The organism is Streptomyces sp. CWNU-52B, from assembly GCF_047444975.1.
Taxonomy (GTDB): domain Bacteria; phylum Actinomycetota; class Actinomycetes; order Streptomycetales; family Streptomycetaceae; genus Streptomyces.
Window position 1 is genome coordinate 1 of the sequence record NZ_JBLFJV010000016.1, and the last position, 56,242, is coordinate 56,242.

The window sequence follows — 56,242 nt, forward strand, 5'->3', positions numbered from 1 at the left end:
GATGATCGCCGCACTGCGCAACCAGTTCGGCGGCCACGCCGTCGAGTCGGCGAAGTAGCCTCGAAGCGGCTGGAAACAGCCGGTGCACGTCCGGCGGGAACAGCGGAGGGAAACCTCCGAAGCAGTAACCGGGAAGCCGCATCCCGGGAAGGAACAGCAGTCCACAGGTCCGCACCGCGGATCCACAGCCCCGGGGGAGGTCGGCGAACGACCATGCACGTCACGCATCTGTCGCTGGCCGACTTCCGTTCGTACGCCCGGGTCGAGGTCCCTCTCGACCCGGGCGTCACCGCGTTCGTGGGCCCCAACGGACAGGGCAAGACCAACCTCGTCGAGGCGGTCGGCTACCTCGCCACCCTCGGCAGCCACCGGGTCTCGTCCGACGCGCCTCTCGTGCGGATGGGCGCCGACCGGGCGATCATCCGGGCCACCGTCCGCCAGGACGAGCGCCGGCAGCTCGTGGAACTCGAACTGAACCCCGGCAAGGCCAATCGCGCCCGCATCAACAGATCCTCGCAGGTCAGACCCCGTGACGTGCTCGGCATCGTACGGACCGTGCTGTTCGCGCCCGAGGACCTCGCCCTGGTCAAGGGCGACCCCGGAGAGCGCCGGCGCTTCCTCGACGAGCTGATCACCGCGCGCTCGCCGCGGATGGCGGGTGTGCGCTCGGACTACGACCGTGTCCTGAAGCAGCGCAACACCCTCCTGAAGTCGGCCGCGCTCGCCCGCCGCCACGGCGGACGCACCATGGACCTGTCCACCCTCGACGTGTGGGACGAGCACCTCGCGCGCGTCGGCGCCGAGCTGCTCGCCCAACGGCTCGATCTGATCGCCACGATCCAGCCACTGACCGACAAGGCGTACGAGCAGCTGGCGCCCGGCGGCGGCCCGGTGGCCCTGGAGTACAAGCCCTCGTCGGCCGGGATCACCGGACACACACGCGAGGAGCTGTACGAACAGCTGATGGCGGCGCTGGCGGAGAGCCGCAAACAGGAGATCGAGCGAGGCGTCACGCTCGTGGGCCCCCACCGGGACGAGCTACTGCTCAAACTCGGCCGGCTGCCCGCGAAGGGATACGCGTCCCACGGCGAGTCCTGGTCGTACGCGCTGTCGTTGCGGCTGGCCTCGTACGACCTGCTGCGGGCCGAGGGCAACGAGCCGGTGCTGGTCCTGGACGACGTGTTCGCCGAGCTGGACACCCGTCGCCGTGAACGCCTCGCCGAGCTGGTGGCCCCCGGCGAGCAGGTGCTGGTGACGGCCGCGGTCGACGACGACGTACCCGGCGTACTGGCGGGGACGCGGTACGCGGTGTCCGAGGGCGCGGTGGAGCGCGTATGAGCGAAAACACACCGGCCTCCGAGGGCGGGCCGAAGGGCAAGCCTCAGGGCGGTCCGGGAGGCCGGCCGAAGGACACCGTTCCCGAGCCCTCCGGGGTCGACCTCGCGCGCGTGGCGCTGCGCGCGGCGAAGGAACAGGCACGCGCGCGTGGGGACGCGGCGCGGGACAAGAAGCAGGCGCGCCGTGGAGGTCTCCGCTCCGGCGCGCACGCCGACGGACGCGACCCCATGGCCCTCGGTTCCGCGATCAACCGCCTCATCACCGAGCGCGGCTGGGAGACCCCGGCCGCCGTCGGCGGTGTCATGGGCCGCTGGCCGCAGATCGTCGGGGACGACCTGGCCAAGCACTGCGTACCGGAGAAGTACGACGAGGACGAGCGCGTACTGATCGTGCGGTGCGACTCGACGGCCTGGGCCACCAACCTGCGGCTGCTCGCTCCGCAGCTGGTCGCCCGCCTGAACGAGGACCTCGGGCACGGCACGGTGAGGGTGATCAAGGTGCTGGGCCCGGGGGGTCCCGTACAGCGCTACGGCCCCTTGAGGGCCCCCGGCAGCACTGGTCCCGGCGACACCTACGGGTGAGCCCGACCGGATGGTATGCCGTCCGTAGCGGGGGGTTGACACCCGGAAGCGCTGAGTGCCGCTCTGCGCCTCTTTGAGGCCTGGTCCACATATGGGGAGTCGGTGGAGACCGGTTCAGGGCGGCACATGCGGACTCAGGTACCGGCAAACCCCCATCACTGTCGGCGCTACCGGTAGACTGGAAGCTAATCCCGCCCCACTTGTGGGACACACCGAGCAACGCTGACAAAGGCTTACCACCGCAACACGCCGCAGCCGCTCCGGCCAACGCCCGGAGCTTGGCTTGTGCTGTGCCAGAAAGGGCGCTTCGTGGCCGATTCCGGCAACCCCAACGAGAACATCCCGTCCACCGACGCCGGCGCGAAAAGCGGGGCCCATTCCTCGAACGGCGAGGTCACAGCCTCGTACGACGCCAGCGCCATCACCGTCCTCGAGGGTCTGGACGCGGTCCGCAAGCGACCCGGCATGTACATCGGCTCGACGGGCGAGCGTGGACTGCACCACCTCGTGTACGAGGTGGTCGACAACTCCGTCGACGAGGCGCTGGCCGGCCACGCGGACACGATCGACGTCACGATCCTCCCCGACGGCGGCGTCCGCGTCGTGGACAACGGCCGAGGCATCCCGGTGGGCATCGTCCCGTCCGAGGGCAAGCCCGCCGTCGAGGTCGTGCTGACCGTGCTGCACGCGGGCGGCAAGTTCGGCGGCGGCGGCTACGCCGTCTCCGGCGGCCTGCACGGCGTGGGCGTATCCGTCGTGAACGCGCTGTCCACCAAGGTGGCCGTGGAGATCAGGACCGCCGGGTACCGCTGGACGCAGGACTACAAGCTGGGCGTCCCGACGGCTCCGCTGGCTCAGCACGAGGCCACGGACGAGACCGGCACCTCGGTCACCTTCTGGGCCGACGGGGACATCTTCGAGACCACCGACTACTCCTTCGAGACGCTCACGCGGCGCTTCCAGGAGATGGCGTTCCTCAACAAGGGTTTGACGATCAAACTCACCGATGAGCGCGATTCGGCGAAGGCCACGACGGGGGCCGACGAGGCCGGCGCGGACGTGGCCGAAGAGGTCAAGACCGTCACGTACCACTACGAGGGCGGCATCGTCGACTTCGTGACGTACCTCAACTCCCGCAAGGGCGAGGTCATCCACCCGACGGTGATCGACATCGAGGCCGAGGACAAGGAGCGCATGCTCTCCCTCGAGGTCGCGATGCAGTGGAACGGCGGGTACAGCGAGGGTGTGTACTCCTTCGCCAACACCATCCACACCCACGAGGGCGGTACGCACGAGGAGGGCTTCCGGGCGGCGCTCACCGGTCTCATCAACCGGTACGCGCGCGACAAGAAGCTGCTGCGCGAGAAGGACGACAACCTCACGGGCGACGACATCCGCGAGGGTCTGACGGCGATCATCTCGATCAAGCTGGGCGAGCCGCAGTTCGAGGGCCAGACCAAGACCAAGCTGGGCAACACCGAGGCGAAGACCTTCGTCCAGAAGGTCGTCCACGAGCACATCAGCGACTGGCTGGACCGCAACCCGATCGAGGCCGCGGACATCATCCGCAAGTCGATCCAGGCGGCCACCGCGCGCGTGGCGGCCCGCAAGGCCCGCGACCTCACCCGTCGCAAGGGCCTCCTGGAGACGGCGTCGCTGCCGGGCAAGCTGTCCGACTGCCAGTCGAACGACCCCACCAAGTGCGAGATCTTCATCGTCGAGGGTGACTCCGCCGGCGGTTCGGCCAAGTCCGGCCGCAACCCCCAGTACCAGGCGATCCTCCCCATCCGAGGCAAGATCCTCAACGTCGAGAAGTCCCGGATCGACAAGATCCTGCAGAACCAGGAGATCCAGGCGCTGATCTCGGCCTTCGGCACCGGGGTCCACGAGGACTTCGACATCGCGAAGCTCCGCTATCACAAGATCATCCTGATGGCGGACGCCGACGTCGACGGCCAGCACATCAACACCCTGCTGCTGACCTTCCTGTTCCGCTTCATGCGGCCGCTGGTCGAGGCAGGCCACGTGTTCCTGTCCCGCCCGCCGCTCTACAAGATCAAGTGGGGTCGTGACGACTTCGAGTACGCGTACTCGGACCGTGAGCGCGACGCCCTGACCGAGCTCGGCCGGCAGGCCGGCAAGCGCGTCAGGGAGGACTCGATCCAGCGCTTCAAGGGTCTCGGTGAGATGAACGCCGAGGAGCTGCGCATCACGACCATGGACCAGGAGCACCGCGTCCTCGGCCAGGTCACGCTCGACGACGCCGCCCAGGCCGACGACCTCTTCTCGGTCCTGATGGGCGAGGACGTCGAGGCACGCCGCGCGTTCATCCAGCGCAACGCCAAGGACGTCCGCTTCCTCGACATCTGAGTCGGTCTCAGCTGACCGCGTCAGAAAGGATCTTCACCAGCAATGACCGACGAGACCCCTGTTTCCCCCACCGGTCCGGGCATCCCCGCGGAAGAGGGCGAGATCGCCCTGCGTGTCGAGCCCGTCGGGCTCGAGACCGAGATGCAGCGCTCGTACCTCGACTACGCGATGTCCGTCATCGTGTCGCGTGCGCTGCCCGATGTACGGGACGGCCTCAAGCCCGTCCACCGCCGTGTCCTGTACGCCATGTACGACGGCGGCTACCGGCCCGAGAAGGGCTTCTACAAGTGCGCCCGCGTCGTCGGCGACGTCATGGGCAACTACCACCCGCACGGCGACTCCTCGATCTACGACGCGCTGGTCCGCCTCGCGCAGCCGTGGTCGATGCGGATGCCGCTGGTGGACTCGAACGGCAACTTCGGTTCCCCGGGCAACGACCCGGCCGCCGCCATGCGGTACACCGAGTGCAAGATGATGCCGCTGTCCATGGAGATGGTCCGCGACATCGACGAGGACACCGTCGACTTCACGGACAACTACGACGGCCGCTCCCAGGAGCCGACCGTCCTGCCGGCCCGCTTCCCGAACCTGCTGATCAACGGCTCCGCGGGCATCGCGGTCGGCATGGCCACCAACATCCCGCCGCACAACCTGCGCGAGGTCGCGGCCGGCGCCCAGTGGTACCTGGAGAACCCCGACGCCTCGCAGGAAGAGCTCCTGGACGCGCTGATCGAGCGCATCAAGGGCCCCGACTTCCCGAGCGGCGCCCTGGTCGTGGGCCGCAAGGGCATCGAGGAGGCGTACCGCACGGGCCGTGGCTCCATCACGATGCGCGCGGTCGTCGAGGTCGAGGAGATCCAGAACCGCCAGTGCCTGGTGGTCACCGAGCTCCCCTACCAGGTCAACCCCGACAACCTCGCGCAGAAGATCGCCGACCTGGTGAAGGACAGCAAGATCGGCGGCATCGCGGACGTCCGGGACGAGACCTCGTCGCGTACGGGCCAGCGCCTGGTCATCGTCCTGAAGCGGGACGCGGTCGCCAAGGTCGTCCTGAACAACCTGTACAAGCACACCGACCTGCAGACGAACTTCGGCGCCAACATGCTGGCGCTGGTGGACGGCGTGCCGCGCACGCTGTCGCTCGACGCGTTCATCCGCCACTGGGTGACGCACCAGATCGAGGTCATCGTCCGGCGTACGAAGTTCCGGCTGCGCAAGGCCGAGGAGCGCGCGCACATCCTGCGCGGCCTCCTGAAGGCCCTGGACGCCATCGACGAGGTCATCGCGCTGATCCGGCGCAGTGACACCGTGGAGATCGCGCGCGTGGGCCTCATGGGCCTCCTGGAGATCGACGAGATCCAGGCCAACGCCATCCTCGAGATGCAGCTGCGCCGGCTGGCCGCCCTGGAGCGCCAGAAGATCGTCGCCGAGCACGACGAGCTCCAGGCGAAGATCACCGAGTACAACGCGATCCTGGCCTCGCCCGTGCGGCAGCGCGGCATCATCAGCGAGGAACTGGCCGCGATCGTCGAGAAGTTCGGTGACGACCGCCGCTCCAAGCTGGTGCCCTTCGACGGCGACATGTCCATGGAGGACCTGATCGCCGAGGAGGACATCGTCGTCACCATCACGCGCGGTGGCTACATCAAGCGGACCAAGGCGGAGGACTACCGCTCGCAGAAGCGCGGCGGAAAGGGCGTCCGCGGCACGAAGCTCAAGGAAGACGACATCGTCGACCACTTCTTCGTGTCGACGACGCACCACTGGCTGCTGTTCTTCACGAACAAGGGCCGCGTCTACCGCGCGAAGGCGTACGAGCTGCCCGACGCCGGACGCGAAGCGCGTGGTCAGCACGTCGCGAACCTGCTGGCGTTCCAGCCGGACGAGGCGATCGCCGAGATCCTCGCGATCCGCGACTACGAAGCGGTGCCCTATCTGGTTCTCGCCACCAAGGGCGGACTGGTGAAGAAGACGTCCTTGAAGGATTACGATTCACCGCGTGCGGGCGGCGTCATCGCGATCAATCTCCGTGAGACGGAGGACGGTTCCGATGACGAACTGATCGGAGCCGAGCTGGTTTCGGCGGACGACGATCTGCTCCTGATCAGCAAGAAGGCCCAATCGATCAGGTTCACCGCGACGGACGACGCTCTGCGCCCCATGGGCCGTGCCACCTCGGGCGTCAAGGGGATGAGCTTCCGCGAGGGGGACCAACTCCTCTCGATGAATGTTGTTCGACCCGGTACGTTCGTGTTCACTGCCACAGACGGTGGGTACGCGAAGCGGACCGCTGTCGACGAGTACCGCGTCCAGGGCCGCGGTGGTCTGGGTATCAAGGCCGCCAAGATCGTCGAGGACCGCGGTTCGCTCGTCGGCGCGCTGGTGGTCGAGGAGACCGACGAGATCCTCGCCATCACACTGTCGGGCGGTGTGATTCGCACGCGAGTCAACGAGGTCAGGGAGACGGGCCGTGACACCATGGGCGTCCAACTGATCAACCTGGGCAAGCGCGATGCCGTCGTCGGTATCGCACGTAACGCCGAGGCCGGTCGCGAAGCCGAGGAAGTCGACGGGGTGGTCGACGACTCGGACGAGATCGAGACGGTCCCCGGCACGGACGAGGGCGAGCAGTCCTCGGACGAGTAGCGCGAGGAGTGAGGCATCGTGAGCGGAGCCACGGGCGCCGGTTCGACCGATACGGAAACGGACGGCGGCCGCGGCTCCGCCACGGAGGCGACTGACTCCCATGACTCTCATGGATCCCAGGGGGGAACTGTGACGGACACCCGAGGCCCACAGACGCCGCAGTACGCGGCCGGTGCGGCCCCAGGATCGCAGGTGCCCCAGGGCCCCGCCGCCCATCCGGGCACGGCGGTGCCACCGGTGGCGGGCTCACCGCTGCCGGGCGAGCGGCAGGGGCAGCAACAGCCCGCTCAGCCGTACCACCCGCCGCAGGCGTACCCGGCGCACACGGCACCCGCCAGCGCCGGTGCTGTGCGGAGGCCGCGGACCGGGGCGCGCACCACGCCCCGTACCCGCAAGGCGCGACTGCGGGTGGCCAAGGCCGACCCCTGGTCGGTGATGAAGGTCAGCTTCCTGCTGTCCATCGCGCTCGGCATCTGCACGATCGTGGCGGCCGCGGTGCTGTGGATGGTCATGGACGCCATGGGCGTCTTCTCCACCGTGGGCGGCACGATCTCCGAGGCCACGGGCTCGAACGAGTCCAACGGCTTCGATCTGCAGTCGTTCCTGTCGCTGCCGCGCGTGCTGATCTTCACGTCGATCATCGCGGTCATCGACGTCGTCCTCGCCACCGCGCTCGCCACGCTCGGGGCGTTCATCTACAACCTCTCCGCGGGTTTCGTCGGCGGTATCGAGCTGACGCTCGCCGAGGACGAGTAGCGGAGGACGAGTAGCCGAGGACGAGCAAACGTTGTCACCCGGCTTCACCACGAGAGCGCGCCCCCTGCCCACGGGGGTGCGCTCTCGTGCTGTGCGGTGTGCTCGCGCGGGCGTCCGGAGGTGCGCTTTCACCCCCTCGGGGCAGGCCGGATGAGGCCTCGGATACCGATTTTGGGACTGACCCCGTCGTGCGCTAATCTTCAGGGGTCGCCGCGCGGGACATACACCGCGGAGCGCGGCGGGGCTATAGCTCAGTTGGTTAGAGCGCATCCCTGATAAGGATGAGGCCACAGGTTCAAATCCTGTTAGCCCCACATATGAGAAGGCCCCCAACCATCAGGTCGGGGGCCTTTTCGCACCACCGGTCGGGACCGACGGCCATGGCCCGATCCAACCAGGCAGGGCTCGTCCGGAAACCGTTGTGTCTGTCGTATGTCTGCGCGACAGGATGTGCCCATGTTGCGAATCGCGCGGGCGCTGCTGCCTCTCCTCCTGCTGCCGGTGCTTCTCACAGGATGTGACGCGGCCGAGAAGGGCGGGACGGAAGGGGCGGCCGCGGATCTCGACGACGCCGCGCGCGCGTGGGGCGTCGCTCCGGAACTCGTCTATGTCACCGAGGTCTCGGGCTTCACCGTGTTTCAGGAGTCGGTCGGCGAGTACGGGGACGGCGAGTTCGTCGCCGCGTATCGGTCCGAGGAAAGTGCCGCCCGGTTCGGGCTCTTCGTGGACCGCAGGACGCTGACGGCGGAGAACTGCCCCGAGCAGCCGATGGTCGAGGGATCGGACGAGCGGGTCTCCTGTGACCGCGATGGCGACGCCTGGTATCGCAAGACAGGTGACCATCACGAATACGCGGTGCCTGGAGACGACGGCGTGGTGGTTCGGCTGAGTGCCGACGAGGACGGAGTCGACCGCGCCACTCTGCGCAAGGCGGCCGAGGCGCCTCACCGTCCGGACGGTGCCGAACTGGGCGCGCTCCTGCAGACCACGGGCGTGGACAGCTGAGCGGAAGGCTCGAAGGCGGCTGGCGGCCCTTGCGGCGTTGCCGACCGGTGATGGCGAACCGGCCGTGCCGACGGGCGGCCCGACCTGCGTGTTGGCATGATCAACTCACTCGTTCGGGCTAGTGGCTGCGGTGGCCGTGGAGCCCCGGGCGCCGGGCCCGAACCCGGTTCAGAAGGCGCTTTCATGGCTGGCTGAGTTGCGCGGCCCTCTGAGATCGCGCGCCATGGGTGTGAGACCCGTCCAGGGTCATGCAAGGAGGAACTATGCGTCGCACGACTATCGGTGTTCTCCTGACCGCCGCTCTCCTCGCGGGGCCCGCCGCGGTCACCGCGGAAGCACAGACGCCGGTGGTGGCCCAGGCTGCTTCGGTACAGGCCACCCAGAGCCAGGTGCAGGCCGCCGACAACAAGGATGACGACGACAACGGAAATTGGGGACTGTGGGGCCTCGCCGGTCTGCTGGGTCTGCTCGGTCTCATTCCCCGTCGCCAGAAGACTCACGACACGGGCAACATCCGTGGCACGACAACGGGATCCGGCGCCCACACGGACCGCCGTTGAGCAGCGTCTGACACCAACGAGGGCAAGCAGGGAACGGTCCAGGTCGTGTCCCTGTGAAGGATGATCGAGCTGATGAGGCCACAGGGTTCAGACTCTGTCAGTCCCACCAGTCGGAAGAGCCCTGATCGGGAACGGTCGGGGTTCTTCCGCGTGAGCCGTGACTCGTGCAGAAGTTTGAGGAGGATTTTTTACCAGCAGCACAAGTGGTGCGTTCCAAGTCGCCGCGTCATCCCCGAGTCGCTGTGCCGGCCGGCGCCAGGACCGGAGCGGTGGCGGGTGCCGGGAGGCGGGGTGCGGTCGGGGCCGTGGGACGAGAGGACTGGGACGGCTGAGAGGGGAGCGTGACGGCGGCGGGTGCGGCGGGTGCGGTGGATGCGCAGGTCACCGTCGGCGTTCGCGTGGGCAGCTCGGCGGCGAGCTCCGCGGTCGGGCCGCCCTCGGGTGTACCGACGTCGGTGACACCGGTCGTGGTGCGGGTGATGCCGGTGGGGGTGACGGGGGTGACGGGGGTGTTGGGCGAGGCGGGTGTCGACGGGGTGCTGTCGTGCGGGACGGCGGCGGTGACGTCCGGAGTCGACGCGTCCGTCGGCGGGCGGTGCCGGCAGGACGGTGAGGAGCCGTGCGCCTCCGCGTGGATGCGCTGCTTCATCGTGGGTGGCAGGGAGTGCGCGTAGGGCTGCGGCCGGATGGCCTCCTCCAGCGCCTTCACCTCCTGCGGGGCGGTGGTGTTGCGCGCCTTCCGCACCTCCGGTACTGCGGCCGCGGCCGCGGCGACGGCGGTCGTCGTGATCAGTCCGAGCGACGTGAACAGGGTGAGGACGGCGGTGACGATCGCGGTCCACAGGTTCATGACCGAGTTGCGGGTCATGGTGGCCTCTCTTTCGACTCGTTCAGCTGGGTTGATTTGCGTACTTTCCTCATGATGTGTATGTCGGCCGCGAAGTGACGGACCGACGTCCGTGGCGCGGCGTTCTTCTGATGAACACCACTCGAATGGGCGCAATGTTCATGAAATGACCGGAAGAGAGCGGAAAGCTGGATGAAATCGCATCCGGTGAGGATGTGATCACCCTCCGATCGGAGCGGACGGCTCCCGGCCTACTGCGCTCTCCCGGCGGGCAGTTGAGGCCCCGACGCAGGTCACCGATCGGTATCGGCCGGTGTGTATAGTCGGGCGCCAGAAGTCCCCAACGCCAAGGAAAGACGAGGTCGCGCGGTGAAGAAGCTTCTAGTGGTCGCACTGGCCGCCATCGGCGGGCTCCTCGTGTACCGCCAGATTCAGGCGGATCGCGCCGAGCAGGACCTGTGGACGGAGGCGACCGACTCCGTGCCCACGGGTTCGTGAGCATCGACGACAGTCCCAGTACAGACCCCGGCCGCCTCGCGGTCGGGGTTTTGTGTTGCCCGGGGCGCCGATCCTGGTAAGAGCGCCCCCAGCCCCCCGGAACATCACAGGAAGCGCTCGTGTCACCCAAGACAGGGGTGGCGCGGCGGCCCGAGGGGCAGGATGGTCGAGGCTTCACGGGCGGTTCGGGACCGCCTCGCGGCCGGTGACGGTCCGGGTGACGACGAGGGGGCGCGTGATGGGGCGGCGCACGGGACGGTGGCGCGGCCGTACGGTCCTGGCCGGGGCGGCTGTGCTGCTCTCGGCGGTGGTGCCGGCGGGGCAGGCGACGGCGGCGGGCACTCCCCCTCCGTACCGCTACGCCGCCGACGCGGAGCGGGTCGAGGGCTCCCCGACCGCCGCCGACGCCGTACCTCTGACGGCCGGCACCACCTACCGGAGCACCGTCCGCGACAAGGGGAAGCTCTACTTCGGACTGCGGCTCGACGAGACGTCCAGCGCGTATGTGTCGGCCACCGCCGTTCCCGAGCCCGGCACGAAGGTCGTGTACTCGGACGGCATCAAGGTGTCCCTGCTGGACCCCGCCGGGCACACGTGCTTCTCCGGGGACGCCGGCGCGGCCCGCTTCGGCCCCACCGAGAGCCCGCGCCCCCTCACCGCCTGGGCGTCACGAAGGGCCGGCCCCGGCACGTACACCTGCGAGGGCGCGGGCACGTACTCGGTGCTCGTCGAGCGTATGAGCGGGAGCGAGTCCTCGACGGACGACTGGGGGCTGGAGCTGCAGTACGTGTCGGAGCCCGCCCTGGAGAAGAGCGCGCCGACGACCGCTCCACAGGTGTGGGACTCCGCCTCCCCGGAGGCCCTCGACGGCTCGGCCAGGACCCGTCGGGGCGGTACGAGCTTCAACGAGGCGCGCTCCCTGGACCAGGGCGTCTGGAAGGACGGCATCCGGGCCGGACAGACGCTCTACTACCGCGTGCCCGTCGCCTGGGGACAGCAGCTCGACTCCTCCGTCGAACTGGGCCCCGCGAGCGGTGCCGGCTTCCTGGGGAACGCCCTGGTGATGTCGCTCTACAACCCCGTGCGCGCCTTGGTGGACGACGCCGACACCGGCTACGACGGTACGAGGAAGGGGACCGCTCTGGAACCGCGCCCTCCGGTCGCGTACGAGAACCGGTACTCGGTGGACGACCCGGTCGCCGGGATGCGGTTCGCCGGCTGGTACTTCCTCGCCGTGCACCTCGGGGCGGACATGGCAGGCAAGTTCGGCGACGGGCCGTTCGACCTGACCTTGCGGGTGCAGGTGAGGGGTACGGCGGAGGCGGCGCCGGCGTACGGCGGCGCCACGGTGCCGCGCGACGTGTTCGAGGTCGGCGCGGGGGACCGGGACGCCGCGGCGAGCGGCAGCGCGGCGACGGCCGGAGACGGGGACGGGGCCGGAAGCGGCGGTTCGGGCGGGAACACCGCGATGAAGGCGGTGGCCGTGGGCGGGATCGGTACGGGGTGCGTCCTCGTCCTGGGGCTCGCGGTGTGGACCCTGGTCGGCCGACGGCGGCAGGCGGCGGAAGCGGAAGCAGCGGGCGAGGGCGCCGTGCCCGCTCTCCATGGCGCGAGCACGGCCGCACGCACGTACGGGCGGTCGCGGGGCCGGTAGCTCAGCGGTTCCGGTCCCGGTATTCCGGTCTCCGGGCCGTTCAGATCTGTGTCAGTGCCCAGAAGCCGACCCCGAAGCAGACCAGCGCCAGCAGAAGCACCGGGACCGTCACCACCGTGGGCGGCCCGTGCTGTCGCCGTGCCCGTCTGCCGCGGTGCCGCGCGACCGGCTGCTGGGGCGGTTGCTGGGCCTGCTGTCCGGACGGCACCCGGACGTCCCGAGCGGTGTAGGAGGCAGTGGTGGGCACCTGCGTGGGTTCGTACGACAGCGACGGGGAGTAGGCGGGGGGAGCGGGGGACTGGGGCGGGGGCGGTGGTGGCAGATGGAAGCTGCCGGTGTCCGACGCGGTGGGGAGCGGCGGGAGCGGTATGTCTCCGCTCGGGCGCTCAGGAGTGGAGCGCCCGGGAGTGGAGCGGTCCGGGGGCGTACGGGCGGGGGACGAGGGGTCGGGTGCGAGGTGCGCCGCCGGTGGGGCCTCGCCGGTCCGTGGGGGCGGTGGCGAGGCGCTCGTACCGGGTGATCGCGGCACGAGGTCGTGCCCGTGGCTCCGGGACTCTTCCCGTGGTGGGGGCTGTCCCTCCCCCTGTCCCTCTCCCTGGCCCTGCTGCCCTTGCCTCTCCCGTTCCCGTTCCCGTTCCCGGCCTTGACGGCCTGGATGGCTCTGCGGCGGGCTGGGGGCTGTCGTGGCCGTGAGGGGGCCCTCGGGGCCGAACCCTGAGGGAAGCGGGCCGAGTTGGTCGAAGATCTCGATCAGCTCGTCGTCGGGGCCGGGTTCCGGGAGGAGTTCCCTGGCCGGGACGAGGGCCTTCCGCGCGCCGGTGGCGGTGCGGAACCTGGCCTGCGGGTTCGGTTCGAGCAGGGACGCCACGACCTGCCACAGCGGCTCGGGAATCCCCTTGGGGGCACCCGGAGTGCCATGGGCCGCGAAGTGCTCGATCAGCGCCTTGGCGTCCGGCTTGGCGCCTTCCAGGAGATAGAGGGCGACCAGGCCCACGGCGAAGAGATCGGCGGGGAAGTCCGGGTCGGCGCCGAGCATCTGCTCGGGCGCGAAGTAACCGGGTGTTCCCACCACGTAGTTGGTCTCGGTGAGCCGGGGTTCACCGAGACGCATGGAGATGCCGAAGTCGGACAGCCGCAGCCGGGGACGGCCCGTGCCGGTCGCCTCCAGCAGGATGTTGGCGGGCTTGATGTCACGGTGGACGATCCCCTCCGCGTGCACCGCGGCGAGCCCCGCCAACAGCTGGTCGAGCAGGGTGCAGACGAAGGCCGGCGGCAGGGGACCGTAGTCCCCGATCAGGTGGACCAGCGAGCCTCCACCGACGAGATCCATGGTGAACAGGACCTTGTCGTCGTCGGCGGCCCAGCTGGCGGGAGCGAGCACATGAGGGTGGTCGATCCGCACCGCCTGCTCACGCACGAACCGCAGCAGCGAGTGGGCGTCGCTCTGCTGGAGCACCTTGGCGGCCACGTACCGGCGCCGCCGGTGGTCCCAGGCGCGCCAGACGGCACCGACTCCCCCGCGTCCGATCGGGTCGACCAGTTCGTACCGGCCGGCGAAGACCTCACCCATGGTCGTGCGTCGCTCCCCCTTCGGCGGTCGGTACGGCGGCCTCTTCGAGGTGCCCGGCTGCCTGGCTTCCGGCTGCCGGAAGGCCGACGGGCTCTCCGGTGGCAGGTGTTCGGCGGCCGGGCGGTGTGCTCAGCTCTGGTGGGACTGGTAGTGGGCGACCGCGTCGGAAGTGCGGCCGGCTCCGTACACCCGGAGGAACTCTGCCAGTTCCGGGTGGGTCGGGGCGAGGGTGTCCGCCGCGTCGATGATGTCCCCGGCCGCGGACACCGAGCGCAGCAGTGACTGGATCTCGCGCACCACGCGCTTCACCGTGGGCGCCCCGCCCGAACTGGTCGTCGACTGCGTGGTGTTGCTGAGCACCGAGCCTCCTTGCGACTTCTTGATCTCGTCCATACGCTCGGTCGCTTCGGCGGCGCTCACACTGCCGTCGGCCACCTGACCTGCGAGATCCTGCAGCAACTGCACGCGCTGCACCACCGCGGGATTGCCGATCTTGGCGCGCTGGCCGCTCATCAGCTGAGACAGCATGGGCGCGGACAGGCCGAGCACCCCCGCCAGGCGGGCCTGGTTGAGTCCCAGGTCGTCTATGAGCCTACGGAAGAGCGCCCCCAGCGGCTCCCCGTACCAGTTCCGCTGCAGCTCCCGGGCTCTCGCGGTTGCTTCCTGCTGTGCGGCGTCCATGTGCGTCTCCCCATCGCTTCCCCAAGTACCGCGGTTCGCTGCCGCGAACCACGTCGTGCATCTTACGGAGAGTGGTCGTGCACGGGGACCCCCAATCCTTTTGCGGGATACCCCGGGTGACCCGGTACTCTGGTCTGCGGTGGTGGTCCAGAGGGAGATCCTTCTGGCGTATACCTCCTTTTCGGGGCCTTAGCTCAGTTGGTAGAGCGCTGTCTTTGCATGGCAGATGTCAGGGGTTCGACTCCCCTAGGCTCCACGAACAGAACCCCCTCGGACCGGCTTTACGCAGGTCGGAGGGGGTTTTTGTGGTTCGGGGGCGAGGGGCGGGGCGAGGGTCGGCCTCCTCGGGAGCTCCGGGGGACCCGCAAGGCTCCGTCCGCGGTGGCCCGGCTCGGCGGATACGAGAAATTTTTGCACCCACGCTTTTTTTCGTGCTCCTCCCGTCCGGCGGAGACCTGTTCAACAGGTCGAACACGGAAGGGAGTTGGGGGTCCGTCGTGTCATGACGTGACCTCATCAACCCTTAGGCGCGCCCTTCAGTGCTCCGAGACCCCGTCGAGTGCGGGTGCGGTGACCTGCGTCACAGGGATTTCGTTGCGGTATTTGCGATTGTTTGCGCAAAGATACGCCGAGTGACGAGGGTGTGTGGCCGTCGCCCGAGGGGTTCCGGTGGCGTGAGGGTGACATGCAGGAGTCGTGAAGGCATGCGTGAGCTGCCGTGAACGAAAGTGCGTAATCAGAGCACTGCACTCCGTTAAGCGGGTCGACGGGGGTGGTGCATGGGCTGTCGGTTGCAAACGTCATCACGGGTGGAACCCGGAGCGGTGTCGTGGACGAGGCTGCCAACCGGGTCGCGACCTGGGTCGGTTTCACGTGAAACATGACTGTGGGGCAGGAGGCTTCGAGCCTCCTGCCCCACAGCCCGTCAGCATGTCCGAAGCATGTCCGATATCTGTGCCGTCCGAGCTACCCGTGCCGCTGGTCTCGCTCGCACCAGTCGCACCAGTCGTTGCCGGTCGCGTCAGCCGCGCTCCTCGCGGTCCGCCGCCTCCGCCTCGGCCTGCTTGGCCTGGACCTCGGGGTCGAGGTCTTCCTGGCCGCTGCCGTCGACCGAGGCCAGCCGGCCGGTCTCCGGGACCTCGGTGGCGGCCGGCGGTTCGACCAGCCAGTCGGGGTTGGCCTGCTTGTCCCACCACTTCCAGGCGGCGAAGGCGCCACCGGCGAGGATGCCCAGTACAGCCAGCCCCTTGGCGAGACGGCCGGCCCTGGCCCGCCGCTCGTGCTTGCGGACCAGCTTCTCGACCTCCTTGGCCGAGACCTGGCCGCGCAGCGCCGCCAGCGCCGCCGCACTGCGGGACGCGGCCTCCTCGCGAGCGGGACCGGCCGCGGACCTGGCCTGTTCGAGCCTCGGGCGGGAGTACTCCGCTGCCTGCCGGGCGGCCTTGCGGGTTCGAACGGCGGCCTCGTGCGCGGCCTGGTCGACCTTCGGCGGTACATGGGTGCGCGCCTGCTCGAGACGTGGCGCGAGGTGGGCGTCGTACTGGGTGCGTGCCTGTTCGGCGGCTTGGAGGGCGGCGGACGACACCTTGGGTGCGAGCTTGACGCGTGCTTCATGCGCGTAGTGGGTGGCTCGGTCCTTCGTCGTGTCGGCGTAGGGCGCCACCACTTCCGCGGCGTGCCGCACGCTGTCCTTCGCCGACTCGGCCGCCGCGCGCACGCTGTCCTTGCGGGTCACGGGATCCTCCTCCTCGGTGGCGTACATGGGGGCTTGGGGCCATCCCCCGGAAAGTCACAGTTCGCCTTTCCGCCCTTATCCGGATCATGCCTGCCGGAGCGCTCCGGGGCATGCGAGGGCGGGCATCCGGGTCATGAATGGTGACTCCGGGGGTACTTGGTGCGATAACCGATCAATACGGTGCAACAGGAGTTCGCGACGACAATGTCATGGATCCCCGGACCGCGCGCCCGTTTGGTGCGAAGCCGCTGAAGCGGTGAAGCGGTGAAGGGGTTGAGCAGCCGGCGCGGTGCCCGCGGCGCTGACGGAAGACTGGCGACGCGGTCCGTGCGAGGATCGGGGAGTCACAAAGGACGACGGAAGGCAGATCGTGGCCGAGCAGCTCTACGCCACCCTGAAGACCAATCACGGCGACATCGAAGTGCGGCTCCTGCCGAACCACGCGCCCAAGACGGTCCGCAACTTCGTCGAGCTCGCCAAGGGCGAGCGCGAGTGGACCAACCCGGCCACGGGTGCGAAGTCCACGGACAAGCTCTACGACGGCACGGTCTTCCACCGGGTGATCAGCGGCTTCATGATCCAGGGCGGCGACCCGCTGGGCAACGGCACCGGCGGTCCCGGCTACGAGTTCGAGGACGAGTTCCACCCCGACCTCGCCTTCGACAAGCCGTACCTGCTGGCCATGGCGAACGCAGGGCCGGGCACCAACGGCTCGCAGTTCTTCATCACTGTCTCCCCGACGGCGTGGCTGACGCGCAAGCACACCATCTTCGGCGAGGTCACCGAAGGCGCCAGCCAGAAGATCGTGGACGCCATCATCGCGTTGCCGACCAACCCGCGCACCGACCGTCCCGTCGAGGACGTCGTCATCGAGTCGGTCGTCGTCGAGACCCGCTGAGCCGAAACGGGCCGCGTACGGACGGGCCGCGTACGGACGGGACGGGCCGAGGACGCGCCGGACCGTGACCGTCCGGCGAGCCCTTCTCCGGGCCTCGCGCCGGGGGCTTTCCGCAGGGAACCAAACGCCCCGCCCATCCGTAGGGATGAGCGGGGCGGTGTGTTGCGTACCCAGTACGCCCAGAAGGATGAGGGAACCTCGATGGATCAGGCGCCAGGCAGCCCGCAGGGACCGCAGGGTGCCCCCAGCCTGCCCACCTGCTACCGGCACCCGGACCGGGAGACCGGCGTCCGGTGCACCCGGTGCGAGCGCCCCATCTGTCCCGAGTGCATGGTCAGCGCCTCGGTCGGCTTCCAGTGCCCCGAGTGCGTGCGTGAGGGTTCCGGCACGGGCCACGCGCCCGGCGCCACCCAGCCCCGCACCCTCGCGGGCGGCACGATCACCTCGGACCCCCGGCTCCTCACCAAGATCCTCATCGGGATCAACCTCGCCGTCTTCCTGGTCCAGCTCCGCGTCGGCGACCGTTTCACCGACAGCTTCGACCTGATCGGCCGGGCGTACGTGCCGGCCCTGGAAAGCGTCGAGGGTGTCGCGGAGGGGCAGTGGTACCGGCTGGTCACGGCGATGTTCCTGCACGGGAGCTATATCCACATCGCCTTCAACATGCTCAGCCTGTGGTGGATCGGCGGCCCCCTCGAAGCCGCCCTCGGCCGCGTCCGCTATCTCGCGCTGTACGGGGCCGGCGGCCTCGCGGGCAGTGCGCTCACGTATCTGATCGCCGAGCCGAACCAGCCGTCGCTGGGTGCCTCCGGTGCGATCTTCGGCCTCTTCGGCGCGACCGCGGTTCTGATGCGCCGGCTGAACTACGACATGCGCCCGGTGATCGCCCTGCTGGTGATCAACCTGATCTTCACCTTCGGGTGGCCGAACATCGCCTGGCAGGCGCACGTCGGCGGCCTCGTCGGCGGTGTCCTCGTCGGCTACGCGATGGTGCACGCGCCCCGGGAGCGACGGGCGCTCATCCAGTACGGTTCGTGCGCGCTCGTGCTGATCGCGGTCGTGGTCATGACCCTCGTAAGGACTGGTCAGCTCACCTGACTCGCCTCGGCCCTCCGCCGTCAGGCAGGGCGTCGGGGAGCCGTCGGGGCCCTCGAAAGTCGTCGGAAGTCCACGTTGTCCACAGACCGTGGCGGATCTTGTGCATGCTGTTGGGGAACAGGTGTGCGCACTGTCGCTGACCTGGGTTTCCCCAGGCGGGACAGGGGGCGAACAGGCTTCCGGATCCCGGTAGGTCAGTCACACCGGCGTCAACACCCGGTGGGTTATCCACAGATCTTCCGACCTTTTCCCCACTGTGGACAGCGTTGTGGATAACTCAGTGGACAGCTTGGGCCAGGGCTTGCGGACGAGGGCTCGCACGGAGTCCGTGCGAGCCCTCGTCCTACCTGGTCGTCATCCTGGGCGGGCGCTACTTCCACTGCGTGGAGACGCCGAATCCCGCCGCGATGAAACCGAAGCCGACCACGATGTTCCAGTTGCCCAGCGAGTCGATCGGCAGCGAGCCGTCCGTCACGTAGAACACGACGATCCAGGCGAGCCCGATGAGGAACATGGCCAGCATGACCGGGGCGACCCAGGCACGGCTGTTCAGGTTGATGGCGGTCGCCTGCTTCGCCGGGGGCGGCGTGTAGTCGGCCTTCTTGCGGATACGTGACTTCGGCACGAGGGTCTCTCCTGTCGATGCGCTGCGTGGCCGCGCAGGGAACGTGGGCTGCCGGGGGCAGCGTACAAGGGGACTCTTAGTGCTCCCCCGGGCGTCCGTTAGCGTAGTGCTTCCGCGGCGCCGAAGGAGATAAGGGTACGTTGAGCAATTCTGCCGACTCTCCCCGGTCGGGATCCAGCCCTGACCGTATCCGGCGATTCCGGCCGATGCGGCTGCTGACCGTGGCCGTCTTCGCCCTGGCCGGGCTGATCTTCTTCACCAGCTTCGACACGGCCAAGGGCACCAACATCCGTACCGACGCCTCGCTGCTGAAGCTCTCCGACCTCATCGAGGAGCGCAGCCACAAGAACGGGCAGCTCGACGAGAGCAACGGATCACTGCGGCACGACGTCGAGACCCTCGCCGAGCGGGACAACGGCAGCACCGCGGCGGAGGCGGCCAAGCTCGCCGCCCTGGAGAAGAACGCGGGCACGCAGAAGCTCAAGGGCAAGGCCCTCACCGTCACCCTCGACGACGCGCCCCCCGACGCCACGGCCAAGCTCCCCGGCTATCCCGAGCCGCAGCCCGACTACCTGGTCATCCACCAGCAGGACCTGCAGGCCGTGGTCAACGCCCTGTGGCAGGGCGGAGCCGAGGGGATCAAGGTCATGGACCAGCGGCTGATCTCCACCAGTGCCGTCCGCTGCGTCGGCAACACCCTGATCCTCCAGGGCCGCGTCTACTCACCCCCGTACAAGATCCAGGCGGTCGGGGACCCGGAGAAGCTGCAGAAGGCCCTCACGAAGTCCGCGGCGATCCAGAACTACATGGTGTACGTCAACGTCTACGGGCTCGGCTGGAAGGTCGACGAGAACGGGACGGTGACTCTTCCCGGCTACTCGGGCACAGTGGATCTCCACTACGCGAAGCCTGTGGAGTAGGCCCGTGGAGTAGGGGAGCAACTGCCGCTGGGGGACCTTGTGTCGGTGCGAGTGGTCGTCAGGACGTTCAGCGAGCTGTGCATCACGGTCGGGACCGTGATCGTGCTCTTCGTGGTCTACGTGTTGTTCTGGACGGGTGTGAAGGCCGACACCGCGATGAACGACCAGATCGAGCAGCTCCAGAAGCAGTGGGCGCGCGGGACCGCGACGGCCGAGCCGGAGAAGCCGGCGGCGACGGGCGGCCCGGGTGCGGCTCCGGCTCCGGCGAAGCCCGCCGCGTACAAGGACGGCAGGCCCTTCGCTGTGATGTACATCCCGCGGCTTGGTTTCACGTGGAACAAGCCCGTGCTCGAAGGCACCGGGACCAAGACCCTCAAGAAGGGGCTGGGCCACTACGCGAGCACCGCGCGCCTCGGTGAGCGGGGCAACTTCGCCGTCGCCGGTCATCGCCGGACGTACGGGGATCCGTTCAAGGATTTCCCCCGGTTGCGGCCGGGGGACCCGGTGGTGCTGACCGACGGCACGACGTGGTTCACGTACCGCATCGACACCCAGCCCTACAAGACGCTGCCCGGGGACATCGCGGTCATCGACCCCGTACCGAGGAAGTCCGGGTACACGCGGGAGGGCCGTTATCTGACCCTGACCACCTGCGAACCCGAATGGGGTCACAGCCATCGGCTGATCGTCTGGGCACACCTTGATACGACCCAGCCTGTAGAGGCTGGGAAACCGGAGGCCCTACGCCGTTAGTCTGGTCGGGTACGGCGTGAGTCTGGTGCCGTGGTGCGACGGAAGGGACGGCATGTACGGCTTTATCTGGCGGCATCTGCCAGGGAACACGTGGATCAAGGCACTGCTCTCCATCGTGCTGGTCCTCGCGGCGGTCTACGCGCTCTTCCAGTACGTCTTCCCGTGGGCCGAACCGCTGCTGCCCTTCAACGATGTGACGGTGGACAACCAGTGAGCGCGCGGATTCTCGTCGTCGACAACTACGACAGCTTTGTGTTCAACCTGGTCCAGTACCTCTACCAGCTCGGCGCCGAGTGCGAGGTGCTGCGCAACGACCAGGTCGTGACGGCGCACGCGCAGGACGGGTTCGACGGCGTGCTGCTGTCGCCGGGACCGGGCACCCCCGAGCAGGCCGGGGTCTGCGTCGACATGGTGCGGCACTGCGCGGCGACCGGGGTCCCCGTCTTCGGGGTCTGCCTCGGAATGCAGTCGATGCAGGTGGCGTACGGCGGTGTGGTGGACCGCGCGCCCGAGCTGCTGCACGGCAAGACCTCGCTCGTGGAGCACGAGGGCACGGGCGTGTTCGCCGGGCTGCCGTCGCCCTTCACCGCCACCCGCTACCACTCGCTGGCCGCGGAACCGAAGACCGTGCCGGCCGAGCTGGAGGTCACGGCCCGTACCCACGACGGGATCATCATGGGTCTGAGACATCGTGAACTGCCCGTCGAGGGTGTTCAGTTCCATCCCGAGTCCGTGCTGACCGAGCACGGCCACCACATGCTGGCCAACTGGCTGGTGGAGTGCGGCGACCAGGGAGCCGTGGCCAGGTCGGTGGGGCTCGCCCCGGTGGTGGGCAGGGTCACGGCGTGACCGCGCTGCGCCCCGAGCGCGACAGTGCCGCCCCGTACGGTGAGGACGCCGGGTACGGGGGCGCTGCGGCGTTCGAGGTGACGCCCGGCAGTGGGCCGGCCGGCGACGGGCTGACCGGCGACGGTGCGATGCGGGCCGCCGTCGACGGACTCGCCGACCCGCTCAGCGACCCCTTGCCGGGTCTGCCGCGGCCCGCGCCGCCCGAGCAGGACTGGTACGACCCTCAGGCGCTCCGGACACCGCAAGCGCCGCAGACCTACACACCGGACTGGAGTGTCGGGCAGAGCGCTTCGGCGTACACGGAGCCGATACGCCGCGCGCACACGGAGCCCACCCACGGGTACTCCGCGCCACAGCCGCCGTACACGGCGCCCCAGCCCCAGCCCCAGCCTTACGCGCAGCCGCAGCCGGCGTTCGCCGAGCCGACACAGCCGTACTCGCCGCCGTACGAGGCACCCGCCGCCTCCGTCGCCCCGACCGTTTCCTCCGCCTCCGCCTCCGCCTCCGCCGAGGAGACCGTCGCGCTGCGCATAGCCGATGTCGCCGCCGGCACCGGGATCGGAGCCGGCTCGGCGGCGCCCTCCGCGGCCTCTGCGGGCTCTGTGGCGGCGTCGGGTGGCGTAGGCGCCCCCGGTGGCCGTGCGGCCCGGCGCAAGGCCTCCAGGCGCCGTGGAAGGCACGGCGGGCCCGGCGGGGCGCAGGAGGAGGAGGCGGAGCAGCCGGAGCGGTCCGGCAGCGACGCGCCCTCCTCCCGGATGGCGGCGCGGCGCGCGGCGCGGGAGCGGAAGCCGGGCGCGGCCGTGATGGCGAGCCGGGCGATCGGCGAGGTGTTCATCACCACCGGTGTACTGATGCTGCTGTTCGTGACCTATCAGCTGTGGTGGACGAACGTCCGGGCGCACGCGCAGGCCGGCAGCGAGGTGAGCAGCCTCCAGAAGGACTGGGCGAAGGGCAAGGGCAATCCGGGGACGTTCGAGCCGGGTCAGGGCTTCGCCCTTCTGCACATCCCGAAGCTGGACGTGGTGGTACCGATCGCCGAGGGCACCGACAAGAAGCGGGTGCTGGACCGCGGCATGGTGGGCCACTACGCCGAGGAGGGCGTGAAGACCGCGATGCCGGACGCCAAGGCGGGCAACTTCGGGCTCGCGGGGCACCGCAACACCCACGGTGAGCCCTTCCGCTACATCAACCGTCTCAAGCCGGGCGACGAGATCGTCGTCGAGACGCAGGACAAGTACTTCGTCTACAAGATGGCCTCGATCCTGCCGGTGACGTCGCCCAGCAACACCTCGGTCCTGGACGCGGTTCCCAAGGGCTCGACGTTCAAGTCGGCGGGCCGCTACATCACTCTCACCACCTGCACCCCGGAATTCACCAGTAAGTACCGGATGATCGTCTGGGGCACGATGGTCGAGGAACGGTCGCGCGACAAGGGCAAACCCGAGGCGCTCGTCGACTAGCGGCGTGTTCCGAGATTCCTGAGACACCAGACAGAGACACCAGACGGGGACAACGCAGTGGCAGCGACGACCGACCACGAAGAGCACACGGGCGCGCCGGCGTCCCCGCCCGCGCCGCGGCGGCGCGGTGGCGGGCGGATCGCGGCGGCCGTCAGCGTCTTCGGTGAACTCCTCATCACGGCGGGCCTGATCATGGGCCTGTTCGTCGCCTACTCGCTGTGGTGGACGAACGTGATCGCGGACCGTGAGGCCGACAAGCAGGGCGACAAGGTGCGGGACCACTGGGCCGAGGACCGTGGCCCGATCGGTCTGGACACCAAGGACGGCATCGGCTTCCTGCACGTCCCGGCGATGAAGAACGGCGAGGTGCTGGTCAAGAAGGGCACCTCCACGAAGCTGCTGAACAACGGGATCGCCGGCTATTACACGAACCCCGTCAAGTCCGCCCTGCCGCAGGACGAGAAGGGCAACTTCTCGCTGGCCGCGCATCGCGACGGGCACGGCGCGAAGTTCCACAACATCGACAAGTTGAAGAAGGGTGACGCGATCGTCTTCGAGACGAAGGACGACTGGTACGTCTACAAGGTCTACGCGACCCTTCCGGAGACGTCGAAGTTCAATGTCAACGTCCTGGGGGCCGTCCCCAAGGAGTCGGGCAGGTCGAAGGCGGGCCGGTACATCACGCTGACGACCTGCACGCCGGTCTTCACGTCCCGCTACCGGTACGTGGTCTGGGGCGAGCTGGACCGGGTGGAGAAGGTCGACGACGACCGGACGCCGCCGCCGGAGCTGCGCTGACGCGACGGGGCCCTTCGAGGAGTCCCGCCCCGTCCTCCCTGCCTCGTCACTCCTCGTCCCTCCCGTCCCTCCCCGTCCCGATGCCGTACGACGACGAAGCCCCGGCGCCCTCCTGCGAGGGGGCCGGGGCTTCGTCGTCGTACGTGGACGCCGTGCTCGACGGCGGGGAGCGGGGGTGTCAGCTCAGCCGGAGCCGCCGCTGAGGAAGCCGCCGCCGTTGCCGCCGCCGTTGTTCCCTCCGGCGCCGACCGTGACCAGGTTGACCCGGTCGCCGGCCTTCACCTCGTTGCCCTGTCCCGGGTCGCTGGCGATGACGATGGAGTTGCCGTCCTGCGAGCCCGAGATGTCGCCGAGCTGGAGCTGGCTGCTCGCGAGGACCTGCTTGGCCTGGTCGAGGGTCATCTGGGTGACCTTCGGCATGGCGAACTTCTGCTCCTCCTGCTTCTTCTCCTTGCCGATCTGGATGGTCACCGTGGATCCGGGGTCGGCCGGCGAGTTGGCCTGGGGCGAGGTCGCGATGACCTTGCCGACCAGGTTGCCGTCGTCGGTCTCCACCTCGGTGCAGGTACCGGTGAGGTCGTTCTGTTCCATCTGGGCCTTGGCCTGGTCGCAGCTCTGGCCGCCGACGTCCGGAACGGTGACCTGCTTCTTCTCCTTGGCGACGGTGAGGGTGATCGTGGAGCCCTTCTCCACTTCCTCACCCGAGGACGGGTCCTGGTCGAGGACGGTGCCGGGGTCCTCGCTGGACTCCTTGCTCTCCGTCTCGACCTCGAACTCGTACTTCTCACCTTCGAGCTTCTTGGTGGCCTGCTCCACCGAGTCGTCGATGACGTTCGGGACCGCCACCTTCGGCGCCCCCGTGGACACCGTCAGCGTGATCGTGTCGCCCTTTTTGACCTCGGTCTTGGCGACCGGGTCCTGGTCGCAGACGCTGTTCTTGGGCGTGTTCTCACACGGCTTCTCGTTGATCGTGAGTTTGAGGTCGACGTTGGCCGCCGTCTGTTTCGCGTCGGCCACGGTGCGGTTCACGAAGTTGGGCGCGGGGAACGGGTCGTCCCCGCCGCCGCCTCCGCCGGTCATCCACTTGCCGATGAGGATCGCGCCGATCAGCACGAGCGCACCGGCGACGACGAGAAGGATCGTCGAGGTGTTGCTCTTCTTCTGCTGGCGGCGCCGGCCCGCGCGGTCGTCGTAGCCGAAGGCGCCGTCGTCCGGGTTCGTCGGGGGCAGCATCGCGGTGTGCTGGCCGTCCCCGGAGCGCAGGGCCGTCGTCGGCTGGTCGTCCGGGTAGCCGCCGTAGCCGACCGAGCCCATGGCCGCCGTGGCCGCGACGGGCTGACCGTCGAGGCAGGCCTCGATGTCGATGCGCATCTCGTCGGCGGACTGGTACCGGTAGTCGGGGTCCTTGGTGAGCGCCTTCAGGACGATGGCGTCCATCTCGGGCGTGATCTCGGGGTCGAAGACGCTGGGCGCCTGCGGCTCCTCGCGTACGTGCTGGTACGCGACCGCCACCGGGGAGTCCCCGATGAAGGGCGGACGGACCGTCAGGAGCTCGTACAGCAGGCATCCCGCCGAGTACAGGTCGGAGCGGGCGTCGACGGGCTCGCCCTTCGCCTGCTCCGGTGAGAGGTACTGGGCCGTCCCTATCACCGCGGCGGTCTGCGTCATCGTCATACCGGAGTCGCCCATCGCGCGGGCGATGCCGAAGTCCATGACCTTGACCTGGCCGTTGCGCGTCAGCATGACGTTCGCCGGCTTGATGTCGCGGTGGACGATGCCGGCGCGGTGCGAGTACTCCAGCGCCTGGAGGATGCCGATGGTCATCTCCAGCGTGCGCTCGGGCAGCAGTTTGCGCCCGGAGTGCAGCAACTCGCGCAGGGTGGACCCGTCGACGTACTCCATCACGATGTACGGGATGGAGATGCCTTCGATGTAGTCCTCGCCGGTGTCGTACACGGCGACGATCGCGGGATGGTTGAGCGAGGCGGCCGACTGGGCCTCCCGGCGGAACCGGGCCTGGAACGACGGATCGCGTGCGAGGTCCGCACGCAGCGTCTTCACCGCCACCGTGCGGCCGAGCCGTGTGTCATGGGCGAGGTGTACCTCCGCCATGCCACCACGGCCGAGCACGTGGCCCAGCTCGTACCGGCCGCCGAGGCGACGCGGCTCTTCCATAGCTACCTACCAGCCTTTTCCGACGGTCCTGACCACACCACGTGTGGTCCGGCGGTGTGCTGTCCGGGCATACCGTACCCGGCTCGCCTTCACTGACCTGGCCACAACCGTCACCCGATACAGGACCGGTATCGCAACGTGCACCGATGTGAAGGAGACGTGAGCGGGGTCACTTCTTGCTGTCGAGGACTGCCTTCATCACGTCCCTTGCGATCGGAGCGGCGAGACCACCGCCGGAGATGTCGTCACGGTTGGCGCTCTCGTCCTCGACGACCACGGCGACGGCGACCGGAGAGCTGCCGTCGTCGGTCTTCGCGTACGAGATGAACCAGGCGTACGGGTTCTCGCTGTTGCCGATGCCGCGCTGGGCGGTACCGGTCTTGCCGCCGACCGTGACGCCGCTCTCGTTGATCTGGCCCTTGGTGCCGGTGCCCTCCTTGACGACCGTCTCCATCATCGACTGAAGGATCTGGGCGTTCTTCTCGGACAGCGGCTCGCTCATCTGCTCGGGGTCGGTCTGCTCGATGACGTCGAGGTTCGGCGCCTGGAGCTTGTCGACCATGTACGGCTTCATGAGCTTGCCGTCGTTGGCGATGGCCGAGGCGACCATGGCCATCTGCAGCGGGGTCGTGGCGGTCTCGAACTGGCCGATGGAGCTGAGCGCGGTCTGCGGCTTGTCCATGTTCTCGGGGAAGTTGGAGGCGCTGGAGCGGACCGGTACGAACTGCTCCTCGTTGAAGCCGAACTTCTTGGCCTCCTTCAGCATCTCCTCCTTGCCGACGTCGACGCCGAGCTTGCCGAAGACCGTGTTGCAGGACACCCGAAGCGCCTCGCGGAGCGACACGTCCTTGCAGGAGATGTTCCCCTCGTTCGGCAGCGGGGTCTTGGTGTCCGGCAGCATGTACGGGACCGGCGAGTCGGTCTTCTCGTCGGCGCTGTCGTAGACGCCGTTCTCCAGCGCGGCGGCGGCCGTGACCACCTTGAAGGTGGACCCGGGCGGGTAGATCTCGCGCAGGGCCCGGTTGAGCATCGGGTTGTCGGGATCGTTCTTCTTCTGGAGCTTGTCCCAGGCCTTGCCGTCGACCTTGGTGGAGTTGCCGGCGAACGACGACGGGTCGTAGGAGGGCGTGGAGGCCAGGGCCAGGATCGCGCCGGTCTCGGGGTTGATCGCGGCGACGGCGCCCTTGCCCCGCTTCAGCAGCCCGTTGTAGGCGGCCTTCTGCGCGGCGGCGTTGAGGGTGGTGTAGACATTGCCGCCCTCCTGCTTCTTGCCGGTGATCATGTCGAGGGTGCGGCGGAAGAAGAGCCGGTCGTCGTTGCCGGTGAGGATGCCGTCCTCGATGCTCTCCAGCTGCGTGGCGCCGAAGGCCTGCGAGGCGTAGCCCGTGACGGGGGCCCACATCGCGCCGTCCTTGTAGGTGCGCTTGTACTCGAAGTCGTTGAAGTCGTCGCCGTCCGTCTTGGTGGACCCGGTGATCGGGTCGCCGTCGACGATGATGTCGCCGCGTGGGGTGGCGTAGCGGTCCATCGCGACGCGGCGGTTCTTGGTGTCCTTCTTCAGCGAGTCCGCCTGGACGTACTGGATCCAGTTGTCGCGGACGAGCAGGGCGAGGACGAGGAGTCCACAGAAGATCGCAATCCGGCGCAGGGGCTTGTTCACGGTCGGACCACCTGGGTCATCTCGGCGTCGGGATTGGGTGCGGGGGCCGGGGCGGGCCGCCGGGCGGTGTCGCTGATCCGGATCAGGATGCCGATGAGTGCCCAGTTGGCGATGACGGAGGAGCCTCCGTAGGCCAGGAAGGGCATCGTCATACCGGTCAGCGGGATCAGGCCCATGACGCCGCCGGCGACCACGAAGACCTGGAGGGCGAAGGCGCCGGAGAGGCCGATGGCGAGCAGCTTGCCGAAGGGGTCGCGGGCGGCGAGGGCGGTGCGTACGCCGCGTTCCACGATCAGGCCGTACATCAGCAGGATCGCCATCACGCCGGCCAGGCCGAGCTCTTCGCCGAAGGTGGCGAGGATGAAGTCGGAGTTGGCGGCGAAGCCGATGAGGTCGGAGTCGCCCTGGCCCAGTCCGGTGCCGAGGGTGCCGCCGGAGCCGAAGGCCCACAGGGCCTGCATGGACTGCTCGGTGTGGCCGACGACGCCCTGCTGGCTGAGGGTGTACTCGCGCATGGGGTCGAGCCAGGCCTGGACGCGCTGCTGGACGTGCGACTCGAAGGACGCGACGCCGACGGCGCCGGCCGCGGACATCAGCAGACCGAACACGATCCAGCTGGTCCGCTCGGTGGCGACGTACAGCATGATCACGAACATGCCGAAGAACAGCAGCGAGGTTCCGAGGTCGGTCTCGAAGACCAGGATGAGGATGGAGATGGCCCAGATGACGATGATCGGGCCGAGGTCACGTCCGCGTGGCAGATAGAGGCCCATGAAGCGGCGGCTGGCCAGGGCCAGGGCGTCGCGTTTCACCATGAGGTAGCCCGCGAAGAACACGGCCAGGGCGATCTTCGCGAACTCGCCGGGCTGGATGGTGCCCAGGCCGGGGATCTTGATCCAGATGCGGGCGCCGAAGACGTTCTGGCCGAGGCCGGGGACCAGCGGCAGGAGCAGCAGGATCACCGCGACGACCATGGAGATGTAGGTGTAGCGCTGCAGGACGCGGTGGTCCTTGAGGAAGACCAGGACGATCACGAACAGCGCGACACCCAGAGCCGAGTTCAGCAGCTGGCGGGGGGCCGCCTCGAAGAAGGTGACGCTCTGCTGCAGTCGCTTGGACTGGTCCAGGCGCCACACGACGACCAGACCGATGCCGTTGAGCAGTGTGGCCAGCGGCAGCAGCAGCGGGTCGGCGTACGGGGCGAACTTCCGTACGACGATGTGGCCGACGCCCGCGAGCAGGCCGAGGCCGAGGCCGTAGCTCAGCAGGCCCGGCGGGACCGAGCCGTTGATGGCCAGTCCGACGTTGGCGTAGGCGAACACCGGGATGGCCACGGCGAACACGAGCAGCGCGAGCTCGGTGTTGCGCCGGCTGGGTGCGCCGATCGCGCCGATCGTGGACGTGTGCTGCATCGACGGGTTGGAAGTACTGCTCATCGTGTGACAGGGCCCCTCACGGCTGCTTACTGCTTACCGCACAGCGAGACCAGCTTCTGCTCTTCGTCGGAGAGGCTGGGGCCGGGTGTGGGAGTGGGTGCGGTCGCGGACTTGGACGGGTCGGGCGACGACTGCTCCCCGCTGGGGGGCGTCGACGGCGTCGGTGTGGCCTTGGACGCGACAGAGGTCCGGGTGGTTCCCGTGACTCCGCCGGCCTCGCCCTCGCCGGTCTTGGCGTTCTTCTTGCTCTCGGCCTTGCGGCGGTCGGCGTCCTTCTTGCACGCGGACGCCTGGGTGTCGAGCTCGGCGACCTTCGACTCGGCGTCGTGCAGGTCGGACTGGGCGATCGTCGCCTTGAGCTGCTTCTGCTGGTACGGCGGCAGGTACTTGAGTTCGATCTTCGGGTAGTCCTTCTCCACCTTCGAGAGCGAGACCCAGGCGAGATCCTGGCTGATACCGCGGTACAGGGCGATGTGGTCGTCGTTCGTGCCGACGTAGTACTGCGTCTGTGTCCAGCGGTAACCGCCGTACAGTCCGCCGCCGATGACGCCGAGCGCGAGGGCGGCGTAGAGGGATCTCTTCAGCCACCTGCGCCCGGAGCGGGGCTTGACGAAGTCCTCGTCGGAGTAGTCGCCGAACCCTCCGGTGGGTACGTATCCGGTGGCGTCGCCGCTGCCGGGCGGGCCGAACTCGCCGCCCTGCTCGGGCACCTGACGGCCGAGGCCGGAGGCGCGCCCCGCGGGTGTCTGCATGGCGCCGTCGTCGTGCAGGGGGTGCTGCTGGTTCTCGGCTACCGCGCCCACGACGACCGGGGTGTCGGAGATCTGCCCGGCGAGGGTGTCCCCGCCGTCGATGTCGAGGACGTCGGCGACGATGACCGTGATGTTGTCGGGGCCGCCGCCGCGCAGCGCGAGCTCGATGAGCTGCTGCACGGTCTCCTGGGGGCCCTGGTAGCTGGCGAGGGTGTCCTCCATCGTCTGATGGGAGACGACGCCCGAGAGCCCGTCGGAGCAGATCAGGTAGCGGTCGCCGGCGCGGACCTCACGGATGGAGAGGTCGGGTTCGACGTGGTCGCCGCTGCCCAGCGCGCGCATGAGGAGGGACCTCTGCGGGTGGGTGGTCGCCTCTTCCTCCGTGATGCGGCCCTCGTCGACGAGGCGCTGCACCCAGGTGTGGTCCTGGGTGATCTGCGTCAGCACGCCGTCGCGCAGCAGATAGGCGCGCGAGTCGCCGACGTGCACGAGGCCGAGCCGCTGACCGGTCCACAGGAGGGCGGTGAGGGTGGTCCCCATGCCTTCGAGCTGGGGGTCCTCCTCGACCATCATCCTGAGTTGGTCGTTGGCGCGTTGGACGGCCGTGCCGAGCGAGGTGAGGATGTCGGAGCCGGGCACGTCGTCGTCGAGCGCCACGATGGTGGAGATCACCTCGGACGAGGCGACCTCGCCGGCGGCCTGGCCGCCCATCCCGTCGGCGATCGCGAGGAGACGTGGTCCGGCGTAGCCGGAGTCCTCGTTCCCCTCGCGGATCATGCCTTTGTGCGATCCGGCGGCGAAGCGCAGTGACAGACTCATGCGCACCTCGCCCGTCGGCTCCGGGTACATCCGCACGGTGCCCACCCTCCGGTCGGGAGCGCGCCGGGGTCCGTCGTGGGGACCGCCGCTGCTCGCTCGCTCCGCTCGCGCTCATTCATGACGTAGCACTACTTCCGCAGCTCGATGACGGTCTTGCCGATGCGGATCGGCGCGCCCAGCGGAACCGGCGTCGGAGTCGTCAGTCGGGTCCGGTCGAGATACGTGCCGTTGGTGGACCCGAGATCCTCGACGATCCACTGGCCGTCACGGTCCGGGTAGATCCTGGCATGTCTGCTGGACGCGTAGTCGTCGTCCAGCACGATGGTGCTGTCGTGTGCACGGCCCAGCGTGATGGTCTGGCCCTGGAGGGCAACGGTCGTGCCCGTGAGGATGCCCTCGGAGACGACCAGTTTGGTGGGAGCGCCACGGCGCTGCCGGCCGCCGCCGGCGGCCGCTTGCTGGCGCTGCGGCGGTGGCGCGCTCTGGCGCGCGGCCTGCTGCGGCCTCTGGGCTTCCCGGCGCGACCCGCGCTGTGTGACACGCGTTCCGAACAGGTCGCTGCGGATGACCTGCACGGCCACGATCACGAACAGCCACAGTACGGCCAGGAAACCCAGCCGCATGACCGTGAGGGTCAGCTCTGACATTGCCCCCGCTTCACCCTTCGGCTTGCCGGTAAATGATGGTGGTGCTGCCCACGACGATCCGCGAGCCGTCGCGGAGCGTAGCGCGGGTGGTGTGCTGCCCGTCCACCACGATGCCGTTGGTGGACCCGAGATCCTGGATCGTCGAGGGCGTTCCGGTCCGGATCTCACAGTGCCGGCGTGAGACGCCGGCGTCGTCGATCCGCACGTCGGCTTCGGTGCTGCGGCCCAGCACGAGCGTCGGGCGGGAGATCTGATGGCGGTTGCCGTTGACCTCGATCCAGTGCCGCGTCCGTCCGCCCGGCTGCGGGGCCGCGGCGGGCCGCTGGCCCGCGGGTGCGGCGCCCGGACGTCCGCCGGGTGGCGGTGCGGCAGGCATGGGAGGAGCGGCGGCGGGCGGATAGCCGTAGCCACCCGCCTGACCGCGGGCGGCTGCCGGGGGCGGGCCCGCGGGGGCACGTCCGGGAGCGGCCTGCTGGTCGGTGGAGGAGGCGAGCGTACGACTGCGGACCCGGTAGAGGCCGGTGTCGAGGTCGGCGGCCTTCTCCAGGTGGACCTTGATGGTGCCCATGAAGGTGTAACGCTGCTGTTTGGCGTAGTCGCGCACCATGCCGGCCAGCTCGTCGCCGAGCTGGCCCGAGTAGGGGCTGAGACGCTCGAAGTCCGGCGTGCTCAGTTCCACGATGAAGTCGTTGGGGACGACGGTCCGGTCGCGGTTCCAGATGGTGGCGTTGTTGTCGCACTCGCGCTGGAGCGCTCCGGCGATCTCCACGGGCTGGACCTCGGACTTGAACACCTTGGCGAAGGTGCCGTTGACCAGACCTTCGAGACGTTGCTCGAACTTCTTCAGGACTCCCATGGGGCACCTCCTCCTTTGTTGTTGCCCTGGTACTGCTTACTGATCGTATCCACGCGCCGGGAAATCGGCTGGTTCCCCCTGTCGGACCGGTCGACGGATGTCGACGCCCACTGAAGTCCCCTCCCGAAGTTCCCTTCGAACCGCCTCTTCGAACTCCCCGAGGCACTCCGTATGGGAAGGATCGTAGAGGTGGCTTCACCACAGTGTCCCGCACCCGGCAGCGGACCTCGGCCCCCTCATGGGGAGATGGCCTGGACCGGTACGAGGTTGATACGTGAACCGGTTCTGCTTGATACGTGGCAGCCGGGCCCCGTGGGATCGGGGGCGCCACGGGAGTCGGTCCCGGTGGTGACGGCGGGGTGGCCGACGGGCCTGCCGGCCTGCCGCTGCCCTCCCGCGGGGCGTCCGCGGCCCTCGGGAACGGATGTGAATCCACCCCCTCCAGCGTGCTAATCTTCTCGATGTCGGAAGGCGCTCACCACCCTTGTGAGAGACGGAAGACACACCCAATGCGCGGGTGGCGGAATAGGCAGACGCGCTGGATTCAGGTTCCAGTGCCCGAAAGGGCGTGGGGGTTCAACTCCCCCCTCGCGCACCAGTAGGAGACGGGTCCCCGTCAGGACGGAAGTTCTGACAGGGGCCCGTTTCTCGTTGTACGGCGTACGGGGTGGATGTCGTACGCGGGCGGGACGGGCCCGGCCGCGCCCAGGCGGTCCCGGAGCCGCTGGCTACGGTGAGGTATCTCACGGTCGGGCAGGCCCAGGTGCACACTTCCGGACCGATGCGGACTACGTGGTGGGAGTGGTGCTCTGTGAAGGCGATCCTCTTCGGGGCGACCGGGATGGTCGGACGCGGAGTACTGCGGGAGTGCCTTCGGGACGCGGCGGTCGAGAGCGTGCTCGTCGTGGGCCGTACGCCCCTGGGGATCACCCATCCGAAGCTCCGTGAGGTCGTACGGGCCGACCTCACGGACCTCGGCGGGCTGGAGGAGGAACTCTCCGGGTTCGACGCCTGCTTCTTCTGCCTCGGCGTCTCGTCGGCCGGCATGAAGGAGGCCGCGTACCGCGAGGTCACGTACGACCTCACGCTCGCGGTGGCGCGCTTCGTGGCCGTGTCGAGTCCGGGGCTGACCTTCTGCTACGTGTCCGGGCAGGGGACCGACAGCTCCACGCGCGGGCGGGTGATGTGGGCGCGGGTCAAGGGGGAGACGGAGAACGCGCTGCTCGCGCTGGACGGCGTGGACGCGTACATGTTCCGGCCGGGACTCATCCAGCCGCTCCACGGGATCACGTCCAAGACGCGCGCGTACCGCGTGATCTACGCGTTGACCGGGCGTCTGCTGCCCGCCCTGCGGAAGCTGGCGCCCCGGTGGGTCACCACGACGGAGCAGGTGGGTCTGGCGATGCTCGCGGTGGCCCGGCGGGGCGAGGCCGGGGGCCGGGTACCGGAGGCTGGGTCCGTCGAGAACCGGGTGCTGGAGACCGAGGCGATCAACCGGCTTTCGGGGGCGTAGGGGCGCTCTCTCAGGGGCGTACGGCGCGTTTCTCAGGGGCATGCGGGGCATGCGGGGCCGGGGTGCACGGGCTGGGCGCGCGCCCAGCCCGTAGCTCGTGGTGGCCGGCTGTGGCGCGCGTCCGTGCGGCGGTGCGAGCGAGGCGTCAGGCGGCCTTCGTGGTGAGCTGCTCGGCGAGGGTCCGTCCCCTGGCGGCGGCGTCGGTCAGGGCCTTGGCGCGGGACGCCTCGGCGAGCGGGATCAGCTCGGCCATCGCCGGGTTCTGCGCGGCCATCGTCAGCTCCGGGACGATGAATTCGAGGTCCAGGCCGAGCATGTCCTGGAAAACGGCTTCCAGGTAGTTCTGTACGTACTCGAAGCCCGCGCGGGGTGTACCCGGCGCGTAGGAGCCGCCGCGGCTGGCCACGACGGTCATCGGGGTGCCCTTGGCGGACTGGGTCTCGCCTGCGGTGCGGCCCACGACGACCACGTTGTCGACCCATGCCTTGAGGGTCGAGGGGATCGAGAAGTTGTACATGGGCGCGCCGATCAGAACGGCGTCCGCCTGCTCCAGTTCCTCGACGAACTCCACGCGCCGGGCGAAGGCCGCGGCCTGCTCCGGGGTGTGCTCCGACGGATCGGTGAAGACGGCGCTGTGGGCGTCGGCCGTGATGTGCGGGACGGGGTGGGCGGAGAGGTCGCGGTAGATCACCGTGCCCTGCGGGTGCTGCTCCTCCCAGGCCTTGCGGAAGGCGTCCGTGACGGCGCGGGACGCCGAGGCGGAGCGGGGGAAGAGGGACGAGTCCAGGTGCAGCAAGGTGGCCATGGGGTCTCCAAGGGGATGCGGGGTTCGACTGCGATCGGCTGGGATCAGGCTGGGTCGGGCCGGCTCGGCAGAAGCCTTACTTTTTGCTTGCACCTATGAATAACACAGGAGCTTACTTTTTTTCATCCCCGAACGGAGAGGCCAGTACTCTGAAGTCATGGCGGTCCAGGAAAACCACGACGCTGCGACGTGCCGGCGGGTCGACGACGGCATCACTCGCGTCTTCCAGATGCTCGGAAAACGCTGGACGGGCCCGATCGTGGCCGTCCTGCTGCCTGCCCCCGTGCACTTCGCCGACCTGCGGCGAGCCATCCCGGGCATCAGTGAGCGCATGCTCTCCGACCGGCTCACCGAGCTGGCGGGGATCGGCGTGGTGGTGCGCGAGGTCGACGAGGGGCCGCCGCTGCGTGTCTCCTACCGGCTGACGGAGGCCGGGTCCGCTCTGGAGCCGGCGCTCACGCAACTGGGCACATGGGCGGAGAAGTACCTGCTGGAGGACGGCCGTTGCCCGGAGGAGTTCCGGAAGTAGCGCGGGCGGGGGGCTCTCCGGCGGCGCTGAGCTGGTGTGTTGTCCACAGGCGCGGAGTTGTCCACAGGGGCTCACGCGGATCGGCGCACGGGGGTACGGTCGTCACGAATTGATGTTCGTCCGCGTGATGTCGGCGGGCTTGAAGTTCGTGTGCGGGGGAGGCGGTTCGGGTGAGCGAGACCGGTGGCCTGGTGGCCGGAGCGGTGAGGATTCCGAAGGTGCGCGGGTTCGCGCGGTGGCCCGCGGAGGACTCGGCCAAGAGCGAGGGCAAGGCCCTCCGGGACAGCGTTCCGCGCGGTGCGCACGCGTCTCTGGACACGAACGGCGACCGCCCGGACGCGGTGACGGCCGTCGAGGAGTCCGGCCGGGGCCGTATCCCCGAGCTCACACCGATACGGGTGGGCAGGATGGCGGCCACGCCGTTCGCCTTCCTGCGCGGCTCGGCAGGGCTCATGGCGTACGACCTGGCGCGCACACCTGTGACGGGCATAGGCGCACAGATCTGCGGCGACGCGCACGCGGGCAACTTCGGGCTGTACGGGGACGCGCGCGGCGGCCTCGTCATCGACCTGAACGACTTCGACGAAACGGCCCAGGGGCCCTGGGAGTGGGACCTCAAGCGCCTGGCCACCTCACTGGTGCTCGCCGCGCGCGAGGCGGGAGCGGACGAGGACACCTGCCGCAAGGCCGCGCACTTCACGGCCGGTTCCTACCGGCGCACGATGCGGCTGCTCGCCAAGCTCCCGGCCCTGGACGCGTGGAACGCCATCGCGGACGAGGAGCTGGTCTCGCACGCCGACGCCCACGACCTGCTCGGCACCCTGGAGCGGGTCGCGGAGAAGGCGCGGGCCAACACCAGCGGCCGGTTCGCGGCGAAGGCGACGCAGAGCGCCGAGGGCGGCGGGCGCCACTTCGTCGACGCCCCGCCGGTGCTGCGCCGCGTCCCGGACGGTGAGGCCACCGGGGTCGCGCTGGCCCTTGAGGAGTACCTGGACACGCTCTCCGCGGACCGGCTCCCGCTCCTCGCGCGGTACGCGGTGCACGACGTCGCCTTCCGCGTGGTCGGCACCGGCAGCGTGGGCACGCGCTCGTACGTGGTGCTGCTCCTGGACCACCGTGACGAGCCACTCGTCCTCCAGGTGAAGGAGGCCCGCGCGTCCGTCCTGGTGCCGCATCTGGCGGCGGCCGGGTTCCCGGTGCCGGAGGCCGGGCACGAGGGCCGGCGGGTCGTCCTCGGCCAGAAGCGCATGCAGGTCGTCAGCGACAACCTCCTCGGCTGGACGTCCGTCGACGGGCGCCCTTTCCAGGTGCGGCAGTTCCGCAACCGCAAGGGCAGCGTCGATCCCGCGGCGCTGGCCGCGGACCAGATAGACGACTACGCCCGGATGACGGGAGCACTGCTGGCCCGCGCCCACGCCCACAGCGCCGATCCACGGCTGGTCGCGGGGTACTGCGGCAAGAACGAGGAACTGGACGAGGCGGTCGCCGCCTTCTCCGTGGCGTACGCGGACCGGACGGAGGCCGACCACGCGGAGCTGGTGACGGCGGTCCGCTCGGGGCGGATAGCCGGGGAGCTCGGGGTCTGAACGGCCCGGGGCGGATGCCGGGGCCCGGCGGGGAGCCGGTGGAGAGCTGGAGGGGACCGGACCGACCGGTAGGGAGCCGGTGACAAGGTGCGGGGCCTCGTCCCGGGCGGATTCGAGTGGCTGGCGGAGCCGTGGCCTAGGCTGGGCGGGTGACGACCCCGGAAGCTGAGCAGTCCCCGTCCGACCCGCCGTCCGAGCCCTCCGCGGAGCCGGTCGCCGGTGAGCCGCGTGCCGATCGGGCCGGAGCCGGTCGGGCCGGCGCCGAGGAGGCACACGACGAAGCGGCGCGTGCCGCGGAGGCGCCGTCCGCCGAGTCGGCCGCCGACGGGGATGGCGACGGTGGTTCCGAGTCTTCTGTTGACACGGCTGAGACCGCTGACGCCGCTGAGGCTGGTGACGATTCCGGTGCCGGTGCGGCGGCGGGCTCGGCCGGTGCCGGTGGCGGTGACGCGTCGGTGGGGGCTCAGACGGATCAGGCGGATCAGGCGGATCGGCCCGTGGGTGGGACCGGTGCCGGTGCCGGTGCCGGGGGCGACGGGGCCGAGCGGCCCGAGGAGCGGCTGGAGCGGGCGGTGCGCGCGGCCGAGCAGGCGTTGATCGAGTTCGAGATCGCGGTGGAGACCTTCCGGGTCGAGGTGGAGAACTTCTCCCGGCTGCACCACCAGCGGCTCGGCCCGATGTACTCGCGGCTCGACGAGCTGGAGGCGGAGATCGCCGAGGCGCGGGCCGCGAGCACCGGTGACCCGGAGGACGCGCGCAAGGCCAAGGAGGCACGGGCCAGGGTCATGCCGATGCCCGGCATCGAGGAGCTGTTCCACGACTGGCTCGACTCGGACGGGCTGTCCCCGGAGGCCTCGGCCATGCTGACCGAGCAGCCGGTGCGGCCGCCGCAGCGGGTGCGGCCGAGCGACGAGGCCCGCAAGCTCTACCGGGATCTCGTCCGCAAGGCGCACCCCGACCTGGCACAGGACGACACGGAGCGCGCGCGGCGCGACGAGTTCATCTCCCGCGTCAACGCGGCCTACGGCCGGGGCGACGAGCCGCTGCTCCGGGAGCTGACCGCGGAGTGGGCCGCCGGTCCCGTCTCCGAGGAGTGGCAGCCGAGCCGCAGCGAGGAGCTCTACGCCCGGCTCGAATGGCTCGCCCAGCGCAAGGAGTTGCTCGCGCTCGTGGCCCGCGAACTGGAGGAGAGCGCGATCGGCGGGATGCTCAAGATCGCGCCGGACGACCCCGACCGGCTGCTGGAGGAGATCGCCGAGCAGCTGCTGGCCCAGGTGAGTGAGCGCGAGGCGGAGTTGGCGGGGCTGCTCGGCAGCGGTGCCTGATCGTTCGGCTGCGGTGTGCGGGGGCCGGTCGGGTAGCGTCGGGCCCATGAGTTTCGGAGCTGGTGTGCCCACGGTCGAGGTCGGGGATCTCGCGGACGGAGACTTCCTGCTGGACGTCCGGGAGGACGACGAGTGGCAGGCGGGTCACGCCGAAGGGGCACTGCACATCCCCATCAGTGATTTCGTCGCCCGTTACGGCGAGCTGACCGAGGCGGCGCCGCAGGACGGCAAGGTCAATGTGATCTGCCGCTCCGGCGGGCGGTCGGCGCAGGTCGCGATGTATCTGACCCAGCAGGGCGTCGACGCGGTGAACGTCGCAGGCGGCATGCAGGTCTGGGCGGCGGCAGGCCGCCCCGTGGTGAACACGGAGGGCGAGCCGGGGTTCGTGCTGTAGGCGGGGCCTGGCGTCCGGAGCCCGACGTCCGGGGCCCGACGTCCGGGGCCCGAGCTCATCCGAGAGGGTGTGCGGCCAGCAGGTCTCCGAGGGCCTCCTCGTGTGCCGGCGCCGGGCCGAGCGAGAGTTCCAGGTGCTTGGCCCAGGCGTGGTACCGGTGCAGCGCGTAGTCGGTGTCCGCGCCGAAGCCGCCGTGCAGGTGCTGAGCGGTCTGCACGACACGGCGTACGCCCTCGGAGGCCCAGATCTTGGCGACCGCCACGTCACCGGACGCGGGCAGCGCCCCGCCCGCCCCGGTGCCGATCCGCCACGCGGCCTGCCAGAGGGTCGCCTCCATCGCGCGCAGATCGATGTAGCGGTCGGCGGCCTGCACGGCCACGGCCTGGAACGTGGCGACCGGGAAGCCGAACTGCTCCCGCTTGCCGGTGTACTCGCTCGTCATGCCGAGTACCCGCTCGCCCAGTCCGAGCGCCAGCGCGCAGGTCCCGGTGGCGAGCAGGTCCCGCAGCCACGCCCAGGCACCGTCGGCGTCGATGACGTCACGCGCGGGGATCCGTACGGAGTCCAGGCGGAGTTCGCCGAGCAGTTCGCCCGTCGTCGAGACCTGCTCGGCGAGCGCCGTGCCCTGGTGACCGCGGGGCACGAGCGCGAGCACCGAGCGGCCCGGGGAACGGCCCGAGCCGGTGCTCAGCGCGGGTACGAGGACGTAGTCGGCGTTCCGCGCCCAGGGAACGGCCGTCTGGAGCCCGTCCAGCACCCACGTGTCGCTCTCCTGCCGTGCGGTCACGGCGAGTTCGGCGCCGTCGTGGCCGGTGCGCCCGTTCGCGGCGACGGTCAGCACCACCTCGCCCCGGCCGGCCCGTGCGAGCAGGTCGGTTTTCAACTCCTCGCCGCCGTACGTCTGTACGGCGACGGCGGCCGCCGTGCTCTCCAGCAGCGGCACCCGCGCGAGCACCCTCGCGGACTCCCGCAGCACCAGGCACAGCGCGACGACGTCCAGACCGGCGCCGCCGTGGCGCGTGTCGAGCAGCAGACTCAGCAGGTCCGCCTCGGCGAGCCCGGCCCACAGCGCGCGGTCGAAGTCCTCCGCGACGGCGCCCTCGGTGAGCGCGGGGCTCGGCACGCTGTCCGGCGCGACCCCCGAGAGGACCGCCTTCGCCGCCTCCACGGCCGCCTGCTGTTCCTCGGTGAAGGTGAAGTCCACGGTTCCGTCCTCCCGGCTGGTCCGCTGGCTGGTCCGTCTGGCGGAGCGTCAAGATAGAACAGGTTCTACAAGAAGGGAACGGCGGCGGCCCGGTCGTCGTCCCTGCGGTCTGTGGTCTGCGGTCTGCGGTCTGCGGGACGCCGGTGCGAGGGGAGAGCGGGCCGTAAGGTGTCCACCGCTGTGAACGACCTTGTGGCCGCTGGGCCCCCTGGGGCTGTGCGGGGTGGGCGGGCCTGAGTACCGTTCCGGTGCGGCCGTCGCGGGGCGGGCCGCCATATCCGGGCAGACATGGGGAAACGGGGAGCGATGGACGCGTACGACGAGGGCGCGAACACCCGCCCCGTGCCGAGCGGGCCCCCGGACACCGTCCCCGGTACCCCTCCCCCCGGCGGCATGGCCGCCCTCTCCCTCCCGTTCCAGATCGCCGCCGCGCTCGCCCTCGCCCTCGTCGCCGTCATCGCCTGCGTGCACCTCGGCATGGTCTTCCTGCACGTCGCGCCGTCGAACACGATCACCAAGCAGCACGCGGAGCTGATCGACGACTGGGTCTACCCGGAGTTCGAGCAGAACTGGAAGCTCTTCGCGCCCAACCCGTTGCAGCAGAACATCGCGGTCCAGGTCCGTGCCGAGGTGCAGGCCACGGACGGGGGCGTCAGGACGACCCGTTGGTACAACCTCTCCGCACAGGACGGCCGGGCCATCGACGGGAATCCGCTGCCGAGCCACACTCAGCAGAACGAACTGCGCCGGGCCTGGGACTTCTTCGTGGCGACGCACGACAGCACGAACCGTCCGAACGGTCTGCGCGGCGACCTCTCCGAGCGCTACCTGCGCCGGATCGTGGTCCTGCGCCTCGACCGCGCGGAGGCGGGCGGCCGGGGCGCCGTCGTCCAGCGGGTCCAGGTCCGGTCCCGTACGACCAACGTGCCGCCACCGGAGTGGAGCCGGGAGCAGGTGTCCGACAAGCCGGTCCTGCGGCAGCTGCCCTGGTGGCCGGTGTCGCAGACCGACCGGGCGGCCGGAACCCGGCCCGCGGACTCCGCGGCGACGACGGCGAGCGCGCGATGACCGATCCCGACAGCACCCCGGCGAGCGACCGGGACAGTTCCCCGCCGAGCACAGCGAGCACGCCGAGCACGGCAAGTCCTGTCGGTCCGCAGGCCGTCCGCAGCCTCGGGCGGGAACGGCTGGCCGGGCGGATCCGGCGGTTCGACCGGAAGCACCGGTTCGACCGGACGCTGGCGGACGTCGTCTCCCGGCTCACCGGCCGGGCCCTGGGGCCGTACCAGAGCGCGATCATCCGGATAGGTTTCGCCGGGACCTGGCTGTTCTTCCTGCTGCGGGAGCTCCCTCACCGCCAGGAGATGTACGGGCCTGACGGGCCCTGGAGCTGGGACCTCGCCCAGCAGCTCACCGCGAACAACCACGCCTTCACCGTCCTGGTCTGGGCCGACAGCCAGGTCTGGTTCGAGTTCGTCTTCGCGCTCGCCGTGCTCTCCAGTGCCCTGCTCCTGCTCGGCTGGCGCACCCGCACGATGTCCGTGCTCTTCCTGATCGGCGTGCTCTCCCTCCAGAACCGCAGCATCTTCATGGGGGACGGCGGCGACAACGTCATCCACCTGATGGCGATCTATCTGGTGTTCACGCGCTGCGGCCAGGTGTGGTCACTGGACGCGCGGCGTGAGCGCCGCTCGCGCCCGGACGCGACCCGTGACCTGGATCCGTACCCGGACCTGGATCCGGACCCGGCCCCGGACCGGGTCGGCGTCGTCCTGTGGGCCGTGCTCGGTCTCGTCCTCGCCGCCGCCACGCTCGCGGGGAAGATCGACGGTGGTCTGTTCGGCGGCTGGCGGACGGTCTACTGGGGGCTGTGGGCGGTCCAGGGCCTGTGGTGGCTGGCGGGCCGGTACACCCGGAGCGTCCAGCCGCGCGTCCTCCTCGACGTCGTCGCCAACCTCGTCCACAACGCGGCGCTCTTCGTGATCATGGCCGAGGCGTGCCTGATCTACGCGACCGCCGGCTGGTACAAGGTCCAGGGCTCGCGCTGGCAGGACGGCACGGCCGTGTACTACCCGCTGCACCTCGACTACTTCTCCCCCTGGCCCGGTCTGTCCGGCCTGCTGGCCGCGAGCGGCACCATGGTGACCGTGGTGACGTACGGGACGGTGATCGCGCAGGTCGCCTTCCCCTTCACCCTGTTCAACCGGCGGGTGAAGAACGTCCTGCTGGCGGCCATGATGACCGAGCACGCCGTGATCGCCGTGGTGCTGGGCCTGCCGTTCTTCTCGCTCGCGATGATCGCCGCCGACGCGGTCTTCCTGCCGACGTCCTTCCTGCGCCGCCTCGGGGACCGGGTCACGCGCGCGCGTGACCGGTTGTTCACCGGTCTGTCCTCCCGCCTCCGGCGTACGCTCCCGGGGTGGCGCAAGGAGTCTTCGCGCCCCCTGGAGTCGGACCCGGAGGCGGCCCCGGAGTCGGACCCGGAGACGGACCCCGACGCAGGTCCGGACGCGGGCCCGGATGCGGCCGGGCATCCGCACGTAGGGTTCACGACATGAGGGACCCCCGCGACCCCGAGCCCCTGACCGTCTGGCACCGGCTCGCCGACACCGCCGTGCTGCTCGACGGCTTCCACGCCCTCAAGCACGCGGTGCGCTTCCAGGCCGAGGTCCAGGTCGCGGTCACCACCGACCGGCAGGCCACGCTCGCCCTCGCCGACGAACTGGCCCCGGACGTACGGGAGACGCTGGACGCCCTCCTGACGGAGGTCCCGGAGGACACGTACCGGGCGCTCGTCCCGCGGCCGCATCCCACCGCGGTGGCCGCCCTGGCGGTACGTCCCCCGCGCGACGCCAACCTGCGGGCGCTGGCCCGCACGCCCCGCACCGCGCCCGTGGTCGTCCTCGACCAGCCGCGCAACCTAGGGAACGCCGGTGCGGTGATCCGGCTCGCGGCCGGTTTCGGCGCGACCGGGGTCGTCACCACCGGCACGCTCGATCCGTGGCATCCCACGGTCGTGCGCGGCGGGGCGGGGCTGCACTTCGCCACGGCCGTCGAACGGCTGACCGTGGACGAGCTGCCCGCCGGGCCGGTGTTCGCGCTCGACCCGGAGGGTGAGGACATCCGGGCGCTGAAACTCCCGGACGACGCGGTGCTCGCCTTCGGCTCGGAGCGCAGTGGGCTGTCGGCGGAACTGCGGGGCCGCACCGACCACTTGGTGTCGCTGCCGATGCGGCCGCAGGTGTCCAGCTACAACCTCGCCACCAGTGTGGCGATGACCCTGTTCCACTGGAGCGCCGCGTAGGTGGCTCCGTAGGGGCACTCCCCGCGCCCCTTAGGGGCACTCACGCCTCGCTGCGGATCTCCACCACCCGGAAGCGGTTGGCGACGAACGCTCCGTCGCACAGGGCGGAGTTGGCCGCGGGGTTGCCGCCCGAGCCGTGGAAGTCCGAGAACGCGGCCGTCTGGTTGACGTACACCCCGCCGGTCAGGTTCAGGGAAAGCTGGGCGGCCTCCTCCAGGCAGGCCTCCCGGACGGCCTCGTCGACCTCCTTCGAGGTCGTGTACGCGCCGACGGTCATCGCGCCCTTGTCGCGGACGGTGCGGCGCAGCAGGTCCACCGCGTCGGCCGCCGAGTCGACCGCCACGGCGAACGACACCGGGCCGAAGCACTCGCTCATGTAGGCGGCCTGGTCGTCCGGCTTGCCGCCGTCGAGCTTCACGATCACGGGCGTGCGCACCACCGCGTCAGGGAACTCCGGGTTGGCGATCTCCCGTGAGGCGAGGGCGACTTCGCCGAGAGAGGCCGCGGCCTCCAGGCGGGCCTTCACGTCCGGGTTCACGAGCGCGCCCAGCAGCCCGTTCGCCCGTGCGTCGTCGCCGAGGAGTCCGTCGACCGCCCGCGCGAGGTCGGCGACCACCTCGTCGTACGACTTGGGCCCCTCCTCCGTACGGATGCCGGCGCGCGGGACGAGGAGGTTCTGCGGGGTGGTGCACATCTGGCCGCTGTAGAGGGACAGGGAGAAGGCGAGGTTCGACAGCATTCCCTTGTAGTCGTCGGTCGACTCCACGATCACCGTGTTGACGCCGGCCTTCTCCGTGTAGACCTGCGCCTGGCGGGCGTTGGCCTCCAGCCAGTCGCCGAACGCCGTGGAGCCGGTGTAGTCGATGATCCGGATCTCGGGGCGGGTGGCCAGGGTCTTGGCGATGCCCTCGCCGGGCCGCTCGGCGGCCAGTGCCACCAGGTTCGGGTCGAAGCCCGCCGCGGAGAGCACCTCGCGGGCCACCTGGACGGTGAGCGCGAGCGGCAGCACCGCGCGCGGGTGGGGCTTCACCAGGACGGCGTTGCCCGTGGCGAGCGAGGCGAACAGGCCCGGATAGCCGTTCCACGTGGGGAAGGTGTTGCAGCCGATCAGCAGCGCCACACCGCGCGGCACCGGGGTGAACTGCTTGGTCAGCGCGAGCGGGTCGCGCTTGCCCTGGGGCTTCGTCCACTCCGCCGTGTCGGGGGTGCGGACCTGTTCCACGTACGCGTACGCCACCGCCTCCAGGCCGCGGTCCTGGGCGTGCGGGCCGCCGGCCTGGAACGCCATCATGAAGGCCTGGCCGCTGGTGTGCATGACCGCGTGCGCGAACTCGTGCGTGCGGTCGCTGATCCGCTTGAGGATCTCCAGACAGACCACCGCGCGGGTCTCCGCGCCCGCGTCGCGCCACGCGCGCTGTCCCGCGCGCATGGCGGGCAGCAGGACATCGACGTCCGCGTGCGGGTACGTGACGCCCAGCTCGGTCCCGTACGGCGAGATCTCGCCGCCCACCCAGTCGTCGGTGCCGGGCTGGCCGAGGTCGAGGCGGCCGCCCAGCAGCGCGTCGAAGGCGGCCTTGCCCTCGGCCGCTCCCAGGCTGCCGCTCTCCCCGTACGCCTTGGGGTGCTCGGGGTGCGGCGACCAGTACGCGCGCGTGCGCATCGCCTCCAGTGCCTGGTCGAGGGTCGGCCGGTGCTCGGCGACGAGCTCGTGCGCGGTCAGTGCGGCGGCGGCCATGCGGAACCATCTCCTCGTTTCAGGAACTCTTCGTTTCGAGAACGTGCTCAACACTGTTTTCAAGAACGCTTCGCCGAGCTCATGACCTGCGCGGCCGGGCTCGTGACCTGGGCAGGAACAGCCGGACAGAGTTAGAGTAACCGAACGATCGGTCGGGACAAGGGGGTCCGCTGAACCTGTGGAAAACCCCGTGCGGGAGGATCGCGAGCATGACAGCACTCGACCTCGTCGGCCCGGTGGCCGTCGTCGGCACCGGCACCATGGGCCAGGGCATCGCCCAGGTCGCTCTCGTCGCGGGCCACCCCGTGCGGCTGTACGACTCCGCGCCCGGCCGTGCCCGGTCGGCGGCCGAAGCGGTCGGCGCCCGTCTCGACCGGCTCGTCGAGAAGGGCCGGCTGACCGGCGCCGAGCGCGATGCCGCACGAGCCCGGCTGCGCCCCGCCGAGCACCTCACGGACCTCGCCGACTCCGGGCTGGTCCTGGAGGCCGTCGTGGAGCGACTCGACGTCAAACAGGAGCTGTTGCGCGCGCTGGAGGACATCGTCGGGGACGACTGTCTGCTCGCCACCAACACCTCCTCCCTGTCGGTGACCGCGATCGGTGGCGCCCTGCGCAACCCCGGCCGGTTCGTCGGGCTGCACTTCTTCAACCCCGCGCCGCTGCTGCCCCTCGTGGAGGTCGTCTCCGGGTTCGCGACCGACGTCACGTCGGCCACGCGCGCGTACGAGCTGGCCCGCGCCTGGGGGAAGACCCCGGTCGCCTGCGCCGACACCCCCGGATTCATCGTCAACCGCATCGCGCGGCCCTTCTACGCCGAGGCGTTCGCGGTCTACGAGGCCCAGGCCGCCGACCCCGCGACGATCGACGCGGTCCTGCGCGAGTCGGGCGGCTTCCGGATGGGCGCCTTCGAGCTGACCGACCTCATCGGCCAGGACGTCAACGAGTCCGTCACGCGCTCCGTGTGGGAGGCCTTCTTCCAGGACGTGCGGTTCACGCCCTCGCTGGCCCAGCGCCGGCTCGTCGAGTCGGGCCGGCACGGCCGCAAGAGCGGGCACGGCTGGTACGACTACGGGGACGAGGCCGAGCGGCCCGAGCCGCACACCGCGGAGAAGGTCCAGCCGCCCGCGTACGTCGTCGTCGAGGGCGATCTGGGCCCCGCCTCCGAACTGCTCGCGCTGATCCGCGAGGCGGGCATCCAGGTCCGTGAGGACGAGGAGGACCACGGCACGCGCCTGGTGCTGCCGAGCGGCGGCCAGCTGGCCCTCGCGGACGGCCAGACCGCCGTCGAGTTCCGTGACGTCGTCTACTTCGACCTGGCGGTCGACTACCGCAGGGCGGGCCGGATCGCCCTGTCCCACTCGCAGGACACCCAGACGCAGACCCTCGCCGAGGCCACCGGGCTCTTCCAGGCGCTCGGCAAGGACGTCAGCGTCATCGGGGACGTGCCCGGCCTGATCGTCGCCCGCACGGTGGCCCGCGTCATCGACCTCGCGCACGACGCCGTCGCCAAGGGAGTGGCCACCGAGGAGGACATCGACACGGCGATGCGCCAGGGCGTCAACTACCCCCTGGGCCCCTTCGAATGGAGCCGCAGGCTCGGCAGGAGCTGGGCCTACGACGTCCTGGACGACCTGCACATGCGGGACCCGTCAGGGCGCTACGCCCCGTCCCTCGCGCTCTACCGCCACGCGTACGCCTCCGAGAAGCGGGAGGGCACCCCATGACCACCGCCAAGCGTGACACCTACACGCCCGAGACACTGCTCTCGGTGGCCGTGCGGGTCTTCAACGAACGCGGCTACGACGGCACCTCCATGGAGCACCTCTCCAAGGCGGCCGGCATCTCCAAGTCGTCGATCTACCACCACGTCACGGGCAAGGAGGAGTTGCTGCGCCGGGCCGTCAGCCGGGCGCTCGACGGCCTCTTCGGGATCCTCGACGAGGAGCACGCGCGCGTGGGGCGTGCCGTGGAGCGCCTGGAGTACGTCACCCGGCGCATGGTCGAGGTCCTCACCGCGGAACTGCCCTATGTGACGCTGCTGCTGCGCGTGCGCGGCAACACCGGCACCGAGCGCTGGGCCCTGGAGCGGCGCCGCGAGTTCGACCACGAGGTGGCCGCGCTCCTGAAGGCGGCGGCCGCAGACGGGGACGTACGCGCCGACGTGGAGGTCCGGCTCGCGACCCGGCTGGTCTTCGGGATGATCAACTCGATAGTCGAGTGGTACCGGCCGGACGGGCGGGGCATGGGCGAGCGCGAGGTCGCCGACGCGGTGGTGCTGATGATCTTCGGGGGGCTCCGCAAGGAGGGCTGAGGGGCGCGGTGGCCCGGCCCGGCGTTCCCGAGATCCCCGGCGCCCCGAAGGGACCGGCTCATGTCTGGAACTCACGCCTGCACTTCACGCCCGTCTCATGCCTGCACCTCACGCCTGCGGCTCCAGGTCCTCCTCCTCGAACACCAGCAGCGTGCGGGTGCTGAGCACCTCGGGGATGTCCTGGAGCCGGGTGAGCACCAGTTCGCGCAGGGCCCTGTTGTCCGGTGTGTGCACCAGGAGCAGGACGTCGAAGTCGCCGCCCACGAGAGCGATGTGGGACGCCCCGGGGAGCACCCTGAGCTGCTCGCGCACGGTGCGCCAGCTGTTCTGCACGATCTTGAGCGTGATGTACGCCGAGGTGCCGTGCCCGGCGCGCTCGTGGTCGACCCGGGCGCCGAAACCGCGGATCACACCGTCCTCGACGAGGCGGTTGATCCGCGCGTACGCGTTGGCGCGGGACACATGGACCCGCTCGGCGACGGACCGTATCGAGGCGCGGCCGTCCGACTGCAGCATCTGCAGGATGTCCTGATCGATGGCGTCGAGCGGGCGGGGCGGCGGCAGGGCCGATCCGGGGTCCGGCCCCTCGGCCATTTGTTCAGGTGCCATGTCCCCCCGCCTCTCCACCATGGACGTACTGCGTCCATCTCAGGCTGTGGAGAACCGTTTGTCCACAGCCTGCGGGTGCCTGTAGCCAAAATGTGCCGACGACCGAACAATCGGTAGGTGAGGCACGTCACTCACGGCGGGCCTCCCCAAGCGACTCCCACGAGGAGGTGCCGACATGACGGTCATGGAGCAGCAAGGCGCATACCGGCCGACGCCGCCGCCCGCCTGGCAGCCCCGCACCGACCCCGCGCCGCTGCTGCCCGACGCGCTGCCCCACCGCGTCCTCGGCACCCGGGCGGCCGATCGGGCCGACCCGGACCTGCTGCGCCGGCTGTACACGGAACTGGTCAGGGGCCGCCGCTACAACGCGCAGGCGACCGCCCTCACCAAGCAGGGCCGCCTCGCGGTCTACCCCTCCTCCACCGGCCAGGAGGCCTGCGAGGTCGCCGCAGCGCTCGTCCTCGAAGAGCGTGACTGGCTCTTCCCGAGCTACCGGGACACCCTCTCCGCGGTCGCCCGGGGCCTCGACCCGGTCCAGGCGCTGACGCTCCTGCGCGGGGACTGGCACACCGGCTACGACCCGCGCGAGCACCGTGTCGCCCCCCTGTGCACACCGCTCGCCACCCAGCTCCCGCACGCGGTGGGCCTGGCGCACGCCGCCCGCCTCAAGGGCGACGACGTGGTCGCGCTCGCCCTCGTCGGCGACGGCGGGACCAGCGAGGGCGACTTCCACGAGGCGCTGAACTTCGCGGCCGTCTGGCGGGCCCCGGTGGTCTTCCTGGTGCAGAACAACGGCTTCGCGATCTCCGTCCCGCTCGCCAAGCAGACCGCCGCCCCCTCCCTGGCCCACAAGGCCGTCGGGTACGGGATGCCGGGCCGCCTGGTCGACGGGAACGACGTGGCCGCCGTGCACGAGGTCCTCGGCGAGGCCATCGCCCACGCGCGCGCGGGTGGCGGTCCGACGCTCGTGGAGGCGGTGACGTACCGCATGGAGGCCCACACGAACGCCGACGACGACAAGCGCTACCGCGCCGACGCGGAGGTCGAGGCCTGGCGGGCGCACGACCCGATCGCCCTGCTGGAGCACGAGCTCACCGAGCGCGGACTGCTCGACGCGGACGGCATGCGCGCCGTCCGTGAGGACGCCGAGGCGATGGCCGCGGACCTGCGGGAGCGCATGAACCAGGACCCGGCGCTCGACCCCATGGACCTGTTCGCCCACGTCTACGACCGGCCCACCCCACAGCTCCTGGAGCAGGAGGCACAGTTGCGGGCCGAGCTGGACGCCGAGACGCACCACCACGCGGACGACGACGCGGACGCCGACGTGTACGAGCCGGAAGGGAACACGCGATGACCACCGTCGCGGTGAAGCCGGCCACCATGGCCCAGGCCTTCGGACGCGCCCTGCGCGACGCCATGGCCGAGGACCCCGCCGTCCACGTCATGGGCGAGGACGTGGGCGCCCTGGGCGGCGTCTTCCGGGTCACGGACGGGCTCGCGAAGGAGTTCGGCGAGGACCGGGTCACGGACACGCCGCTGGCTGAGGCGGGCATCCTCGGCACGGCGGTCGGCATGGCCATGTACGGGCTCAGGCCGGTCGTGGAGATGCAGTTCGACGCCTTCGCGTACCCCGCCTTCGAGCAGCTGATCTCGCACGTGGCGAAGGCACGCAACCGCACACGCGGGGCGATGCCGCTGCCCATCACCGTGCGCGTGCCCTACGGCGGCGGCATCGGCGGGGTGGAGCACCACAGCGACTCCTCCGAGGCGTACTACATGGCGACTCCGGGGCTCCATGTCGTCACGCCCGCGACGGTCGCCGACGCGTACGGTCTGCTGCGCGCGGCCATCGCCTCCGACGATCCGGTCGTCGTCCTGGAGCCCAAGCGCCTCTACTGGTCGAAGGACTCCTGGAACCCGGAGGAGCTGGCGGCCGTGGAGCCGATCGGCCGCGCGGTGGTCCGCCGCGCGGGCCGCAGCGCCACGCTCATCACGTACGGCCCTTCCGTGCCCGTCTGCCTGGAGGCCGCGGACGCGGCGCGGGCCGAGGGCTGGGACCTCGAAGTCGTCGACCTGCGCTCCCTGGTGCCCTTCGACGACGAGACGGTCGCCGCGTCCGTGCGGCGCACCGGGCGGGCCGTCGTGGTCCACGAGTCGGGCGGCTTCGGCGGGCCCGGCGGGGAGATCGCCGCGCGGGTCACCGAGCGGTGCTTCCACCATCTGGAGGCTCCGGTGCTGCGGGTGGCCGGGTTCGACATCCCGTATCCGCCGCCGATGCTGGAGCGGCACCATCTGCCCGGCGTCGACCGGATCCTGGACGCGGTGGCCCGGCTTCAGTGGGAGGCGGGGAGCTGATGGCTCAGGTCTTGGAGTTCAAACTGCCCGACCTCGGAGAGGGGCTCACCGAGGCGGAGATCGTCCGCTGGCTCGTGCAGGTCGGGGACGTGGTCGCCGTCGACCAGCCCGTCGTCGAGGTCGAGACGGCCAAGGCGATGGTCGAGGTCCCGTGCCCGTACGGCGGCGTGGTCACGGCCCGTTACGGGGACGAGGGCACCGAACTGCCCGTGGGGTCGCCGCTGCTGACGGTCGCGGTGGGAACACCGGCTTCCGGCACGGGCGTCTCCGGCAAGGGCGCCTCCGGTCCGGGCGCCTCCGGTTCGGGCGTCTCTGGTGGCGCGGACGAGGGTTCCGGGAACGTGCTCGTGGGCTACGGCACCCAGGCGCCCGCGGCCCGGCGCCGCAGGGTACGGCCGCCCGCCGCGTCCGGCGTGGCTCCGCGAGGGCCCGTGGTGCGGGAGGAGCGGCCGCGCGGGGCCGGTGACGGGCGCCGGGCAGCCGACGGACCCGTGGCGGTGATCTCGCCGCTCGTGCGCCGGCTGGCCCGGGAGAACGGGCTCGACCTGCGGGAGCTGGCGGGCTCGGGGCCCGAGGGGCTGATCACGCGCGTGGACGTGGAGCACGCCGTGCGGGCCGCGGCCACTTCGGCCACCACGACTGCCACCGTCGCGTCCGTGAGCGCGGCCGGTACCCGCGTCCCCCTCAAGGGTGTCCGCGGCGCTGTCGCCGACAAGCTCTCCCGGAGCCGGCGCGAGATCCCCGACGCGACCTGCTGGGTGGACGCCGACGCGACGGAACTGCTGCACGCGCGCGTGCGGATGAACGGGACCGGTGGGCCGAAGATCTCCCTCCTCGCGCTCCTCGCCCGTATCTGCACCGCCGCGCTGGCCCGGTTCCCCGAGCTCAACTCGACGGTCGACACGGACGCCCGCGAGGTCGTACGGCTCGACGAGGTGCACCTCGGGTTCGCCGCGCAGACCGAGCGCGGACTCGTCGTGCCGGTGGTGAAGGGCGCGCACACGCGGGACACGGAGTCGCTGAGCGCGGAGTTCGCCCGGCTCACCGAGGCGGCCAGGACCGGCGGGCTCACCCCGGCCGACCTCACCGGCGGCACCTTCACCCTGAACAACTACGGGGTGTTCGGCGTCGACGGCTCGACCCCGATCATCAACCACCCCGAGGCGGCCATGCTCGGCGTCGGCCGCATCGCCCCCAAGCCCTGGGTGCACGAGGGCGAACTGGCGGTGCGCCAGGTCGTACAGCTCTCGCTCACCTTCGACCACCGGGTGTGCGACGGCGGAACGGCCGGCGGTTTCCTCCGGTATGTGGCGGACTGCGTGGAGCAGCCGGCGGTGCTGCTGCGCACCGTGTGACCCCCTCGGCCCCGAGGGGCCGTCGCCACCCCCGTCCACATGCTGTGCGCGGGGGTGGAAATGATCCATCGGACACTCATACTCGGGGGGTGACCGCGTTCGAGCCTCCCCGCGCACCCGGTTCCGTCCGTGGACCCGGTCCCTCTCGCGCACCCGGTTCCTCCGGCGCGGCCGGGCCGGACGGCCATGACGCCGTCGTGCTCGCCGGCGGCGCCGCCCGCCGGCTCGGCGGGGCGGACAAACCGGGTGTACGCGTCGGCGGCCGCGCGCTGCTCGACCGCGTCCTGGCCGCCTGCTCCGGCGCGGCCACCACGGTGGTCGTCGCGGAGCCCCGGCCCACCGCGCGCCCCGTGCGATGGGCGCACGAGGACTCTCCCGGCGGGGGCCCGCTCGCCGCGCTGGACGCCGGACTGCGGCACACCACCGCCGAGCACGTCGTGGTCCTCTCCGCCGACCTGCCGTTCCTGGACCAGGAGACGGTACGGAGGCTGCTGACCGCCCTGCGCGAGGCGGACGGCGAGGGCGTGTTGCTCACCGATCCGGACGGCCGCGACCAGCCCCTCGTGGCCGCGTACCGGAGTTCGGCGCTGCGTCGTGAACTCGCCGTCCTGCGCGCCGAGCACGGCGGACTGACCGGGCTGCCGCTGCGCCGGCTCGTCGGCGCACTCGAAGTGACCCGTATCACCGACCCCGTCGCGTCCTTCGACTGCGACACCTGGGACGACATCGCCGTCGCCCGGGCACGTATCAGGGAGCATGGGCACGTGTTGGATGAATGGATTACCGCAGTCAAGGACGAACTGGGCATCGACCTGGACGTCGACACCGGCATCCTGCTCGACCTCGCCCGCGACGCCGCCCACGGAGTGGCCCGTCCGGCGGCCCCGCTGACGACGTTCCTCGTCGGATACGCGGCGGGCCGGGCCGAGGGCGGCCCCGAAGCGGTCGCGGAGGCCACCCGCAAGGCGACGGCACTGGCGCTGCGCTGGGCCGCGGAAGCCGGCTCCGAGAGCGGCACCGGCACCGGCACGGACGCCGACACCCGCCCGGACGCGGGATGACCGCCTCGGGGCGGTACGAGGAGATCGACTTCGACGTCGAGGAGGCCCTCGCCCTGGTCAGGAAAGACGGTGCCCCGGTGCCCGACGACTCCGGAACCACCGGAGCCTCCCGCCGCGCGCCCTCCTCGGCGGCCCCGGACGCGCAGGACGGAAGCCCCCGGGACGGAAGCCCGCACGCCGGCGGCACACGTGGCGGGGGCACGCACGGCGGGAGCTCGAAGGACTCGAAGGACACGACCGAGCACCACACCGCCACGCCTTGGCCCGAGGCCCGCGCCCTCGCCGGTCGAGCCCCCCGCCGCCCGGACACCCCCGTCTCCGTCACCCTCGACGCCGCGCTCGGACTCGTTCTCGCCGCCCCGCTGACCGCGCTCACGGACCTCCCGTCCTTCGACACGTCCGCGATGGACGGCTGGGCGGTCGCCGGGCCCGGCCCCTGGGAGGTGCGCGCCGAGGGCGTGCTCGCGGGGCACGACGGGCCGGGGCGGCTCACCGACGGCGAGGCGGTCCGGATCGCCACCGGCGCGCGCGTCCCCCAGGACGCCTCCGCCGTGATCCGCAGCGAACACGGCCGCACCGACGAGAAGAACCGGCTGTACGCCACCCGGCACGTCCTGCACGGCCAGGACATCCGCCCCCGCGGCCAGGAGTGCCGCTCCGGTGAGTCCCTGCTGGCGCCCGGCACGCTGGTCACCCCGGCCGTGCTCGGGCTCGCCGCCGCCGCCGGGTACGACACCGTCACCGCCTTCCCCCGGCCACGCGCGGAGATCCTGGTCCTCGGCGACGAGCTGCTCACCTCGGGCCTGCCCCACGACGGGCTGATCCGGGACGCCCTCGGCCCGATGCTGCCGTCCTGGCTGCGCGCGCTGGGCGCGGAGGTCATCGCGGTGCGCAGGCTCGGCGACGACGCCGGAGCCCTGCGCAAGGCCCTGCGGAAGTCCGACGCCGACCTCGTCGTCACGACCGGGGGCACCGCCGCGGGTCCCGTCGACCACGTCCACCCCATCCTGCGCCGCACCGGCGCCGAGCTCCTCGTGGACGGAGTCGAGGTGCGCCCCGGCCATCCGATGCTCCTGGCCCGGCTGGGGGAGAACCAGCACCTCGTCGGGCTGCCGGGCAATCCGCTCGCCGCCGTCTCCGGCCTCCTCACGCTCGCCGAGCCGCTGCTGCGCACCCTCGCGGGACGCGCGGCCCCGGAGCCGTACACGCTGCCCCTCCAGGACGCCGTGCACGGGCATCCGTCCGACACCCGGCTCATCCCCGTCGTCCTGCGCGGGGACCGGGCCGTACCGCTGCACTACAACGGACCCGCCATGCTGCGGGGCATCGCGGTGGCCGACGGGCTCGCCGTCGTCCCGCCCGGCGGCGCACGGCCCGGTCAGGAGCTGGAGATCCTCGACCTGCCCTGGGCCATGGCCGGGATCGAGGTGTGTTTCACGTGAAACTTCCGGGCCACGACGCGATCGCCCGCCAGGCGGACGAACGCCTGGTCACCCATCGGGTGAAGCTGCCTCGCCAGCGTGTGGAACGGCCGTTGCTGCAGGTGACCAAACGTGTCGTCATGGCGCTGGTGGTGCTGGTCGGCACGGCTCTGATCGTCTACTTCGACCGTGACGGCTACACCGACAACTCCGACGGTCCCGTCGACCTGCTCGACGCCTTCTACTACGCGACCGTCACGCTCTCCACCACCGGATACGGCGACATCACCCCGGTGAGCGACGGCGCCCGCTTCACCAATATCTTCCTGATCACGCCGCTGCGCGTGCTGTTCCTGATCATCCTGGTCGGCACCACTCTCGAGGTCCTCACCGAACGGACCCGGGAGGAGTGGCGACTGAACCGCTGGAGGACCGCTTTGAGGGAGCACACCGTTGTCATCGGGTTCGGCACGAAGGGCCGCTCGGCGATCCAGACCGTGTGCGCGACGGGGCTGAAGAAGGAGCAGGTCGTGGTCGTCGACCCCAGCTCCAAGGTGATCGACGCGGCGACGGCGGACGGTTACGCGGGTGTGGTCGGCGACGCCACGCGCAGTGACGTACTGCTCCGGGCGGAGGTGCAGCGCGCCCGGCAGATCATCATCGCGACCCAGCGCGACGACACCGCCGTGCTCGTCACGCTGACGGCTCGCCAGCTCAACCGCAAGGCGAAGATCGTGGCCGCCGTGCGCGAGGAGGAGAACGCTCCGCTGCTCAAGCAGTCCGGTGCCGACGCCGTCATCACCAGCGCGAGCGCGGCCGGCCGGCTCCTCGGGCTCTCCGTGCTCAGCCCCAGCGCGGGCATGGTCATGGAGGACCTCATCCAGCAGGGCAGCGGGCTCGACATGACCGAACGGCCCGTCATAAAGGCCGAGGTCGGCAAGACCGTCCGCGAGATCGAGGACCTGGTGGTGAGCGTCGTCCGCGGGCACCGGGTGCTCGGCTACGACGACCCGGCCATCGGCACGGTGCAGTTGACGGACCGTCTGATCACCATCGTGCGGGTCAGTCCGCACACCCAGATCGCACCGGACATGAAGCCCCTGCCGCAGGACTGAGGCGCTCCGGAGCGCCGCGCGGGCGGGCGTCGGGAGTAGCCTCGCCCGCATGCGAGCGATCACGATTCCTGAACCTGGTGGGCCCGAGGCGCTGGTGTGGGACGAGGTCCCCGACCCGGTGCCCGGCGAGGGCGAAGTGCTGGTCGAGGTGGTGGCGAGCGCGGTGAACCGCGCCGATCTGCTGCAACGGCAGGGCTTCTACGACCCGCCGCCCGGCGCGTCCCCGTACCCCGGACTGGAGTGCTCCGGGCGGGTCGCCGCGCTCGGCCCCGGTACCTCGGGGTGGAGCGTCGGGGACGAGGTGTGCGGGCTCCTCTCGGGCGGCGGCTACGCCGAGAAGGTGGCCGTCCCGGCCGGGCAGCTCCTGCCGGTGCCCGAGGGCGTCGCCCTCGACAAGGCCGCGGCGCTGCCCGAGGTGGCCTGCACGGTCTGGTCCAACGTCTTCATGATCGCCCACCTGCGCCCCGGTGAGACGCTCCTGGTGCACGGCGGGGCGAGCGGGATCGGCACCATGGCGATCCAGCTGGCCAAGGCCGTCGGCGCGAAGGTCGCCGTCACCGCGGGCAGCAAGGCGAAGCTGGACTTCTGCGCCGAGCTCGGCGCGGACGTGCTGATCAACTACCGCGAGCAGGACTTCGTCCAGGAGATCAAGGCCGCCACCGACGGGGCGGGCGCCGACGTCATCCTGGACAACATGGGCGCCAAGTACCTCGACCGCAACGTCCAGGCCCTCGCCTCCAACGGGCGCCTGGCGATCATCGGCATGCAGGGCGGCATCAAGGGCGAGCTGAACATCGCGATGCTCCTCGGCAAGCGGGGCGCCGTCACCGCGACCTCGCTGCGGGCCCGCCCGGCGGGTGAGAAGGCGTCGATCGTCGCGGCCGTACGGGAGCACGTCTGGCCGTTGATCTCCGGTGGGCAGGTGCGTCCGGTGGTCGACCGGGAGCTGCCCATGAGCGAGGCGGCCGCGGCACACCGGGTGCTGGAGGAGAGCGGGAACATCGGGAAGGTACTGCTCACGCTCCCGTGACGGCCCTGTTTCCGTGACGGCCCTGTTTCCGTGACGGCCGCGTCCCTCCCTCGCCCGTCGGGTCAGCCTCGTCTCACGCGCAGGGCCAGGAACGCCAGGCCCAGGCCCAGGCCGATGAGGACCAGGCCGCCGCCGAGGGGCAGGACGGGCTTCGGGGCGGGTCCGGGGCTGCCGGCGGTCCCCTGCGCGTCGACGGGACGGGCGGGCGGCGCGGACGGCGGAGCCACGTCCAGGGGGGCTTCCGGCGCGACGGAAGCCTCCGGGCTCGCTGGACCGGCCGAGTGAGCGGGTGCGCTCTCCGCTCTCTCTGTTCTCTCCGTGCTGTCCTCGCTGTCCTCGTCCGTCGGGGTCACCTCCCGGCCGGGGCGCTCGCGGCCCTCGCCCGCCCGGCTGCCGGCGCGCGACTCGGCCGGGACGGGCTCGTACGCGGCGGCGTACGACGGGTGGGCGAGGCCGGTCAGCGGGAGCAGCAGCAGGCCGGCCACGCGAAGGGTACGGAGCCATGGAGTCACGTCGGTGACCCCCTCCCGGTACGAGGAGCCAAGATCAACGGCATCAGCCTCACACGGTGTGCCCGTACCGGCATCTCGGTGTCCGCCG

50 protein-coding genes and 3 tRNA genes are annotated in these 56,242 nt (G+C 70.4%); 37 read left to right on the forward strand and 16 right to left on the reverse strand.

Annotated elements, in window-relative coordinates; translation table 11 throughout:
• Nucleotides 1–213 precede the first annotated feature (213 nt).
• From recF to ACLVWQ_RS16165, 8 genes are all read left to right on the forward strand, one after another.
• Nucleotides 214–1,338, forward strand: coding sequence for a DNA replication/repair protein RecF (gene recF / locus ACLVWQ_RS16130; protein ID WP_414109396.1), 1,125 nt, complete (start codon nucleotides 214–216; stop codon nucleotides 1,336–1,338).
• Nucleotides 1,335–1,919, forward strand: a complete 585-nt coding sequence (locus tag ACLVWQ_RS16135; RefSeq protein ID WP_414109398.1) for a DUF721 domain-containing protein — start codon at nucleotides 1,335–1,337, stop codon at nucleotides 1,917–1,919. The genes recF and ACLVWQ_RS16135 overlap by 4 nt, the downstream gene beginning before the upstream one ends.
• Before the next feature lie 309 nt (nucleotides 1,920–2,228).
• The gene (gyrB, locus tag ACLVWQ_RS16140; protein WP_414109399.1) at nucleotides 2,229–4,289 is read left to right on the forward strand and encodes a DNA topoisomerase (ATP-hydrolyzing) subunit B; all 2,061 of its coding nucleotides are present in this window, start codon (nucleotides 2,229–2,231) and stop codon (nucleotides 4,287–4,289) included.
• Between the two features lie 42 nt (nucleotides 4,290–4,331).
• Entirely contained in the window at nucleotides 4,332–6,935 is a 2,604-nt protein-coding gene (gene gyrA, locus ACLVWQ_RS16145) for a DNA gyrase subunit A (RefSeq protein WP_414109400.1), read from the forward strand.
• A gap of 18 nt (nucleotides 6,936–6,953) precedes the next feature.
• Nucleotides 6,954–7,691: a DUF3566 domain-containing protein gene (locus ACLVWQ_RS16150; RefSeq protein ID WP_414109401.1), complete on the forward strand. Its 738-nt coding sequence runs from the start codon at nucleotides 6,954–6,956 to the stop codon at nucleotides 7,689–7,691.
• A gap of 240 nt (nucleotides 7,692–7,931) precedes the next feature.
• Nucleotides 7,932–8,005: transfer RNA gene (locus ACLVWQ_RS16155), tRNA-Ile, on the forward strand.
• Nucleotides 8,006–8,147: 142 nt separating this feature from the next.
• The gene (locus ACLVWQ_RS16160; RefSeq protein ID WP_414109402.1) at nucleotides 8,148–8,696 is read left to right on the forward strand and encodes a hypothetical protein; all 549 of its coding nucleotides are present in this window, start codon (nucleotides 8,148–8,150) and stop codon (nucleotides 8,694–8,696) included.
• A gap of 263 nt (nucleotides 8,697–8,959) precedes the next feature.
• The gene (locus tag ACLVWQ_RS16165) at nucleotides 8,960–9,256 is read left to right on the forward strand and encodes a WGxxGxxG family protein (protein ID WP_414109403.1); all 297 of its coding nucleotides are present in this window, start codon (nucleotides 8,960–8,962) and stop codon (nucleotides 9,254–9,256) included.
• A gap of 226 nt (nucleotides 9,257–9,482) precedes the next feature.
• Here the strand turns inward: ACLVWQ_RS16165 and ACLVWQ_RS16170 are convergent, their stop codons facing one another.
• A complete protein-coding gene (locus ACLVWQ_RS16170; RefSeq protein ID WP_414109404.1) occupies nucleotides 9,483–10,124 on the reverse strand; it encodes a DUF6344 domain-containing protein in 642 nt (213 codons plus the stop codon).
• Between the two features lie 348 nt (nucleotides 10,125–10,472).
• Between ACLVWQ_RS16170 and ACLVWQ_RS16175 the strand changes: the two genes are divergently transcribed.
• Together ACLVWQ_RS16175 and ACLVWQ_RS16180 are read left to right on the forward strand one after the other, a co-directional pair.
• Nucleotides 10,473–10,601, forward strand: a complete 129-nt coding sequence (locus ACLVWQ_RS16175; RefSeq protein WP_213089207.1) for a DLW-39 family protein — start codon at nucleotides 10,473–10,475, stop codon at nucleotides 10,599–10,601.
• Nucleotides 10,602–10,839: 238 nt separating this feature from the next.
• Nucleotides 10,840–12,255 carry a hypothetical protein gene (locus ACLVWQ_RS16180; protein ID WP_414109405.1) on the forward strand — a complete coding sequence of 472 codons (1,416 nt, stop codon included), beginning with the start codon at nucleotides 10,840–10,842 and terminating at the stop codon, nucleotides 12,253–12,255.
• 40 nt (nucleotides 12,256–12,295) lie between these two features.
• Here ACLVWQ_RS16180 and ACLVWQ_RS16185 read toward each other — a convergent pair whose 3' ends face one another.
• Together ACLVWQ_RS16185 and ACLVWQ_RS16190 are read right to left on the reverse strand one after the other, a co-directional pair.
• Complete coding sequence (locus tag ACLVWQ_RS16185; protein ID WP_414109407.1) at nucleotides 12,296–13,825, reverse strand: protein kinase domain-containing protein; 1,530 nt, start codon at nucleotides 13,823–13,825, stop codon at nucleotides 12,296–12,298.
• Nucleotides 13,826–13,954: 129 nt separating this feature from the next.
• Entirely contained in the window at nucleotides 13,955–14,506 is a 552-nt protein-coding gene (locus ACLVWQ_RS16190; RefSeq protein WP_383211089.1) for a helix-turn-helix domain-containing protein, read from the reverse strand.
• 183 nt (nucleotides 14,507–14,689) lie between these two features.
• Between ACLVWQ_RS16190 and ACLVWQ_RS16195 the strand changes: the two genes are divergently transcribed.
• Nucleotides 14,690–14,762, forward strand: a tRNA-Ala gene (locus ACLVWQ_RS16195).
• 765 nt (nucleotides 14,763–15,527) lie between these two features.
• Here ACLVWQ_RS16195 and ACLVWQ_RS16200 read toward each other — a convergent pair.
• A complete protein-coding gene (locus ACLVWQ_RS16200; protein ID WP_414109408.1) occupies nucleotides 15,528–16,241 on the reverse strand; it encodes a DUF5324 family protein in 714 nt (237 codons plus the stop codon).
• Between the two features lie 370 nt (nucleotides 16,242–16,611).
• Here ACLVWQ_RS16200 and ACLVWQ_RS16205 point away from each other — a divergent pair, with 370 nt between their 5' ends.
• The gene (locus tag ACLVWQ_RS16205; RefSeq protein WP_414109409.1) at nucleotides 16,612–17,139 is read left to right on the forward strand and encodes a peptidylprolyl isomerase; all 528 of its coding nucleotides are present in this window, start codon (nucleotides 16,612–16,614) and stop codon (nucleotides 17,137–17,139) included.
• 201 nt (nucleotides 17,140–17,340) lie between these two features.
• Nucleotides 17,341–18,237 (forward strand): rhomboid family intramembrane serine protease, encoded by an 897-nt coding sequence (locus ACLVWQ_RS16210; RefSeq protein WP_414109411.1) that lies wholly within the window; start codon nucleotides 17,341–17,343, stop codon nucleotides 18,235–18,237.
• A 370-nt stretch (nucleotides 18,238–18,607) separates the two neighbouring features.
• Here the strand turns inward: ACLVWQ_RS16210 and crgA are convergent, their stop codons facing one another.
• A complete protein-coding gene (gene crgA / locus ACLVWQ_RS16215) occupies nucleotides 18,608–18,862 on the reverse strand; it encodes a cell division protein CrgA (protein WP_414109413.1) in 255 nt (84 codons plus the stop codon).
• A gap of 140 nt (nucleotides 18,863–19,002) precedes the next feature.
• Between crgA and ACLVWQ_RS16220 the strand changes: the two genes are divergently transcribed.
• From ACLVWQ_RS16220 to ACLVWQ_RS16245, 6 genes are all read left to right on the forward strand, one after another.
• The gene (locus ACLVWQ_RS16220; protein WP_414109414.1) at nucleotides 19,003–19,782 is read left to right on the forward strand and encodes a DUF881 domain-containing protein; all 780 of its coding nucleotides are present in this window, start codon (nucleotides 19,003–19,005) and stop codon (nucleotides 19,780–19,782) included.
• A 45-nt stretch (nucleotides 19,783–19,827) separates the two neighbouring features.
• Nucleotides 19,828–20,535, forward strand: coding sequence for a class E sortase (locus ACLVWQ_RS16225; RefSeq protein WP_414109415.1), 708 nt, complete (start codon nucleotides 19,828–19,830; stop codon nucleotides 20,533–20,535).
• Between the two features lie 52 nt (nucleotides 20,536–20,587).
• Nucleotides 20,588–20,749: a hypothetical protein gene (locus ACLVWQ_RS16230; RefSeq protein WP_414109417.1), complete on the forward strand. Its 162-nt coding sequence runs from the start codon at nucleotides 20,588–20,590 to the stop codon at nucleotides 20,747–20,749.
• On the forward strand, nucleotides 20,746–21,384 hold the full coding sequence (locus tag ACLVWQ_RS16235; RefSeq protein WP_414109418.1) for an aminodeoxychorismate/anthranilate synthase component II: 639 nt from the start codon (nucleotides 20,746–20,748) through the stop codon (nucleotides 21,382–21,384). Before ACLVWQ_RS16230 ends, ACLVWQ_RS16235 begins: the two co-directional genes overlap by 4 nt.
• A 128-nt stretch (nucleotides 21,385–21,512) precedes the next feature.
• Nucleotides 21,513–22,844, forward strand: a complete 1,332-nt coding sequence (locus ACLVWQ_RS16240) for a class E sortase (protein ID WP_414109685.1) — start codon at nucleotides 21,513–21,515, stop codon at nucleotides 22,842–22,844.
• A 57-nt stretch (nucleotides 22,845–22,901) separates the two neighbouring features.
• Nucleotides 22,902–23,642, forward strand: a complete 741-nt coding sequence (locus tag ACLVWQ_RS16245) for a class E sortase (RefSeq protein ID WP_414109420.1) — start codon at nucleotides 22,902–22,904, stop codon at nucleotides 23,640–23,642.
• A gap of 183 nt (nucleotides 23,643–23,825) precedes the next feature.
• On the opposite strand, the gene pknB is transcribed toward ACLVWQ_RS16245, so the two are convergent.
• The 6 genes from pknB to ACLVWQ_RS16275 form a co-directional block, all read right to left on the reverse strand.
• Nucleotides 23,826–25,817, reverse strand: coding sequence for a Stk1 family PASTA domain-containing Ser/Thr kinase (gene pknB, locus ACLVWQ_RS16250; protein ID WP_414109421.1), 1,992 nt, complete (start codon nucleotides 25,815–25,817; stop codon nucleotides 23,826–23,828).
• 169 nt (nucleotides 25,818–25,986) lie between these two features.
• Nucleotides 25,987–27,477, reverse strand: a complete 1,491-nt coding sequence (locus ACLVWQ_RS16255) for a peptidoglycan D,D-transpeptidase FtsI family protein (RefSeq protein ID WP_414109422.1) — start codon at nucleotides 27,475–27,477, stop codon at nucleotides 25,987–25,989.
• Nucleotides 27,474–28,913: an FtsW/RodA/SpoVE family cell cycle protein gene (locus tag ACLVWQ_RS16260; protein WP_414109423.1), complete on the reverse strand. Its 1,440-nt coding sequence runs from the start codon at nucleotides 28,911–28,913 to the stop codon at nucleotides 27,474–27,476. The genes ACLVWQ_RS16255 and ACLVWQ_RS16260 overlap by 4 nt, the downstream gene beginning before the upstream one ends.
• Before the next feature lie 26 nt (nucleotides 28,914–28,939).
• Nucleotides 28,940–30,514 (reverse strand): Stp1/IreP family PP2C-type Ser/Thr phosphatase, encoded by a 1,575-nt coding sequence (locus tag ACLVWQ_RS16265; RefSeq protein WP_414109686.1) that lies wholly within the window; start codon nucleotides 30,512–30,514, stop codon nucleotides 28,940–28,942.
• Between the two features lie 98 nt (nucleotides 30,515–30,612).
• Nucleotides 30,613–31,131, reverse strand: a complete 519-nt coding sequence (locus tag ACLVWQ_RS16270) for an FHA domain-containing protein (protein WP_414109424.1) — start codon at nucleotides 31,129–31,131, stop codon at nucleotides 30,613–30,615.
• A 10-nt stretch (nucleotides 31,132–31,141) separates the two neighbouring features.
• Complete coding sequence (locus ACLVWQ_RS16275; protein WP_414109425.1) at nucleotides 31,142–31,987, reverse strand: FhaA domain-containing protein; 846 nt, start codon at nucleotides 31,985–31,987, stop codon at nucleotides 31,142–31,144.
• Nucleotides 31,988–32,498: 511 nt separating this feature from the next.
• On the opposite strand from ACLVWQ_RS16275, the gene ACLVWQ_RS16280 reads away from it, so the two are divergent.
• Together ACLVWQ_RS16280 and ACLVWQ_RS16285 are read left to right on the forward strand one after the other, a co-directional pair.
• Nucleotides 32,499–32,585 (forward strand) — tRNA-Leu (locus ACLVWQ_RS16280).
• A gap of 213 nt (nucleotides 32,586–32,798) precedes the next feature.
• Nucleotides 32,799–33,500 (forward strand): NAD(P)H-binding protein, encoded by a 702-nt coding sequence (locus ACLVWQ_RS16285; RefSeq protein WP_414109426.1) that lies wholly within the window; start codon nucleotides 32,799–32,801, stop codon nucleotides 33,498–33,500.
• 145 nt (nucleotides 33,501–33,645) lie between these two features.
• Here ACLVWQ_RS16285 and ACLVWQ_RS16290 read toward each other — a convergent pair whose 3' ends face one another.
• Nucleotides 33,646–34,305 (reverse strand): FMN-dependent NADH-azoreductase, encoded by a 660-nt coding sequence (locus ACLVWQ_RS16290; RefSeq protein WP_414109427.1) that lies wholly within the window; start codon nucleotides 34,303–34,305, stop codon nucleotides 33,646–33,648.
• 157 nt (nucleotides 34,306–34,462) lie between these two features.
• On the opposite strand from ACLVWQ_RS16290, the gene ACLVWQ_RS16295 reads away from it, so the two are divergent.
• The 4 genes from ACLVWQ_RS16295 (at nucleotide 34,463) to ACLVWQ_RS16310 (ending at nucleotide 38,139) form a co-directional block, all read left to right on the forward strand.
• Entirely contained in the window at nucleotides 34,463–34,834 is a 372-nt protein-coding gene (locus ACLVWQ_RS16295) for a winged helix-turn-helix transcriptional regulator (protein ID WP_414109428.1), read from the forward strand.
• A gap of 170 nt (nucleotides 34,835–35,004) precedes the next feature.
• Nucleotides 35,005–36,420, forward strand: a complete 1,416-nt coding sequence (locus ACLVWQ_RS16300) for a DUF2252 domain-containing protein (RefSeq protein ID WP_414109429.1) — start codon at nucleotides 35,005–35,007, stop codon at nucleotides 36,418–36,420.
• A 497-nt stretch (nucleotides 36,421–36,917) separates the two neighbouring features.
• Entirely contained in the window at nucleotides 36,918–37,745 is an 828-nt protein-coding gene (locus ACLVWQ_RS16305; RefSeq protein WP_414109431.1) for a J domain-containing protein, read from the forward strand.
• Nucleotides 37,746–37,809: 64 nt separating this feature from the next.
• Nucleotides 37,810–38,139, forward strand: a complete 330-nt coding sequence (locus ACLVWQ_RS16310) for a rhodanese-like domain-containing protein (RefSeq protein ID WP_414109688.1) — start codon at nucleotides 37,810–37,812, stop codon at nucleotides 38,137–38,139.
• A 55-nt stretch (nucleotides 38,140–38,194) separates the two neighbouring features.
• Here the strand turns inward: ACLVWQ_RS16310 and ACLVWQ_RS16315 are convergent, their stop codons facing one another.
• A complete protein-coding gene (locus ACLVWQ_RS16315; RefSeq protein ID WP_414109432.1) occupies nucleotides 38,195–39,343 on the reverse strand; it encodes an acyl-CoA dehydrogenase family protein in 1,149 nt (382 codons plus the stop codon).
• Nucleotides 39,344–39,649: 306 nt separating this feature from the next.
• Here ACLVWQ_RS16315 and ACLVWQ_RS16320 point away from each other — a divergent pair, with 306 nt between their 5' ends.
• From ACLVWQ_RS16320 to ACLVWQ_RS16330, 3 genes are read left to right on the forward strand one after another with little or no spacing between them, the layout of a single operon-like run.
• Nucleotides 39,650–40,411: a DUF5819 family protein gene (locus ACLVWQ_RS16320; protein ID WP_414109689.1), complete on the forward strand. Its 762-nt coding sequence runs from the start codon at nucleotides 39,650–39,652 to the stop codon at nucleotides 40,409–40,411.
• Nucleotides 40,408–41,901 carry an HTTM domain-containing protein gene (locus tag ACLVWQ_RS16325; protein ID WP_414109433.1) on the forward strand — a complete coding sequence of 498 codons (1,494 nt, stop codon included), beginning with the start codon at nucleotides 40,408–40,410 and terminating at the stop codon, nucleotides 41,899–41,901. Before ACLVWQ_RS16320 ends, ACLVWQ_RS16325 begins: the two co-directional genes overlap by 4 nt.
• Nucleotides 41,898–42,647, forward strand: a complete 750-nt coding sequence (locus ACLVWQ_RS16330) for a TrmH family RNA methyltransferase (protein WP_414109434.1) — start codon at nucleotides 41,898–41,900, stop codon at nucleotides 42,645–42,647. Before ACLVWQ_RS16325 ends, ACLVWQ_RS16330 begins: the two co-directional genes overlap by 4 nt.
• 40 nt (nucleotides 42,648–42,687) lie before the next feature.
• On the opposite strand, the gene paaN is transcribed toward ACLVWQ_RS16330, so the two are convergent.
• Nucleotides 42,688–44,382 (reverse strand): phenylacetic acid degradation protein PaaN, encoded by a 1,695-nt coding sequence (paaN, locus tag ACLVWQ_RS16335; protein WP_414109436.1) that lies wholly within the window; start codon nucleotides 44,380–44,382, stop codon nucleotides 42,688–42,690.
• 209 nt (nucleotides 44,383–44,591) lie between these two features.
• Between paaN and ACLVWQ_RS16340 the strand changes: the two genes are divergently transcribed.
• Both ACLVWQ_RS16340 and ACLVWQ_RS16345 read left to right on the forward strand, forming a co-directional pair.
• Nucleotides 44,592–46,106 (forward strand): 3-hydroxyacyl-CoA dehydrogenase, encoded by a 1,515-nt coding sequence (locus tag ACLVWQ_RS16340; protein ID WP_414109437.1) that lies wholly within the window; start codon nucleotides 44,592–44,594, stop codon nucleotides 46,104–46,106.
• Nucleotides 46,103–46,693 carry a TetR/AcrR family transcriptional regulator gene (locus ACLVWQ_RS16345; protein WP_414109439.1) on the forward strand — a complete coding sequence of 197 codons (591 nt, stop codon included), beginning with the start codon at nucleotides 46,103–46,105 and terminating at the stop codon, nucleotides 46,691–46,693. The genes ACLVWQ_RS16340 and ACLVWQ_RS16345 overlap by 4 nt, the downstream gene beginning before the upstream one ends.
• Before the next feature lie 108 nt (nucleotides 46,694–46,801).
• On the opposite strand, the gene ACLVWQ_RS16350 is transcribed toward ACLVWQ_RS16345, so the two are convergent.
• The gene (locus ACLVWQ_RS16350) at nucleotides 46,802–47,287 is read right to left on the reverse strand and encodes an Lrp/AsnC family transcriptional regulator (protein ID WP_414109690.1); all 486 of its coding nucleotides are present in this window, start codon (nucleotides 47,285–47,287) and stop codon (nucleotides 46,802–46,804) included.
• Between the two features lie 190 nt (nucleotides 47,288–47,477).
• On the opposite strand from ACLVWQ_RS16350, the gene pdhA reads away from it, so the two are divergent.
• The 7 genes from pdhA to ACLVWQ_RS16385 all read left to right on the forward strand — a co-directional run bounded on the left by pdhA (nucleotide 47,478) and on the right by ACLVWQ_RS16385 (nucleotide 55,642).
• Entirely contained in the window at nucleotides 47,478–48,659 is a 1,182-nt protein-coding gene (gene pdhA, locus ACLVWQ_RS16355) for a pyruvate dehydrogenase (acetyl-transferring) E1 component subunit alpha (RefSeq protein ID WP_414109440.1), read from the forward strand.
• Nucleotides 48,656–49,660, forward strand: coding sequence for an alpha-ketoacid dehydrogenase subunit beta (locus ACLVWQ_RS16360; protein ID WP_414109442.1), 1,005 nt, complete (start codon nucleotides 48,656–48,658; stop codon nucleotides 49,658–49,660). The genes pdhA and ACLVWQ_RS16360 overlap by 4 nt, the downstream gene beginning before the upstream one ends.
• Complete coding sequence (locus ACLVWQ_RS16365) at nucleotides 49,660–51,015, forward strand: dihydrolipoamide acetyltransferase family protein (RefSeq protein WP_414109443.1); 1,356 nt, start codon at nucleotides 49,660–49,662, stop codon at nucleotides 51,013–51,015. The genes ACLVWQ_RS16360 and ACLVWQ_RS16365 overlap by 1 nt, the downstream gene beginning before the upstream one ends.
• An 89-nt stretch (nucleotides 51,016–51,104) precedes the next feature.
• Entirely contained in the window at nucleotides 51,105–52,076 is a 972-nt protein-coding gene (locus tag ACLVWQ_RS16370) for an NTP transferase domain-containing protein (protein ID WP_414109444.1), read from the forward strand.
• Nucleotides 52,073–53,518, forward strand: coding sequence for a molybdopterin molybdotransferase MoeA (locus ACLVWQ_RS16375; protein ID WP_414109446.1), 1,446 nt, complete (start codon nucleotides 52,073–52,075; stop codon nucleotides 53,516–53,518). Before ACLVWQ_RS16370 ends, ACLVWQ_RS16375 begins: the two co-directional genes overlap by 4 nt.
• Nucleotides 53,515–54,612 (forward strand): potassium channel family protein, encoded by a 1,098-nt coding sequence (locus tag ACLVWQ_RS16380; RefSeq protein ID WP_414109448.1) that lies wholly within the window; start codon nucleotides 53,515–53,517, stop codon nucleotides 54,610–54,612. Before ACLVWQ_RS16375 ends, ACLVWQ_RS16380 begins: the two co-directional genes overlap by 4 nt.
• 49 nt (nucleotides 54,613–54,661) lie before the next feature.
• Nucleotides 54,662–55,642 carry an NAD(P)H-quinone oxidoreductase gene (locus ACLVWQ_RS16385; RefSeq protein WP_414109449.1) on the forward strand — a complete coding sequence of 327 codons (981 nt, stop codon included), beginning with the start codon at nucleotides 54,662–54,664 and terminating at the stop codon, nucleotides 55,640–55,642.
• Nucleotides 55,643–55,704: 62 nt separating this feature from the next.
• Here ACLVWQ_RS16385 and ACLVWQ_RS16390 read toward each other — a convergent pair whose 3' ends face one another.
• Nucleotides 55,705–56,127, reverse strand: a complete 423-nt coding sequence (locus ACLVWQ_RS16390; protein ID WP_414109450.1) for a hypothetical protein — start codon at nucleotides 56,125–56,127, stop codon at nucleotides 55,705–55,707.
• Nucleotides 56,128–56,242: the final 115 nt, after the last annotated feature.

Coding starts and splice junctions, on each gene's coding strand:
- ACLVWQ_RS16275 (WP_414109425.1), bottom strand. CDS start 31,987: ATGGGAGTCCTGAAGAAGTTCGAGCAACGTCTCGAAGGTCTGGTCAAC.
- ACLVWQ_RS16375 (WP_414109446.1), top strand. CDS start 52,073: ATGACCGCCTCGGGGCGGTACGAGGAGATCGACTTCGACGTCGAGGAG.
- ACLVWQ_RS16345 (WP_414109439.1), top strand. CDS start 46,103: ATGACCACCGCCAAGCGTGACACCTACACGCCCGAGACACTGCTCTCG.
- paaN (WP_414109436.1), bottom strand. CDS start 44,382: ATGGCCGCCGCCGCACTGACCGCGCACGAGCTCGTCGCCGAGCACCGG.
- ACLVWQ_RS16295 (WP_414109428.1), top strand. CDS start 34,463: ATGGCGGTCCAGGAAAACCACGACGCTGCGACGTGCCGGCGGGTCGAC.
- ACLVWQ_RS16320 (WP_414109689.1), top strand. CDS start 39,650: ATGGACGCGTACGACGAGGGCGCGAACACCCGCCCCGTGCCGAGCGGG.
- ACLVWQ_RS16260 (WP_414109423.1), bottom strand. CDS start 28,913: ATGAGCAGTACTTCCAACCCGTCGATGCAGCACACGTCCACGATCGGC.
- ACLVWQ_RS16350 (WP_414109690.1), bottom strand. CDS start 47,287: ATGGCCGAGGGGCCGGACCCCGGATCGGCCCTGCCGCCGCCCCGCCCG.
- ACLVWQ_RS16340 (WP_414109437.1), top strand. CDS start 44,592: ATGACAGCACTCGACCTCGTCGGCCCGGTGGCCGTCGTCGGCACCGGC.
- ACLVWQ_RS16290 (WP_414109427.1), bottom strand. CDS start 34,305: ATGGCCACCTTGCTGCACCTGGACTCGTCCCTCTTCCCCCGCTCCGCC.
- ACLVWQ_RS16360 (WP_414109442.1), top strand. CDS start 48,656: ATGACCACCGTCGCGGTGAAGCCGGCCACCATGGCCCAGGCCTTCGGA.
- ACLVWQ_RS16270 (WP_414109424.1), bottom strand. CDS start 31,131: ATGTCAGAGCTGACCCTCACGGTCATGCGGCTGGGTTTCCTGGCCGTA.
- ACLVWQ_RS16230 (WP_414109417.1), top strand. CDS start 20,588: ATGTACGGCTTTATCTGGCGGCATCTGCCAGGGAACACGTGGATCAAG.
- ACLVWQ_RS16170 (WP_414109404.1), bottom strand. CDS start 10,124: ATGACCCGCAACTCGGTCATGAACCTGTGGACCGCGATCGTCACCGCC.
- ACLVWQ_RS16190 (WP_383211089.1), bottom strand. CDS start 14,506: ATGGACGCCGCACAGCAGGAAGCAACCGCGAGAGCCCGGGAGCTGCAG.
- gyrA (WP_414109400.1), top strand. CDS start 4,332: ATGACCGACGAGACCCCTGTTTCCCCCACCGGTCCGGGCATCCCCGCG.
- ACLVWQ_RS16365 (WP_414109443.1), top strand. CDS start 49,660: ATGGCTCAGGTCTTGGAGTTCAAACTGCCCGACCTCGGAGAGGGGCTC.
- ACLVWQ_RS16325 (WP_414109433.1), top strand. CDS start 40,408: ATGACCGATCCCGACAGCACCCCGGCGAGCGACCGGGACAGTTCCCCG.
- ACLVWQ_RS16265 (WP_414109686.1), bottom strand. CDS start 30,514: ATGTACCCGGAGCCGACGGGCGAGGTGCGCATGAGTCTGTCACTGCGC.
- ACLVWQ_RS16240 (WP_414109685.1), top strand. CDS start 21,513: ATGCGGGCCGCCGTCGACGGACTCGCCGACCCGCTCAGCGACCCCTTG.
- ACLVWQ_RS16165 (WP_414109403.1), top strand. CDS start 8,960: ATGCGTCGCACGACTATCGGTGTTCTCCTGACCGCCGCTCTCCTCGCG.
- ACLVWQ_RS16385 (WP_414109449.1), top strand. CDS start 54,662: ATGCGAGCGATCACGATTCCTGAACCTGGTGGGCCCGAGGCGCTGGTG.
- ACLVWQ_RS16185 (WP_414109407.1), bottom strand. CDS start 13,825: ATGGGTGAGGTCTTCGCCGGCCGGTACGAACTGGTCGACCCGATCGGA.
- recF (WP_414109396.1), top strand. CDS start 214: ATGCACGTCACGCATCTGTCGCTGGCCGACTTCCGTTCGTACGCCCGG.
- ACLVWQ_RS16330 (WP_414109434.1), top strand. CDS start 41,898: ATGAGGGACCCCCGCGACCCCGAGCCCCTGACCGTCTGGCACCGGCTC.
- ACLVWQ_RS16180 (WP_414109405.1), top strand. CDS start 10,840: ATGGGGCGGCGCACGGGACGGTGGCGCGGCCGTACGGTCCTGGCCGGG.
- ACLVWQ_RS16135 (WP_414109398.1), top strand. CDS start 1,335: ATGAGCGAAAACACACCGGCCTCCGAGGGCGGGCCGAAGGGCAAGCCT.
- ACLVWQ_RS16210 (WP_414109411.1), top strand. CDS start 17,341: ATGGATCAGGCGCCAGGCAGCCCGCAGGGACCGCAGGGTGCCCCCAGC.
- ACLVWQ_RS16160 (WP_414109402.1), top strand. CDS start 8,148: ATGTTGCGAATCGCGCGGGCGCTGCTGCCTCTCCTCCTGCTGCCGGTG.
- pdhA (WP_414109440.1), top strand. CDS start 47,478: ATGACGGTCATGGAGCAGCAAGGCGCATACCGGCCGACGCCGCCGCCC.
- pknB (WP_414109421.1), bottom strand. CDS start 25,817: ATGGAAGAGCCGCGTCGCCTCGGCGGCCGGTACGAGCTGGGCCACGTG.